The sequence below is a fragment of the Streptomyces sp. NPDC107538 genome, from assembly GCF_055657445.1.
In genome coordinates this window covers 1-57,671 of record NZ_JBVKAY010000005.1, presented here as the reverse complement: position 1 = coordinate 57,671, position 57,671 = coordinate 1, and the positions used below count along the sequence as shown (strand labels likewise).

Sequence of the window (57,671 nt, the reverse complement as noted above, 5' to 3'; positions counted from 1 at the left end):
TCCAGCACGGGGCGCAGGGCGGCGGCGAGGCCGGTCGCGTGTCCGTCCGTGGTCCAGGTGGCGGCCACCCGGGCGGTCAGCAGGAGCAGTTGATGGCGCCAGGGGACGCTCGGCTCGACGCCGCGCGCCGTCTCCTTGGTGGCCATGGTGAACGCCTGCGTCGCCAGCTCCCGCGCCGAGGACTCGCTCGCGGCGCACAGCCGGGCGTAGGCGAGGACCGAGTGGCGGTGACGTTCGCGCAACTCGCGCAGGGCCGTGTACGCGACCGGGGTGTCGGCGCGTAACAGGGTGGTGAGCCGCGCGTCGGACGCGCCCGCGTGCCGGTGCTCGGACCCGTCGTCGCGGCGTGCGCTCGGCGCACCGGTGTCCTGGTGGTCCTCATGGCCGACGTCGCCGCCGGGGCGCTCGTCCCGAGCCCGAGTCATCCTCGTGCCTCCTCGCACCCCCGTGTCCGCCCGTCGGCTTCTGGCGTACCGAACAGTCTGGCGCGTGACCATAGTGACGGAAGGTGAACCAGAGGGAAGGGGTTTCTTGCGGTAAGGGGGCGAGATGGATGGCGGGCCGACAACAGTTCGGCCGGGTACGCCAGGAGTGTCGCAACTCCCGTGGTACCCGGCCGACTTCTGTCACCCTCCAGGACGCCGCGCACGGCGCCGTTCGGCGCGCGCGCCCGCGCTCACTCCTCCAGCGTCAGCCCCTTGCGTAGCCGTACCAGCGTGCGGGACAGCAGCCGGGAGACATGCATCTGGGAGATGCCCAGTTCGTCCCCGATCTCGGACTGCGTCATGTTGGCCACGAACCGCAGGGAGAGGATCTGCCGGTCGCGCGGCGGCAGTTCGGCGATCAGCGGCTTCAGGGACTCGACGTACTCGATGCCTTCGAGCCCGTGGTCCTCGTAGCCGATCCGGTCCGCCAGCGCGCCCTCGGAGTCGTCCTCCTCGGGCTGGGCGTCCAGCGAGGAGGCGGTGTACGCGTTCGACGCCGCCATGCCCTCGACGACCTCGTCGTTCGTCAGCCCGAGGCGCTCCGCCAGCTCTCCCACCGTGGGCGCGCGATCGAACTTCTGCGCGAGTTCGTCACCGGCCTTGGCCAGGTCGAGCCGCAGCTCCTGCAGCCTGCGCGGCACGCGCACGGACCAGCTCGTGTCACGGAAGAAACGCTTGATCTCGCCGACGATGGTAGGCATCGCGAAAGTGGGGAACTCGACGCCCCGGCTCAGTTCGAAGCGGTCGATCGCCTTGATCAGGCCGATGGTGCCGACCTGGATGATGTCCTCCATGGGTTCGCTGCGCGAGCGGAACCGGGAGGCGGCGAACTTCACCAGGGCGAGGTTGAGTTCGACCAGGGTGTTGCGTACGTACGAGTACTCGTACGTGCCTTCCTCAAGGGACTCCAGCCGCTCGAAGAGGGTCTTGGACAGCGCCCGGGCGTCCACCGGTCCCACCTCGTCGTACGGGGGGATCTCCGGCAGGTCGGCGAGCGCGTCGCCCGGATCATGGGCGAGTTCGTCCTGCGTCTCTTCCGGGGCGGATGCCGACGTCGCCCTCTGGGTATGCGATGCGTCGAGCCGGGGTGACATGATGTCCTCCATCGTTCTCGGCATATGGCCGCCGATGCCAATACGTGCACTGCGGTGTGCGGCGCCTCCAAAGCCGGCCGTGTCGATTCGTGTCACTACTAGCCCTACCCGGTTTCCCGATGCCATCGCAAGTGCGTACTGTGGCGAAATGTCCCTTTTAGAGGGATTGTTCGGGTGTCGGGGAGTGTGGAGAAGGCGTAGTGTTCGAGGGCGAGTCAGCAGTCACGACGGTCGGGAGAGAGACGGCATGGACCGTGGGACGGTCGGCAGCGCACAGTCGGGCCGACTACGGGTCGAGGTGCGGGAAGAGGGCTCCAGCGCCGTCGTGACCCCGGCGGGTGAGCTCGATCACCACACCGCCGATCTGTTGCGTGAGCCACTCGAGAGCTGCCTGGACAAGGGCTTCACCCGCCTGGTGGTGGACTGTTCGCGCCTGGAGTTCTGTGACTCCACGGGGCTGAACGTCCTGCTGGGCGTCCGGCTCAGGGCGGATGCGGCGGGCGGCGGCGTCCATCTGGCGGGCATGCTCCCGGCGGTGGCGCGGGTCTTCGAGATCACCGGGGCGGACGCGGTGTTCACCGTCCACGACAGCCTCGACACGGCCCTGGGCGACTAGGGGGTGTTTTGAAAGTCCCGCACAGCACCCCCTAGGCCCGTTCCCCGCGTCCGAGGCCGGCCCCGGCCGTTCCGTTCCGGCCGGGGTTATTCGCGTCACAGGTTCTATGCCGAAAACGTGGGTGTTCTGACGGTTCGCTCGGGCAGGAGACATCCTGAAACGAAGACGACGCATGACAACGCGCGGCGGCGCACGACGGCGGAAGCGTGACGGCAGCGGACAATACGCGGCAGCAGAAGAACAAGAAGACGGTACGTACCGCGGGTCTTCGGCCCGCACCCTTGATGAGTCCTGAATCGTGAACTGGTGAAGCGGTGAGGTGAAGCGCTGATGAGCACCACCCGGCCTTTCTCGCCGGGCGACCGCGGCCCGGAACCGGGTGCCGGCGGCGCTTCGGGGGTGCCCGGCGGTGACCCGCCCGAGGCCCCCGCCACGAGTCGTCGGTCCCGACGGCTCGGGTTCGAGGGCGAGAGCGGAGTGGTGCCGCTCGCCCGGGACTTCACCCGTCAGGCGCTGTACGCGTGGGGATGGCTGCCGGCCGCGACCGCGGACCGCCGCGCCGCCGCCGAGGACGTCCTGCTGGTGGTGTCCGAGCTGGTCACCAACGCGTGTCTGCACGCCGGGGGCCCCGCCGAGCTGCGGATCGGCTGCGACAACAAGGTGTTGCGGATCGAGGTGTCCGACCGGGGGACGGGAAATCCGGCACCCCGGACACCGCACCGGGCCGGGCGCCCGGGCGGCCACGGGATGTTCATCGTGCAGCGGCTGTGCCTGGACTGGGGGGTCGTACGGGCTCCCGGGGCGGCCGGGAAGACGGTGTGGGCCGAGCTGGGGGCACCGGCCTAGAGGGTTCCGGCGGAGAGGTGCGCGGCGGGAGCCGCAGGTCGCCACGGCCCCGCGCCCCTCGTCGGTCCATCAAGGGTCCGCCGGTCTCCCGGGGCGCGCCCACCGCCGAGGAGGCGGGCCCTGTTCATCGACACACATCCGACACTTGCGTGTGTCTTCCTTCTCCAAGGGCCCCGGCGTACCTTGAGCCGCCGATCTGATGTTCCGTCAGAATGTGGGGTGCCGAGGTGTCGTACCGGACGTACCAGAAACGAACCGCCGCACTCGCGTCCCTCGCGGCCCTGGCCGGGTCGGCGGTGCTGATGGCCGCTCCGGTGGCCCATGCCGAGGTCGTGGACGTCGAGTACAACTGCAAGACCCCGATCGGGGACAAGTCCGCGGTGTCGCCGATCGACATCAAGGGTGTCGAGAGCGGCGACGGCTACAAGATCACGATGTCGTGGCAGAAGGGCGTCTCGTCGAGCCCGGTCGAACTGGGCAAGGGCGCGATGACGCCGAGCGCCACGATCGAACTGGGCGGCGCCGACAGCGGGACGCTCACGGTGACGGGGCCGGCGAACGAGGAGGCGATTCCGGCCAACACACCGATCAAGATCAATGATCTGAGCGGTACGTACACCCCGAAGAAGACCGGCAAGGTCGACTTCACCGCGGGCGTCCTCACCATCAAGGCGCTCGGCACGGTGACGACCTGCACCCCGGGCAACGACCCCGGCCCGTCACTGACGCTCGACGTCACCGCCGGGGGCGGTACGGGGGGCGCTACGGGGGGCGGTTCGGACTCCGGAGGTTCCGGCGACTCGGGCGGTGAGCTGCCGCAGACCGGGCCCCTGGACTCGGCGGTCGCGCTCGGCACGCTCGGCGGCACGGTGCTGCTCGCGGGCGCGGCGGGGGCGTTGTGGGTGACACGCAGGAACCAGGCGGTACGTCGCTGACGGGAGCCGGAACGTGATCAGTGGGCGGCGGGTCCCGGCGTCGTACGCACTGTCGATGTCGAGGTTGACGTCGATGTCGGCGGTGGTGCTGGCCCTCGTCGTGGCGCTCGTGGTGCCCGTCGGGGGCGGGTCCGCGCAGGCGCACGCCCCGGCGCGCGCGGCGGCGGCCGAACCGGCCGCGGCCAAACCAACCGCGGCCAAACCAACCGTGAACCTCTCCAAGTCGCAGGCGGGGACCGGTGGTTCGGTCACCGTGACCGGGTCCGGCTGGCGGCCGAAGGCGATCCTGATGGTGCTGATCTGCGGTCAGGCCGCGCCGTCGAGAGGGGTGCCCGGGGGCACGGACTCCTGTGCCAACGCCGACGGGCGGGCCGTGACCGCCGACGACAAGGGCGGTTTCCGGCGGGAGTTGCCGGTGGCGGAGCCGCCGGTGCCGTGCCCGTGCGTCGTGCACGTCTCCGCCATCACGGGCCCGAAGGCGGCGGCCGACGCGGCCTTCGAGGTGGCCGGGCACTCGGTCGAACCCTTGCCGAGGGAGGCGTCCGGCGGACGGCTGTCCCTCCTGGCGGACGGCCGGCTGACGGGCTCCAGCGGCCTGTTGACCTGGTTCGGCGCGCCGCCGGCCCGCGAACTGGTCTTCACCGTGGGCAACGTCGGGACCTCCCCGGTGAAGAACCCGGTGTTCCAGGTCGGCACATCCCACGGGGTGTTCGCACCACGCTGGGAGGAACAGCAGTGGAGCGGCACGATCCGGCCGGGCGGCGAGGCCCGGGTCACCCTGCCCGTGGACCTCGCGGCCGGGGCCCACGGCGGGTACACCGTCTCCCTCAAGTACGGCGGCAAGGTCCTCGCCGAACAGCCGTGGAGCGTGGGCCGCCCCTGGGGCGTCACCCTCTTCTGGCTGATGCTCTGCCTCGTCGTCCCGGCCGCGCTGTTCCGGATCGGGATGACCGCCGTGGACCGGGTGCGACCGGGGCGAACGGCCCCCGACGCGAGGCGACGCGGGCCGCGGACACGCGCACTCCCCGGGTGGCTGCCCCGTCCGAGCCCCTCGACTGCCGCACACGCGCAGCCTCGTACGCCGCTCCCGCCCCGTACGGCATCGCCCCTGCCGTGGTTCACACCGGACACCGATCCGGGGACGCCGCGGACCGCGCGGCTCCCCTCGACGCAGGAGGACGCCCCCCTGTGACGCAGGAGGACGCCTCCGTGTGAAGACGGGGAAGGGCCGCCGCACCCGGAGGTGCGGCGGCCCTTCCCCGAAACCAGCGGGCGCCGGTCTCAGTTGACGTCGCCCGTGAGGGCCCTGACCTTCCTGCGGTACATGTAGATCGCGAAACCGGCGAGGACGGCGAGGGTGGCCTCCACGGCGACCATGCCGGTGCCGCTGAGGTCGAAGCCTCCGACAGCCGGGTTGGAGAGCAGACCCGTGATGGAGTCGCCCGCGGTGACCGCGAGGAACCACACGCCCATCATCTGGCTGGCGTACTTGGCCGGGGCCATCTTCGTCGTCACCGACAGGCCGACCGGGGAGAGGCACAGCTCACCGACGGTCTGGATGAAGTAGATGCCCACCAGCCACATCGGGCTGGCCAGGGTGCCGTCCGCCGCCATGCCCAGCGGGATCAGGAAGAAGAAGAACGAGACACCGATGAGCACCAGGGCCATCGCGAACTTCACGGCCGTGCTGGGCTCCCTGCCCTGACGGTTCAGCCACAGCCAGAGCCAGGCGAAGACCGGGGCCAGCGCCATGATGAACAGCGGGTTCAGCGACTGGTACCAGGAGGTCGGGAACTCGAAGCCGAGCAGCGAGCCGGCCACCTTCTGGTCGTTCGAGCCGAACGCCTGGACCGTGGAGGCGCCCTGGTCGTAGATCATCCAGAACACGGCGGCGGCGACGAAGAACCATATGTAGCCGGTCATCTTCGACTGCTCGGCCGTGGTCAGCTCCTTGTCACGCTTGATGCGCAGCAGCACACCGGCCGGGACGACCAGGCCGATGACCGTCAGCGGGATCATCGCCCAGTTCAGGGTGAAGCGGCCGCTGACGCCCACGGCGCCGTAGAAGACGGCCGCGACGGCCAGCCAGAGCAGGCCCTTGCGCAGCCAGGCGGCGCGCTCAGCGGACGCCAGCGGTTTCGGGACGACGTCGCTCTGCGGGCTGAGGGTCCGGCTGCCGGCGAGGAACACGGCGAGACCGATGGCCATGCCGACCGCGGCCAGACCGAAGCCGAGGTGCCAGTTGACCTCCTGGCCGACGGTGCCGATGGCCAGCGGGGCGAAGAAGGCACCCGCGTTGATGCCCATGTAGAAGATCGTGAAGCCGCCGTCGCGCCGCGGGTCCCCGGGGCCGTCGTACAGGTGGCCCACCATCGTGGAGATGTTGGCCTTCAGCAGGCCGGAGCCGGCCGCGACCAGCGCGAGGCCCGCGAAGAACGGCGCCTGACCGCCGGGCAGGGCGAGCACCAGGTGCCCGGTCATGATGGTGACCGCGGCGATCGTCACCGTCTTGCGGGGGCCCCAGACCCGGTCGCCGAGCCAGCCGCCGGGCATCGCGAGCAGGTACACCATCGCCGAGTAGACGGCGACGATCGTGGTGGTGGTGGCCAGGTCCATGGCCAGGCCGCCGCCCATGCTCCCCTTGCCGGCGTCGGGGCCGCCGGAGAGCAGGTAGACGGTGAGGAGGGCCTTCATGCCGTAGTAGGAGAATCGTTCCCACATCTCGGTCATGAAGAGAGTGGCCAGTCCGCGGGGGTGGCCGAAGAAGGTGGGTTCGGGGCCGGGGGTTCCCCGGCCGGCCGAGTCCTTCGTCAGGCTGGACGCCATGGTCGTTCCTTGCAGGTCGGGACGGCGTCGTGGGGGCGCGCGCCCGGTGGAGGGGCGGCCGGCACCGGTCGGCCGGGACGTCCACCCCACGCCCACGGGGATTCCGCCCCGGATCACGGGACGGCGGACGGCGACCACCGGGATCCACGCCCCTCTACGCGCGTCAACGCAGCGATGCGTCCCGCGTGTTCGGGGCCCGGCCACAGGTCATTACGCACAGAAAAGAGACCTTCAGCGCGGATATGCCGCCAAAGGTCCCCACGTGTCACTACAGGCGTTCCGTCACCATACGTCAGAAGACTGCGGGAAAAGGAAGGGCTTGAGAGGCGGATCACAGGTAAGAAGCTGATCGCGAGCGCATATTCGAAGGTCATACGGGGTTTCGTGGCGGGTGGACGCAGGCTGTGATCGCGCGCCGCGGGCTGCGAGGGCGGCATGTTCACGGGATCGGCGCGTGACCCGCACCGAAGCCGGGCGTCTTCTCCACACCCGTCCACACCCGCGCCCGGATCTTCACCGGGGGAGGGACGAAACGCCCGCCGCAGTGGATCATGCACCGGGGAAGTAAGAGAACCGTTGGACAAAGGTGTGAATCACGCTTGCCGATCACCCTCCACCTGCGGTTCTCCTCGGACTACCATCACCCCATGACCCGTGTACTGCTCGCCGAGGACGACGCGTCCATCTCGGAGCCGTTGGCTCGCGCACTGCGCCGGGAAGGGTACGAGGTGGAGGTCCGCGAGGACGGCCCCACCGCGCTGGACGCCGGAATGCAGGGTGGCGTCGACCTGGTCGTCCTGGACCTGGGGCTGCCCGGCATGGACGGCCTGGAGGTGGCCCGCCGGCTGCGCGCCGAGGGGCACGCCGTGCCGATCCTCATCCTGACCGCGCGCGCCGACGAGGTGGACACCGTCGTGGGCCTCGACGCGGGCGCCGACGACTACGTCACCAAGCCCTTCCGGCTCGCCGAACTGCTCGCCCGCGTACGGGCGCTGCTCCGGCGCGGTGCCGCGGAGCCGGCGCAGCCGCCCGCCACCCACGGCGTGCGGATCGACGTCGAGTCGCACCGGGCGTGGATGGGCGACGAGGAACTCCAGCTCACCGCGAAGGAGTTCGACCTGCTGCGGGTGCTCGTGCGCGACGCGGGGCGGGTCGTCACCCGGGACCAGCTGATGCGCGAGGTCTGGGACACCACGTGGTGGTCGTCGACCAAGACCCTCGACATGCACATCTCCTGGCTGCGGAAGAAGCTCGGCGACGACGCGGCGAACCCCCGGTACATCGCGACGGTGCGGGGCGTCGGCTTCCGGTTCGAGAAGAACTGAGCGGTCGGCGGGGGCGGGGGCGCCCAGGAACCCGGGGGCGTGTGCCGCCCCTTACGGGGCCGCGCCCCGTGCACAGCGGCGCCCGGCCCTGGCGCCGGGTGCCGCAGCAGGCAGAGGCACACTGGTCCACGTAAAACACCCCGCCCGCCCGGAGGGCAACCGTGCGTCGCCGTCTCATCCAGTCCACCCTCGCCGTGGTGCTCGTCGTCATCGCGGTCTTCGGGGTCTCGCTCGTCATCGTCGAGACCCGCACGATCAGCAACAGTGCCCAGGAACGCGTCGAATCCGAGGCGGTCCAGCTGACGAGCATCGTGGACAGCCGCATCATCGGCGACGAACGGATCACCGCCGAGGTCCTCAGGGACCAGGTCGGCGACGAGCGGTACGCCCGTATCGAGATCCCCGGCCAGTCCACGATCGAGATCGGCGAGAAGCCCGTCGGCGACGTCATCCGCCATGAGGCCAAGGGCGAGAAGGACGAGGTCGTCACGGTCGAGGAGTCCCGCTCGGCGGTCAGCCGCGAGGTCGGCCGTACGCTGCTGATCATCGCGGCGGTCGCCCTGATCGCCGTGATCGCCGCCGTCCTCCTCGCGGTACGCCAGGCCAACCGCCTCGCCTCCCCCCTCACCGACCTCGCCGAGACCGCCGAACGGCTCGGCTCCGGCGACCCGCGCCCCCGGCACAAGCGGTACGACGTCCCGGAGCTGGACCGGGTCGCGGACGTGCTCGACGCCTCCGCCGAGCGGATCGGCCGCATGCTGACCGCCGAGCGGCGCCTCGCGGCCGACGCGTCCCATCAGCTGCGTACGCCGCTGACCGCGCTGTCGATGCGGCTGGAGGAGATCACCCTCACCGACGACCTCGCCACGGTGAAGGACGAGGCGCACATCGCGCTCACCCAGGTCGAGCGGCTCACGGACGTCGTGGAACGGCTCCTCACCAACTCCCGCGACCCCCGCAACGGCTCCGCGGTCTCCTTCGAGCTGGACGAGGTCATCAAGCAGCAACTGGAGGAGTGGCGGCCGGCCTACCGCAGCGCCGGGCGGGCCGTGGTCAGCTCAGGCAAGCGGCACCTCCAGGCGGTGGGTACGCCGGGGGCGGTCGCGCAGGTGCTGGCCGCGCTGATCGAGAACTCGCTGATGCACGGCGGGGGCACGGTGGCGCTGCGCACCCGGGTCACCGGGAACCAGGCGGTGATCGAGGTCACCGACGAGGGGCCCGGCGTCCCCGCCGACCTCGGGGCGCGGATTTTCGAGCGGGCGATCAGTGGGCGCAACTCGACGGGCATCGGGCTGGCCGTGGCGCGGGACCTCGCGGAGGCGGACGGGGGGCGGCTGGAGATGCTCCAGGCGCAGCCGCCGGTGTTCGGGCTGTTCCTGTCACGGACGCCGGTAAGGACGCCTGCCGGCGGGGAACGGCCGGTCAGGTAGGCCGGGGGGCACTTGTCGCTCGGGGGGTGGTGCGAGGGGGTTCGCGGAGGGGCGGCGACGGTGGTGCGTAGGCGGGGCTGCGGCGCGTAGGGCGGTGGCTGTGGTGCGTAAGGCGGTGGCTCCGGCGCGTAGGACGGCGAGTGCGGGCCGGTGGGGCTTCTCGCGCAGTTCCCCGCGCCCCTGAAAAGCCGGGGCTGCGCCCCGCGCTTTTCGTCCCGGATGGCTTGCGTCCCCGGTAGCCAGTGGTGCTGGCAGGCGGGCGGGGCCGGCGGCCTCCGGCGGGGGCGTGGTGCTGGGGGCTAGGTCCTGTCTTGTGGGCGTCTGGCTGCACCGCCGGTCAGGGCGGGTGGGTGGGTGGCTCCGGCTTCGAGGAAGGATTCGGCGCTGGCTACTGCCTCGCGGGCCGGGAGGGCTCGGAACACCCAGGTGCGGTAGGACCAGAAACGGAAGAGGGTGGCGACGCCGATGCCGAGGAACTTGAAGATGTTGGACTGCAGCGGGCTGTCCCAGCCGAAGCCGTACGTGGCGGTGTAGAGGACCCCGTTCTCGATCACCAGCCCGACCGCGCTGAACAGCAGGAACAGCGACAGCTCCTTCGTACGGCCGCTCTTGTCACGGTCCCGGTACGTGAAGTAGCGGAACCCGACGTAGTTGAACGCGATGGCGACGACCGTGGCTATGACGCTGGCCCGGACGACCTGCAGATCGGTGGTGTGCCGCACGAGGTTGAACACCGCGAGGTTCACCAGGAGCCCCGCCCCGCCCACCGCGCCGAACTTGGCGACCTCCCGTACGAGCAGGTCGATCCGGCGACGCAGGACGCCGCGGGGCTTCGTATCGGACCCCGAGCTGGTACTTCCCATCGTGTACGGCCCCGTCGCTCGGTGAAATGAGGAGATCTGAACGGATCTGTGGTGATCTTCGGTCGAAATCCACTGGTTCAGCCATGCTAACCAGCCCCCCTGGGCAATGCCTGTGCAGAACCTCACAGCCGGGATACAGGGGAGGTCCCTGGGCGGTCCAGTGGGGAAATGAGCGGGGAAAACGGACACCCGGGAGTGGCCGATTCCGTGGCCGATACCCTGGGGGCGTGACGTTCCCGGTAGTCGGCATGGTCGGCGGTGGCCAGCTCGCTCGTATGACACACGAGGCGGGCATCCCGCTCGGCATCAGATTCAAGCTCCTCAGTGACACCCCTCAGGATTCCGCGGCGCAGGTCGTCGGTGATGTCGTCATCGGCGACTACCGCGACCTGGACACGCTGCGTGCGTTCGCGCAGGGCTGCGACGTGATCACCTTCGATCACGAACATGTACCCACCGAGCATCTACGGGCACTGGAGGCGGACGGCATCCCCGTCCGCCCCGGCCCGGACGCGCTCCAGCACGCCCAGGACAAGGGCGTGATGCGCGCACGGCTCGACGCGATCGGCGTGCCCTGCCCCCGGCACCGCATCGTCGCGGACCCCGACGACGTGGCCGCCTTCGCCGCCGAGGGGCTCCCCGAGGGCGCCGAGGGTGACGGGTTTCCGGTCATCCTCAAGACGGTCCGCGGCGGCTACGACGGCAAGGGCGTCTGGGTCGTCCGCTCGGCCGAGGACGCCGCCGAGCCCTTCCGCGCCGGTGTCCCGGTCCTCGCGGAGGAGAAGGTCGACTTCGTACGGGAGCTGGCCGCCAACGTCGTACGGTCGCCGCACGGCCAGGCCGTCGCGTACCCGGTCGTCGAGTCGCGGCAGGTGAACGGCGTCTGCGACACCGTCATCGCGCCCGCCCCCGACCTCGACCCGGCCCTCGCCCTGCGCGCCGAGGAGATGGCGCTGAGCATCGCCAAGGAACTGGACGTCGTCGGCCACCTCGCCGTCGAGCTGTTCCAGACCCGCGACGGCCGCATCCTCGTCAACGAGCTGGCCATGCGCCCCCACAACTCCGGCCACTGGAGCCAGGACGGCGCGATCACCAGCCAGTTCGCCAACCACGTACGCGCCGTCCTCGACCTCCCGCTCGGCGACCCGCGCCCGCGCGCGAAGTGGACGGTCATGGTCAACGTCCTCGGCGGCGACTACCCGGACATGTACTCCGCGTATCTGCACTGCATGGCCCGCGACCCGCAGCTCAAGATCCACATGTACGGCAAGGACGTGAAGCCCGGCCGTAAGGTCGGACACGTCAACACCTACGGCGACGACCTCGACGACGTGCTGGAGCGCGCCCGTCACGCTGCCGGTTACCTGAGAGGCACGATCACCGAATGAGCCCTGTGAGCCCCGTCGTAGGCATTGTCATGGGGTCGGACTCCGACTGGCCCGTCATGGAGGCCGCCGCGCAGGCCCTCGACGAGTTCGAGATCGCGTACGAGGTCGATGTCGTCTCCGCGCACCGGATGCCGCGCGAGATGGTCACGTACGGCGAGGAGGCCGCGGGCCGGGGCCTCAAGGCGATCATCGCGGGTGCGGGCGGCGCCGCCCATCTGCCCGGCATGCTCGCGTCCGTGACCCCGCTGCCGGTCATCGGCGTGCCCGTGCCGCTGAAGTACCTCGACGGCATGGACTCCCTGCTGTCGATCGTGCAGATGCCGGCCGGTGTGCCCGTCGCCACGGTCTCCGTCGCCGGGGCCCGCAACGCCGGTCTGCTGGCCGCCCGCATCCTGGCCACGCACGACGAGGAACTTCTCGCCCGGATGCGGGAGTTCCAGCAGGAGCTGAACGACCAGGCCACCGAGAAGGGCAAGCGCCTGCGCACCAAGGTCGAGGGCGCGGGCAACGGCTTCGGCTTCGGGAAGTAGACGCGACGGCGACGGAGAGCCGTGCCGGGCGTATCGAACACGACGGAATGACGGGGATCACGGGGGATATGAGTATGGGCATGGACGCGGGCATGAACATGGCATCGCTGGAGGCGGCCCGGGAGCTGCTGCGGGAGTTTCCGGTCGCGGACGGGCACAACGACCTGCCGTGGGCGCTGCGCGAGCAGGTCCGTTACGACCTGGGCGCGCGGGACATCGCCATCGACCAGAGCGCCTTCCTGCACACCGACCTGGCGCGGCTGCGCGCGGGCGGGGTCGGGGCGCAGTTCTGGTCGGTGTACGTGCCCTCGGACGCCGCGTTCCTGCCCGGGGCGGTGTCCGCGACGCTCGAACAGATCGACTGTGTACGGCAGTTGATCGACCGCTACCCGGCCGAGCTGCGGGCCGCGCTGACCGCCGCCGACATGGAGGCCGCCCGTGCCGAGGGCCGGGTCGCCTCGCTGATGGGGGCCGAGGGCGGCCACTCCATCGACAACAGCCTCGCCACCCTGCGGGCGCTGTACGCGCTCGGCGTCCGCTATATGACGCTCACCCACAACGACAACATCGCCTGGGCGGACTCCGCCACGGACAAGGCGGCGGCCGGCGGGCTCACGGCCTTCGGCCGGGCGGTCGTGCGGGAGATGAACCGCGAGGGCATGCTCGTCGACCTCTCGCACGTCGCCGCGACGACGATGCGCGACGCGCTGGACACCTCCGTCGCCCCGGTGATCTTCTCCCACTCCTCGTCGCGGGCGGTCTGCGACCACCCCCGCAACATCCCGGACGACGTTCTCGAACGCCTCCCGGCCAACGGGGGAGTGGCCATGGTGACCTTCGTGCCGAAGTTCGTGCTCCAGGCCGCCGTGGACTGGACGGCCGCCGCCGACGAGAACATGCGGGCCCACGGCTTCCACCACCTCGACACCACCCCCGAGGGGATGGCGGTCCACCGCGCCTTCGAGGAGCGCAGCCCCCGCCCGGTCGCCACGGTGTCCACGGTCGCGGACCATCTCGACCACATGCGTGAGGTGGCCGGGGTCGACCACCTCGGCATCGGCGGCGACTACGACGGCACGGCCTTCACCCCGGACGGTCTGGGCGACGTCTCCTGTTACCCGAACCTGATCGCCGAGCTGCTCGACCGCGGCTGGTCCCGGACCGACCTGGCCAAGCTGACCTGGCAGAACGCGGTCCGGGTGCTGGGCGCGGCGGAGGACGTGGCCCGGGACCTCCAGGGCCGTACGGCCGCGTCGAACGCGACGCTGGCTCAGCTGGACGGGTGACACCGGGCGCCGCCCGTACGCTCCCCGGACATCACCCGGGTGGCGTACGGCGGCCCCGCCGCGGGCGTACAACCCGAACGCCCCACCCCGCAGGAACGCGGGCGGCCTCCGTGCCACGGTGACGAGTACTGCGATCACCCAACGGCTACGGAGGTCCGCCATGGCAGATCTGCAGGACGAACTGCAGGCCGCAGGGGAGGCCGGCGAACTCGACACGCCCCCCACCCCCACGAAGCCCAAGCCGAAACCCGACCGACACACCCCGGCGCCGGAGCCGATAGCCCCCGGCGGCCCCGCCGCTCCCGGCCGACCCGAGAACGGCGAAGGCGAAGCGGACGCCGAGCGATCCGCCGACCGGCCTGGTGAGCGGTCCGCGGACCGGCGGGATGAGAGGTCCGCGGACCGGCCGGGCGAGAGGCCCGCCGACTGGCAGGGCGAGAGGCCCGCCGACCGACCCGGTGACCGGTCCAGCGACCGACCCGGTGACCGGTCCACCGACCGATCCGGTGGAGACCGGTCCGCGGGAGACCGGTCCGCCGGAGACCGATCCGCCGGAGACCGATCCGGCGACCACCGGTCCGATGACCACCGCTCCGCCGACGACCGTCCTGCCGATGGCCACCGCCGTTCGGCCCGCGGTCGGCGGTTCCTCGGCAGCCGCCCTGGCGGCAGCCGACCCGGCGCCGGTCGCGCGGACGCCGGTCGAGTGGATGCCGGTCGAGCAGACGGCCACCGGGCCGAAGGCGAGCGAACCGATGCCGTCACCGGTCGCACCGCCGAGGGCGGCCGTGCGACAGCCGCCTTCCCCACTACGGCCCCCACCGCGGCCCCCGCCGGGGCCCCCGCCTCGGACACCGCTGACCTCGACGCCTACGGAACCCGGACGGCCACCGCCCCCGGGACCATCGCCGCCCCCGGTACCGCCGAGCCCTCGCCGGCGTCTGCCGCGGAGCCCTCCTCCGAGCTGGCCGAGGCGCACGCCTTCCTCGTCGCGCACCCTGTCGCGGACGGGTACAGCGGGCTGCCGTGGGTGCTGCGGCAGTTGCCCCGGTACGACCTGGAGCTGGGCGAGGGCGGGGTGGACACGGATGTGCCGCGGATGCGCAAGGGGCACATCGGCGCGCTGTTCTGGTCGCTGCACCTGCCGGAGGGGCTGGAGAGCGAACGGGCCGTGGGCGCCACGCTGGAGCAGCTGGACCTGGTCCGGACGGTCGTCCACGCCCACCCCGAGGGCCTGCGGCTCGTGCACAGCGCGGGGGAGACCACCGACGCCCGCAACTGCGGCCGCGTCGCCGTACTGCTCGGCCCCGCCGGAGCCCCGGCGATCGGCGACTCCCTCGGCATCCTGCGCGCCCTGCACGGGCTCGGCCTCAAGGCCCTCACCCTCACCGGCGCGTCCTGGGCGGGCGAGTCCGGGCTGAGCAGGTTCGGCGAGGAGGTGGTCCGCGAGATGAACCGCATCGGCGTCCTCGCCGACGTCTCCGGCGCCTCGGAGCAGACCGTCCGCCGGGCGCTCGCGGTCTCCCGCACGCCGGTCGTGTGCACCCGCTCGGCCGCTGCCGCCCTGCGCGCCCACCCCGCCAACCTCGCCGACGACCTCCTCGCCGCGCTGGGCGAGGCCCGGGGCCTGTGCATGGTGCCGCTCACCGCCGAGCAGACCGGCCCCTCGATCCGCGACGTCGCCGACCACCTCGACCACGTCCGCGCGATCGCCGGCCCCGAGTGCGTCGGCCTCTCCGGCACCTACGACTCCGGCGCCGCCCACCCCCAGGAGCTCACCGACGCCTCCTGCTACCCCCGCCTCGTCGCCGAACTCATGCACCGAGGCTGGTCAGAACCCGACCTCGCCCTCCTCACCTGGGGCAACGTCCAACGCGTCCTCCGCACCGCCGACTTCACAGCCAGAGCGGCAAAGGACCGCCGAGAAGCCTCGACGGCAAACATCACGGACCTGGACGGCTGAGGCCACCGGGGGCTGCGCCCCTGAAAAGGGGGCGCAGCCCTCTTTTCAGGGGCGCGGGGAACTGCGCGACCAGCCACGACGAACCCGCAGCCGCCGAACACACCCCCGCGACCCTCCCCCTACCGCGAACTCGGCAGCAGCGGAGCTCAAGCGCGACATAGACAGAACGGATGCCCCGCAGGATCCGCATACACCCGGAACCCCCGCTCACGATCCGCCGCGTCCAGCACCGTCGCCCCCAACGCCAGCACCGCCTTCTCCGCCGCGTCCATGTCCTCCACGTCGAGATCGAGATGGAACTGCTGCGACCGCTCCGCCGAGGGCCACGACGGCGCCACGAACCCCGGCGCCTCCTGGAACGCCAGCCGCGCACCCCCGCCCGGCACCTCCAGGTCCACCCAGTCCCCCTCTCCCCTGACCGTCCCGCCGATCACCTCGGCGTAGAACCGGGCGAGCGCGGCCGGGTCGGGACAGTCCAGAACGACGACATCCAGCTTGGCGATGGCCATGGCCTTCTCCTTGCTCGTAGCTGTTCTCGTAGCTGTTCTCGTTGCAGTTCTTGTTGAGCGGTTCTCGTCACTGTGCGCGTTACCTCTAGAGGAGAGTAACCAGTAACGGTTACCTTATGCATCCCCCTAAGAGGTAACGTCGTCGCATGAGTGAGAGAGCGTCCGCCCCCGGCGCCCTGGCCCTCGTCGAGAGCCTGGTGAACACGCTGGACCTGGAGTCGGGCGCCGACGCCCTGGACACGCCGGAGGGCCGCGCCCGCCTGGACCTGACCGCCGGCGAGGACCTGACGGACGTACGCGACCTGCGGGAGTCCCTGCGCGCGACCCTGCTGGCCCACGCCGGCCACGTACCGCACCGCCCGGTGACCCCGCTCGGCGATCTCCTGGCCGCCGCCCCGCTCGTCGTCACGGTCTCCGCCGCCGACGGCTCCGCGGCCCTGCGCCCCGCCGCCGACGCCGACCCGGCCCCCCTGCTCTCCCGGGTCGCCGCGGCTGTCGCGGAGGCCCTCACGGCGGGCACCTGGCAGCGCCTCAAGGCCTGCGAGGCCCCCGACTGCCACTGGGCGTACTACGACCGCAGCCCGGCCGGCCGGGGCCGCTGGTGCTCGATGCAGGTGTGCGGCGCCCGCGCGAAGATGCGCCGTTACCGAGCGAAGTAAGCGCTTCGCCCCCGCCGGGCGCCGGAACGGTGGACAATATGAAAAGACGCCGTTCCGGCCGACTGAGCCTCGGCCGGAACGGCGTCACCTCGCGTCGCCCGCACCGCACGAAGCCACGAAGCCACCCCGCGCGCGGCCCTACGCCGTCGGCCGCCCCATCGCCCGGTACGTCCAGCCCGCCCGCCGCCACAGCTGCGGGTCCAGCGCGTTACGGCCGTCCAGCACGAGCCGCGTCGAGGCCACCTCGCCGAGCGCCGCCGGGTCCAGCTCGCGGAACTCGCTCCACTCCGTCAGGTGCAGCACGATGTCGGCGCCCCGTACCGCGTCCAGCGCGGAGTCGGCGTACCCGAGCGTCGGGAAGAGCCGCCGGGCGTTGTCCATGCCCTTGGGGTCGTAGACGGTGACCTGGCCGCCCTGGAGGTGGATCTGCCCGGCCACGTTGAGGGCGGGGGAGTCGCGTACGTCGTCGGAGTCCGGCTTGAAGGTGGCGCCGAGGACGGCGACCCGCCGGCCGAGGAAGGACCCGCCGCCCAGCGCCTGCCGGGCCAGCTCCACCATCTGACCGCGCTGGCGCATGTTGATGGAGTCGATCTCGCGCAGGAACGTCAGTGCCTGGTCGGCGCCCAGCTCACCGGCGCGCGCCATGAACGCCCGGATGTCCTTCGGCAGACAGCCGCCGCCGAACCCGATGCCGGCCCGCAGGAACTTCCTGCCGATCCGGTCGTCGTATCCGATCGCCTCCGCCAGCTTGGCGACATCGCCCCCGGCGGCCTCGCACACCTCCGCCATGGCGTTGATGAAGGAGATCTTGGTGGCGAGGAAGGAGTTGGCGGAGGTCTTCACCAGCTCGGCGGTCGGGAAGTCGGTGACGACGAACGGGGAGCCCTCGCCGATGGGCGTCGCGTACACCTCGCGCAGCAGCTTCTCGGCCTGCGCGCTCCGCACCCCCACCACGAGCCGGTCCGGGTGCAGGGTGTCGTTCACGGCGAAGCCCTCGCGCAAGAACTCCGGGTTCCAGGCCAGCTCGGCGTCCGCCCCGGCGGGCGCGTGCTCGGCGAGATAGGCGGCCAGCCGGTCCGCGGACCCCACCGGCACGGTCGACTTGCCGACCACCAGGGCCGGGCCCGTCAGATGCGGGGCGAGCGAGGCGAAGGCCGCGTCCACGTAACTCATGTCGCAGGCGTACTCGCCGTGCCGCTGCGGGGTGTTGACGCAGACGAAGTGGATGTCGCCGAAGGCCGCGACCTCGGCGTAGTCGGTCGTGAAGCGCAGCCGCCCGCTGGACCCCTCGATCCCGGCGACATGCTTGCGCAACAGCTCCTCCAGGCCCGGCTCGTACATCGGGACCTCGCCCCGCCGGAGCATGTCGATCTTCTCTTCGACGACATCGAGCCCGAGCACCTCGAACCCCAGCTCGGCCATGGCCGCGGCGTGCGTCGCGCCGAGATAGCCGGTGCCGATCACGGTGATCTTGAGGGCCATGGGTGCTCCTGGGGATGTCCGGCCGGGGGGAGTGCACGCGTGCACAGCTGCGTGGACGTGAGCATAGTCGGGGCGTGTTCGAGCCCCTCACCGGGCAGATTCCCCGCAGCCCGCCGCCTGTCGTCAAACTCACGTACCCGTCGCGCGGACAGGGCTCTAAAATTTGTGTTACTTAACGGTAGTTAGCGTCAGGAGCGTGAGAGACCTTGGCCGGATCGGCTGATTTCGACCTGTACCGCCCGTCCGAGGAGCACGACATGCTCCGTGACGCGATCCGTTCCCTCGCCGAGGCGAAGATCGCGCCCCACGCCGCCGCCGTGGACGAGGAGGCCCGCTTCCCGCAGGAGGCGCTGGACGCGCTGGTCGCCAACGACCTGCACGCCGTGCACGTACCCGAGGAGTACGGCGGCGCCGGCGCCGACGCGCTCGCCACGGTCATCGTGATCGAGGAGGTGGCCCGCGCCTGTGTCTCCTCCTCCCTGATCCCGGCCGTGAACAAGCTGGGCTCGCTGCCGGTGATCCTCTCCGGCTCCGAGGAGCTGAAGAAGAAGTACCTGGGCCCGCTCGCCAAGGGCGACGCGATGTTCTCGTACTGCCTCTCCGAGCCGGACGCCGGTTCCGACGCGGCCGGGATGAAGACCCGCGCGGTCCGCGACGGCGACCACTGGATCCTCAACGGCGTGAAGCGCTGGATCACCAACGCGGGCGTCTCCGACTACTACACGGTGATGGCCGTGACCGACCCCGAGAAGCGCTCCAAGGGCATCTCCGCGTTCGTCGTCGAGAAGTCCGACGAGGGCGTCTCCTTCGGCGCCCCGGAGAAGAAGCTCGGCATCAAGGGCTCCCCGACCCGCGAGGTCTACCTCGACAACGTCCGCATCCCCGCCGACCGCATCATCGGCGAGGAGGGCACCGGCTTCGCCACCGCGATGAAGACCCTGGACCACACCCGGATCACCATCGCCGCCCAGGCCCTCGGTGTCGCCCAGGGCGCCCTCGACTACGCCAAGGGCTATGTCCAGGAGCGCAAGCAGTTCGGCAAGCCGATCGCCGACTTCCAGGGCATCCAGTTCATGCTGGCCGACATGGCCATGAAGGTCGAGGCCGCCCGCGCCCTGACCTACCAGGCCGCAGCCAAGTCCGAGCGCGGCGACAAGGACCTCACCTTCCAGGGCGCCGCCGCCAAGTGCTTCGCCTCCGACGTCGCCATGGAGGTCACCACGGACGCCGTCCAGCTCCTCGGCGGCTACGGCTACACCCGCGACTACCCGGTCGAGCGCATGATGCGCGACGCCAAGATCACCCAGATCTACGAGGGCACCAACCAGGTCCAGCGCATCGTCATGGCGCGCAACCTGCCGTAACAAGGCCCTTCGGAGCGGTGGCGGAGGTGCGCGGGGAGGCGTAGGACGGAAGTGCGCGGGTCCGGTCCCGGACCCCGCACTCCCACCACCCCCAGGAGGAGCCATGACGCAGCACACCGGAGCCATGACCGCCATGAGCAAGGAGATGCAGGACTGCGTCAACGCCTGCATGACCTGCCACAGCATGTGCGAGGAGACCATGAGCTCCTGCATGCAGGCCGGCGGCCAGGCCCAGATGCAGATCATGCGCGCCCTGATGGACTGCGCCGAGATGACCCGTATGTGCGCGGACATGATGATGCGCCGCTCGCCGCTGTCCGCCGAGATGTGCGCGATGTGCGCCCGCGCCTGTGACATGTGCGCCGAGGCGTGTATGTCCATGCCGGACGATCAGCAGCTGATGCGATGCGCCGAGGCGTGTCGCCGCTGCTCCGAGATGTGCCGGACGATGGCGGGCGCGACCGCCTGACACCATCCACCCCATGGCTGAGGGGCACCCCGTCACGGGGTGCCCCTCAGCCGTGCGGTGGGCGGGTCAGTTGCCCGACACCGTCACCGTCTCGTCGTTCTTCAACTGCTCCACCAGCTGCTTCACCTTCGTGGTGTCCCACTGGAGGTTGCCGTTGGCGGCGTTGCCCGAGATCGGAATGTTCATCGACTTGCCGTCGCCGCCCGTCACGCCCTTCATCGCCCAGAACATGTCGGCCAGGTCGAACAGGCTCATGTCCTCGTCGACGATCAGGGTGTCCAGACCGGCGCTCATCGTCGGGTACAGCTTGAACGGGTTCAGCACCGTGCTCGGTGTCGCCGTCTGGCTGGCGAGGGCCGCGAGGAACTTCTGCTGGTTCTTCGTACGGTCCAGGTCGCTGCCCGCGAGGGCGTAGCGGGTGCGGACGAAGGCGAGGGACTGCTCGCCGTTCAGCGTCTGCTTGCCCGCCTCGAAGTTCGCACCGGACTTGGTGTCCTTCATGCCCCCCTTGGGGATGTCGATCTCCACGCCGCCGACCGCGTCGACGATGTTCGCGAAGCCCGCGAAGCCGATCTCCACGTAGTGGTCGATGTGCAGCCCCGTGTTGGCCTCGACGGTACGGACCAGCAGCTCGGGCCCGTCCTCCGCGTACGCGGCGTTCAGCTTCACCTGGCGGCCGGTGCCCTTGAAGGTCTTGCCGGACTCGGAGCCGACGAACGTCGGGATCTCGACGTTGGAGTCCCGGGGCAGCGATATCAGCGTCGGCCCGTTGGAACCGGTGTGCAGGATCATCATCGAGTCCGTGCGCTTGCCGTCGGCGGACCCGGTGTGGAGTTCCTTCTTCTGGTCGTCGGACAGGCCCTCACGGCTGTCGGAGCCGACGATCAGATAATTGGTGCCCTCGCCCGCCTCCGGCCGGTCGATGACCTTCGACAGGTCGACCTCGCGGTTCAGCTTGGAGTCGGCCCAGAAGTACGTGCCGATCGTCGTCGCCAGCACCACCACGGTGACCGTGATCGCCGTGAGCTTGATACGACGCCGCCAGTCCGGCGCGGGACGCCCGCCCCGGCCGCCGCCGTGGCCGTCACCGCCGCCACCGGCGCCGTAGACCTGGCCCGTGTTGTAGTCGCTGTTGTAGCCGCCGCCGTACTGGTCGGAGCCGTTGTTGCCGTAGCCGTCGCTGTACGAGTCGCCGTACTGGCCGCCGTACGCGGGCTGCTGGGGCACGCCACCCTGAGGGGGTGCCGACGGGCCGCGACGGACCTGGCGCATCACACGCGGACCATCGGGCTGGGCGTAGTCGCCGCCGCGGTTGTTGCCGGACCATCCCTCGGGCCAATCGTTCATGGGGCCCAGTGTGCCGGGTCCTGCTGTGTCCTTTACAAGGGTCGACGAAAAACCAGGGCAGTGCTGTTGCCAAGCTGACACAAATCGCACTCAAGTCGAACAGTGGTCAGGCTTCTCGAACAGCGACGGCTCTTCCGGCGACGGCTCTTCTCAGGCGCAGGACACCTGGTCGCCCCGTACCACCCCGGACTCGCCCCGCTCCGGGTCCTCGGCGCGTACCTTGCGGACGCCCTTGAAGTCCGTGCCGGCGACCACCTTGAGGGTGGGGCCCTGGGCGCGGACCGGGCGGAGCTTTGCGCCGGGGAGCGCGGCGGCGAGGGAGCGGGCCGAGCGGTCCCAGCGGGGGTCGTAGAAGACGAGGGTGCGGGTGACGTTCTGCTCGGGGGCGTTCACCGGAGTCTTCGTGGTGCGGAAGCCGGTCGCGGCCAGCTCACGGTCCATCTTCTTGCCGAGGCCCAGGACGGCGGTGCCGTTCTCGACCTGGACGCGGATCTGCTGCGGGGCCACGTCCACGAGGGCGTAGGTGCCGCGGGCCTTGAACGGCGCGAGGGGGCGGTCGTCGCGCAGGGCCCCGAAGAGCCGGGCCGACTTGGCGTCGTCCCACTTGAGCGTCGAGCCGATGCCCTTCACCGCGTACCCCATGCGCCCGATCGGCACGGTGGTGAACTCCGAGGACGCCGGTGTGAGGTTCCGCATCGCGCGGCCGAGGTCGATCAGCTCCCCGGTGCCGAACTCCTTGTCGGCGCGGACGGAACCGAGGACGGCCTGGGTGATGTCGCGGAACTTCATCGGGTTGAGCAGTACCCCGGAGGAGGTGGCCTGGGACATCAGGGACGCCATGAAACGCTGCTGCCGCTTCATCCGCCCGAGGTCGGAGGAGCCGTCGGCGTGCCGGGAGCGGACGTACTGCAGGGCCTGGCCGCCGTCCAGGTCATGGGTGCCGGCGGGCAGGTCGAGGCCGGTGTACGCGTCCTTCAGCGGGCGGGTGGTGCAGATCCGGACACCGCCGAGGACGTCGACGGTCCGCATGAAGCTGGTGAAGTCGACCTCGACGTAGTGGTCGATCTTCACCTTCGTCATGTGCTCGACCGTCCGCACGGTGAGCCCCGGCCCGCCCTCCGCGTACGCCGCGTTCAGCTTGACCGGGTGCGCCGGGTGCGTCTTCCCGGTGGTGCGGTCGGTGTGCTCGGGGACCTCGGCGTACGAGTCGCGCGGCAGACTCACGATGCTGGCGCGCTCCCGGTCCTCCGAGATGTGCACGATCATCATCGTGTCCGTGCAGTGGCAGGGGGCGCCGCCCAGCCGGTACTTGCGCCGCTCCTCCTCGCTGATCCGGTCGCGGCCGTCGGTGCCGACCAGCAGGACGTTCATGCCGTGGCCGGCCTCGGGGCGGTTCTTCATGTCCTTGAAGGCGTCGACCCGGGTGATCTCGTTGTCCAGGCGGGTCACCACCGCGTGCCCGATGCCCGCGGCGGCCAGCACCACCACCGAGAGCGTGGTCACCGCCCGCATGGCCCAGCTCCGCCGCCGGGGACGCACGGGAGGCCGGGGCTGCTGCGGACGGGCTGGGCGGCGGGGCGGTGTGGACACGGGGGACACCTCCGCGGGACCGGTCGGGGGAAGGGGGTGAAGAACAGGGAGAAGCCAGAGAACCCAGAGAACCTTGAGCACCGTAGGGTCCCGGCATCCGTGCCCCGCGCACGCGACCGGGCGGCGCGCGTTCGTGTCCCCCGTTCGCGGTAACGTGAGCCCCCTATGAACGCCAAGCCCGACGCGCAGCTCCCCGACCCGCAGCTCCCCGACGTGCCGCTCCCCGCCGTGTCCGTGATCATGCCCGTCCTCGACGAGGAGCGGCATCTGCGCGGAGCCGTCCAAGCGATCCTCGCGCAGGAGTACGCCGGCGAGATGGAGGTCGTGATCGCCCTCGGTCCGTCCAAGGACCGCACGGACGAGATCGCGGCCCAGCTCGTGGCGGAAGACCCGCGCGTGCACACCGTCCCGAATCCCACGGGGCGTACGCCCGCCGCGCTCAACGCCGCGATCAAGGCCTCCCGCCACCCGATCGTGGTCCGCGTCGACGGCCACGGCATCCTCTCGCCGAACTACATCGCCACCGCCGTACGGCTCCTGGAGGAGACCGGCGCGCAGAACGTCGGCGGCATCATGCACGCCGAGGGCGAGAACGACTGGGAGCACGCGGTCGCCGCCGCCATGACCTCGAAGATCGGCGTCGGCAACGCCGCGTTCCACACGGGCGGCCAGGCCGGTCCGGCCGAGACGGTCTACCTGGGCGTCTTCCGTCGCGAGGCGCTGGAGCGGCAGGACGGCTACAACGTCGAGTTCATCCGGGCCCAGGACTGGGAACTGAACTTCCGCATCCGCGAGGCGGGCGGCCTCATCTGGTTCTCGCCCGAGCTGCGGGTGTCGTACCGGCCGCGGCCCAGCGTGAAGGCGCTCGCCAAGCAGTACAAGGACTACGGGCGCTGGCGGCACGTCGTCGCCCGCTACCACGAGGGCTCCATCAACCTGCGCTATCTCGCCCCGCCGACCGCGGTGTGCGCGATCGTGGCCGGTGTCCTGGTGGGCGGCCTGCTGACGCCGCTGGGCTTCGTCATCCCCGGCGGCTATCTCGCGGCGATCGTCGCGGGCTCGGTCCCGGCGGGCAAGGGGCTGCCGCTCAAGGCCCGCCTCCAGATCCCCGTCGCCCTCGCCACCATGCACATGTCCTGGGGCTTCGGCTTCCTCACCAGCCCCAAGTCGCTCGCGAAGAAGGTCATCGCCTCCCGCCGCCCGGCGGTGCTGACCGAGAGCTGAGCACACCGAACGCATGAGCAGGGCCCCTCACGACACGATCACGTGAGGGGCCCTGCTCATGCGCGTACGGCTCGCGTGGTCACCAGGTGAACGCCGGGTCGACCTCCATGCACGCCTTCTCGTTCGCTCCGTTGAGGGCGTCCGCCGACTCGGGTGTCGTGTCGTCCTCCTTCTCGGCCTCGTACGTCTTCCCCTCACGCCAGTCGGCGCCGACGACGAGGGTGACCCCGGAGACGTTCGTGGACTTCTCCACCTGGCTCAGCGGGATGCCGAGGGCCTTGGCGACCGCCTGGGCGTCGCCCTCCAGCTCGGCGCTCGGATAGCGCACGACCGTCTTGTCCTCGGTGACCGCGGTGGTCGCGTCGGACGAGGACTTGGCGAAGCCCTCCTCGACGAGCAACTGCGACACCGTGTGGGCGCGGCCGGCGACCGGGGCGAGCGTGGACGTCATGGTGCCGTTCAGCACCAGCACCCCGATCTTGTCCTTCGCCGCCGCCGGATCGTCGGAGGTCGCGTCCTCGGTGGTGGTCTTCTTCTTGTCCTTGCCGTCCAGTGCGATGTCCTCGCGCACCAGCCGGAACAGCTTCTCCGCGTCGCCCTCCTTGGGCACGACCCGGGCGCCGACGTAGGTGTACGGCATCGTCGTCATCGTGATCCGGGCCGGCTCGACCTTGCGCAGCTCGGTGCTGAGGTCGTAGAGGCCGGTCACCGAGCCGAGGCCCTCGTCGACGGTGAGCGCCTTCGTGGCCTCCTCGGCCAGGTTGCGCAGCTTGTTCGGGTTGCTGATCGTGGCGTTCTCGCGCAGCTCGCGGACCATCGCGTTCATGTACTGGTGCTGCGCCTTGGCCCGCGCGATGTCGCTGCCGTCCTCGAAGCCGTACCGGGTGCGCAGCCACTGCAGGGCCTGCTTGCCCTTGATGTAGGTGGTGCCCTTCTCCAGCTTCAGCCCCGAGCCCTTGCCCGTGCTGGTGTGCGAGTAGATGTTGTCGGTCACGCACACCGGCACACCGCCGATCGCGTCGGCCATCGACACCACACCGGAGAAGTCGACCATCATGAAGTGGTCGATCCGGATCCCGGTCAGCTCCTGCCAGGTGGCGACCGTGCAGCCGGGGCCGCCGCGGCGCAGCGAGTCGTTGGTCATCGCCGACGTGGAGGCCTCGTACACGTCGCCGTTGTCGGGGTCCGTGCACTTGGGGATGGGGAGCAGGGTGTCGCGGGGCATGCTGACGACCGACATGTTGGTGCGGTCGGCGGACAGGTGCAGCAGCATCTGCACATCGGCGAGCGGGGGGCCGTCGAAGGTCTCCCTGGCGCCGCCGAGCTTCTGGTTCTCCGCGGTGTTCCGCGCGTCCGAGCCGATGAGCAGGATGTTCAGCGGGGTCTGGCCGGCCGCGTTCGGCGTCGGCTCGGCGATCTTCGTCTCGCCGAGGTTCAGCTTCTCTTTCTTGATGTTGCCGTTGAGGTGCTGGAAGTAGACATAACCGGCACCCGCGGTGCCGAGTATCACGACCGCCAGAACCGTCGCCGACCAGCGCAGCGCCCGTCTGCGCCGGGGTCTCCCGGCGGCCTTCGTGCGCCCCCGCCCACCGCCGTCGCCACCGGCGCCGTCATCACCGCTCGGGCGCTTCCGTCCGCCCTGCTCGGGGACTCTGACATCAGCGTCGCCGTCCTCCGAGCCGGACGGCTCCTCCTGCGGCTCCAGGTCCCCGTCCTCGCCGGGTTCCTCGACGCGCGGTCGCCCCCCGTCCCCGCGCACGTCACTCCGTACCATCTCCCTGCCCCTCCCCACCCTGCAGTGGCGGGGCCGTCCCCGCCGCCTGTTGGACTGCCGAGACCCCGACTCGGATGTACTCATGTTCTGTTGAACGCGTCATGCGTGCCGTCCGGATGACATGACGTGACACGACGTGACATGACGAAGGCACCGAGAACCGACCGGCCGGGCGCGTCCTCGCGCCCGCCCGGCAGCCGTTGGTGGTGTACCGCCCGGAACCGCGCTCGCGTCCGGTAAGACGTGCCCTGACCCGCTCAGGTCATCAACTGGCGCACTTTTCCTTGTCCGCGGTGTTCTTCTCGACGTCCAGGTCCGCCGCCGACGTCGCGCTCAGCGACACCCCGGCACCCTTGAAGTCCTCGCCCAGGGTCAGCACCATCGAGGGCAGCCCTTGGGAGTTGGTCTCGCTGTTGCCCTCGCCGGGCTTCAGCGCGGACGCGGACAGCCCCATCAGATCGGCCAGCTTGCGCGCCTGGTCGGCCTGGTCGGAGTCGTACGCGAGGGTCGTCTTCTTCAACGTCTTGTCGGCATTGCCGAGCTGGCTCGACTTGGTCACGCCGACATCATTCTGCAGCCAGTTGAGAGTGGCCTGTGCGCTGCCGGCCTCGGCCCCGCCGTTGTAGACGCTCACCCGGACCTCGGAGGCGTCGGCGCGCGTGCCCTTGAGCTTCGCGGCCTCCTTCGCCTTGGCCTGCTTCTTCACCTCGGTGAGGGAGATGTCGTCGCGGATCGTCGAGAACAGCTGCTCGGCGCTCTGCGGCTTGGGCAGCACGGTCGCGCCGTCGGTGTTGTCGATGACCGGCACGGTGGTGAAGGTGATGTTCTTCGTGTCGACCTTGCCGACCTCCTTGCCGAGCGAGGCCAGCTTGTTGAAGTCGGAGATCGTGGAGTCGACGGACAGCGCCTTGGTGGCGGCCTCCGCGAGGTCCACCACCTTCGTCGGGTCGGTCAGCGTGTCCTTGGACTTCATCTGCCGGATCATCGAGCTGAGGAACTGCTGCTGCAGCTCGATCCGGCTCAGGTCGCTGCCGAGGCCCACGCTGTAGCGGGTGCGCAGGAAGGCCAGCGCCTCCTCGCCCTCGATGGTGTGCTTGCCGGCGCTGAGGTCCAGCTTGGACTTGGAGTCCTTGATGTCCTTCGCCAGACAGACCTCGACACCGCCGATGGCCGTGGAGAGCGTCTTCACCGCGTTGAAGTCGGCCACCATGAAGTGGTCCGACTTGATGCCGGTCAGCTCCTCCACGGTCCGCATGGTGCAGCTCGGGGTGCGGCCGTCCTGGCCGAGGCTCGTGTTGAACCGGACGTTGTTCGTGCCCGCGATGTTCTTCTTGGAGCCGTCCTCCTGCGTGGTCGGGCAGTCCGGGATGTCCACGATCATGTCGCGGGGGATGCTCATCGCGGTCGCGTTCGTACGGTCCTTGGAGACGTGCAGCAGGATCGTGGTGTCGGCGTGGCCGACGCTCTCCTTGTCGCCGTAGCTCTCGTTGCCCGCGCCGGTCCGCTTGTCCGTGCCGATCACGAGCAGGTTGATCGCCCGGTCCTTGCTGAAGCCGCCGGTGCCCGCGCCGTCGTCCGCGATCTTGTCAATGTTGTCGTTCAGGTGCTGGATGTACAGATAGCCCGCGGCGCTGATCCCGACCAGCAGGAAGGCCAGTGTGCCGCCCGTCCACACCAGTATCCGCTTGCCCGTGGACTTCTTCGGCTTGGCCTTGGCCTTGCCCCGGCCGCCCCGGCGACCCGGCAGCGGGTCCTCCTCGGGGGCGCCCCGACGGCGCCGGGGGCCCGGCAGCGTGTCGGGGATCTCCCGGGTGTCCGTGCCCACCGACGCGGAACGCGTGGTGGTGCTCGTCGCCCTGGCGCCCGCCGCCGCTGGTGCGGCCCGGCGCGGCCTCGGCACCGCCGATTGCGGTGCGGAAGGACTCAGTCGCAGTTCGTATTCACCGGTGCTCGGGTTGAGTACCCACTGGTCTGCGGGGTCGATGTCGTCCGCCCGCCCACGGCCTTGCGCGTCCACGGTTGTCTGATTCCTCCGTCGGGGCCACGCGGCGCCTTCCCCCTCAAAAGACGCTCGGGTCTCGATGCAAGTGGTGCGCGACCGAGAAGGCCTGACGCACCGGATCGCTCACACTAGCTGCCCGATCACGCGTCAAGCGACGGCGGTGACAAATTGCACGTCCCTACAACTGGGCAATCTGCCCATTTCCTAGAGCATTTGTTCCTTGTGTTGACGTGGGTTTTACCTGGAGGTCCCTGCCCAGGTCACCCGCAGTCCTCCTCCGCGGCCGTACTGCCGCGGAAAGTCGGCATCGGATCCGGCGTCCCGGAGAGACTTCCCGAAAGCTCTTCCGTATCCCCTTCCCGCATCCCCTCGGGCAGTTCCCCCGCCACCGCCAGGGGTGCGTCAGAGCGCAGCCGCGCGAAAAGGCTCCGCGCCGCGGGCTCGACGAGCTCGTCACGATTGGCGTCGTACGCATATGACTTCCGCGGAACGGTCAGGAACTGCACCTTTTCCATGGGAATCGTTCTCAGCCCGCGCACAAGGTCGTAGAGCCCGCGCAGACTCGCCAGTCCCGGGTCCGTGGTCAGTGACGACGTGGCCGCGTCCAGCACCGGATACAGCTTCACCGGATTCAGCAGTACGCCATTGCTGCGCACCTTCGTGACCAGCGCCGCGAGGAAACGCTGCTGCCGGTCCATCCGCTCGGTGTCGCTGCCGTCCCCCAGCGACTTGCGGGCCCGCACATACCCCAGCGCCTGCTCGCCATTGAGCTTCACCCTGCCCGCCGGGAGCCGCAGTCTGGCCTGCTTGTCGTGAATGGGTTCGGCGAGGCACACCTGGACCCCGTCGACGGCGTCGACCATCTCCTTGAAGCCGCTGAAGTCGACGACGACGTGATGGTCGATCCGGATGTCGGTCATCCGCTCGACCGTCCGAATGGTGCAGGCCGAACCACCGTTCTGGAAGGCGTAGTTGAACATGGTGAACACCGGTTCGGTCCGACGTCCGTCCGGTCGCCGGCAGCTCGGTACGTCCACCATCAGATCCCGCGGCAGCGACACCGCGGTCGCGCTGCGCCGGTCCGCCGCGAGATGCAGCAGGATCGTCGTGTCCGACCGCTCGGTGCCCGAGTCCCGCCCGTACTCGGCGTTCCCGTCCCCGGACCGCGAGTCCGACCCGATCACCAGGATGTTCTGCGCGCCCCGTACCAGCGCCGTCGGCCGCTCCTTCTCGTACCGCGCCAGCTCGTCCGCCGCCGTCCGGTCCGAGGTGATGTTCCCGTCCAGCTTCCGGTACGCCACCCACCCCGCCCCCAGGGCCGCGACGAGCACCAGCGCGGCCCCGCCCCCCGCCCACCGCACCCACCGCCGCCGGCGCCGACGCCCGAGCCCGGCCCCGGTGGGCGTTCCCCCCACACCGGGCCCCAGCCCACGCACCCTGCCTCCGACGTCGTCCACTTCCGGCCACCCCTCACCGTCGTACGAGCGAGTCGCTGCTCCTACGACGATGGCGCGAGAGACACCGAGGGGCGGCCGGGACTAGGCCGAACGGGGGACGGGGTGCCTTGTGGATGGGGCTGAGGGCAACCGCGCCCTTTTGGGGGCGCGGGGAACTGCGCGAGAAGCCCCACCGGCCGGCAGGCGCCTCACCACCGCACCCCGAACGGCGTCACCGCGTCCTCAAGTCACCCCATCACCGCGAGACCGAAGTAACCCGCTCACTCTCGATCCGCTTGGCCAACGCATCCTCACCCAGCTGCCCAAGATGCCGACACAGCACCACGGACCCCCCACTGGCAAGCGGCCCGTACAACCCGGCGGCAAGCCCTTCCCACGTGTCGTACGGCAACCCCGACAGCACCCGCGCCCCCGGCCCCGTCAGCCCGAGCCCGGACGCCTCCGCCCGAGCCCGCTCCACGACCTCCGCCCCACTGAACTCCCGCCCGGCCACGACCAGCGCCGCCTCCTCGGGATCCACCGGCGCGTAGGCCACGAACCGGTCCCCCTGCGACGGCACCTCGACCGCGTAGTCGGCGAACCCGGCAGGCGCCTGCGGGAACCGCCCCCCGAGCGGCCGCAGCGCGAGCGCGATCCGCTCCCCGGAGCACGCGCGGGCCGCGTCCAGCGTGTCCGGCCCGCTCACCACGAGATCGGCCGCCGCCGGATCCCCGCCGACCTCGGCGACGACGCCCACCGACGAACAGGCCAGCAGCCACACCGCCGTCTGCCAGTGCGCGGGCAGCAGCAGCGCGACCCGGTCGCCCGGCTCCGCGGACAGCTCGCCCTGAAGGAGGTTCGCGGTCTTGGCCACCCAATTGGCGAAGGTGGCCACGGACAATTCGACCCGCTCGCCCGTGGCGTCGTCGTAGAAGGTCACCAGGGGGCGGGCGGGATCCGCGGCCAGCGCGGATCGCAGCAGGTCGGCAGGGGTGCGGTCGGTGGCGTTCACCCGCGTAAGCGTACGCGGGGACCGCTCGCCCGCGGTTCCCGGGCGGACCGGAATCGCCACCGGTTCGGCGGAGCGAGGCCGACGCCCCGTCAATTCCGGGATGGACAGATATGTATGACTATGTCCAGGATCGGACACATGCGTAGATCACGATTCCTCGCGTCCTCGATCGGCGTCACCTGCGCGGCGGCCCTCGCCCTCCCTGCGGCACTCCCGGCGACGGCATCCGCGGCGACCCCGACGGACTCGTCCTCCACCGCACTCCTCACCCCGGCGAGAGCCTCGGCCCCGACCGGCCGGCTCGCGCTCGCGCCCGCGTCCGGCAGCACCCAGTCGCTCCCCCTCGTCCCGCTCGGCGCGGACCGCAACCTCGGCCCGGCCGCCGCCGAACAGGGCCTGGGCAAGCGGGACGTCCGGTCCTTCTCCCTGGTCGGTGTCGTCTGGGACGACCCGGACACCGAACTCCAGGGCCGCGTCCAGGTCCGTACCCGCGCCAAGGACACCGCCCGCTGGTCCGGCTGGCAGGACGTCGAGACGCACAACCACGAGCACGCGGCCGACCCGGACACCGCCGAGCGCTCCTCGGGCCGCGTACGCGGCTCCACCGCCCCGCTGTGGGTCGGCGAGTCGGACGGCGTCGAGGTCCGCGTACGCGCGGAGACCCAGGGCCGTACGACCGCTCCGGGCGTCCAGATGCTCCCGGACGGCCTACGTCTGGAGCTGGTCGACCCCGGCTCGGGCATCCCGGAGGGCGCGGCGGGCCCGGAGTCCGTGACGGGCGCCGCGCAGACGGCGGCGGAGCCCCCGCCGGTCGGCACCGTGGACACCCCGCGCCTGGGCACGCTGACTGCGGAGTCGGCGGCCGCCTCCGCCGTCAACGCCGATCTCGCACCGCTCGGCGCCACCACGATCCCGGCGCTGTCGCGCAAGGAGACGGTGGAGCGGCTGGCGAACGTGGCACCCGGCGCGAAGCCGTACATCGGGCCGCGCCCGAAGATCGTCACCCGGGCCGGCTGGGGCGCCGACGAGAAGCTGCGCGAGCGCGACTTCCGCTACACCACCCGGGTCAGCGCGGCCTTCGTGCACCACACGGCATCCGGCAACAACTACAAGTGTGCGCAGGCCCCTTCCGTCATCCGCAGTATCTACCGCTACCACGTGGTGAGCAGCGGCTGGCGGGACATCGGCTACAACTTCCTCGTCGACAAGTGCGGAAACATCTACGAGGGGCGCGCGGGTGGTGTCGCGAAGCCCGTCATGGGTGCCCACACGCTCGGTTTCAACACGAACAGCATGGGCATCGCGGTCCTCGGCAGCTACACGACCACCAAGCCGCCCGCGGTGGCGGTCAAGGGGATCGCGCAACTAACAGCCTGGAAACTCGGTCTTTACGGGGCGAACCCGAATGGCAAGACATACCTCACTTCGGGTGGTGGCAATCTCTACCCAAAAGGTAAGAAGGTACGACTGCACGTGATCTCCGGCCACCGGGACGGGTTCGCGACCGAGTGCCCGGGGGGGCGCCTTTACGGAAAGCTCGGTACGGCCCGCAAGGACGCCGCCCGCTATCAAGGCCGATAGCGCGACGGCAAGGTGAGGGGGGAGCCGGGGCGCGAGCCCCGGTCGAACACCAGCGACCGGCCGGACGTCATGCCAGACACGAACCTTCGCACGGCCATGAAGGCGCCATGGAACGGTCTGCATACACTGGCCGGTCGAATGACAGTTCGGCCGGTCCCGGCAGGAAGCAGAGACGACAGGTGACAGAAGCGATCCTCCTGGTCGGCGGCAGAGGCACCCGGCTGCGCCCGCTCACGGTGCACACCCCGAAGCCCATGGTCCCGGCGGCCGGAGTCCCCTTCCTCACGCACCAGTTGGCGAGAGCGAGGGCGGCGGGAGTCGACCACATAGTTCTCGCCACCTCCTATCTGGCCGAGGTCTTCGAACCTCACTTCGGCGACGGCTCCGCCCTCGGCCTCCACCTCGAATACGTCACGGAGGAGGAGCCCCTGGGCACGGGCGGCGCGATCCGCAACGCCGCCTCGCATCTCCACTCGGGCCCCGAGGACCCCGTCCTCGTCTTCAACGGCGACATCCTCACCGGCCTGGACATCCGCCGCCTGGTCGCCACCCACGAGTCCACCGGCGCGGACGTCTCCCTCCACCTCACCCAGGTGACCGACCCCCGCGCCTACGGCCTCGTCCCCACCGACGACACGGGCCGCGTCCTCGCCTTCCTGGAGAAGCCCCAGACCCCCGAGGAGATCGTCACCGACCAGATCAACGCGGGGGCCTACGTCTTCCGCCGCTCGGTCATCGACACGATCCCGGCGGGCCGCCCGGTCTCGGTGGAACGCGAGACGTTCCCGGACCTGCTGGCGGCGGGCGCCCACCTCCAGGGCATGGTCGACTCCACCTACTGGCTGGACCTCGGCACCCCCGCGGCCTTCGTCCGCGGCTCCGCCGACCTCGTCCTCGGCCGCGCCCCGTCGCCCGCCGTCCCCGGCCGCTGCGGCGACCGGCTCGTCCTGCCCACCGCCCGGGTCGCGGGCGACGCCAAGCTGACCGGCGGCACGGTGGTGGGCGAGGGCGCGTTCGTCGGCGAGGGCGCCCGCGTCTTCGGCAGCACGGTCCTCGCCGGCGCGGTCGTCGAACCCGGCGCCGTCATCACCGACTCCCTCATCGGCGCCCGCGCCCGCATCGGCGAACGCTCCATCCTCACCGGCGCGGTCGTCGGCGACGGCGCGATCGTCGGCGCCGACAACGAACTCCGCACCGGCGTCCGCGTCTGGTGCGACGCCCAAATCCCCACGGGAGCGCTCCGCTTCTCGTCGGACCAGTAGCCGGGGGCACGCTGTCGGCTGCCGGCCCGGTGGGGCTTCTCGCGCAGTTCCCCGCGCCCCCAGAAGAACCAGGCCCCTGCGGGCCTGGAAGACCAGCCCTCCGCGGCCTGAAAGGCGACCGGCGGCGGGTCTGAAAAGCAGTGGGCGCAGCCCCTGCTTTTCAGGGGCGCGGGGAACTGCGCGACCAGCCCCCACCGGACCCGCACTCGACAACGCACCCCGCGCGGAGCGCAAACGCGGGGTGCTCTACAACCGCCCGATGTCCCCCCGCCTCATCCGCGGCGCACGCCGCCCCGGCACACGCCCCGACAACAACACCAACCGCGCCGCCCGATGTCGCTGCCCCGCATACGGCTCCAGCAACGCCAACATGACGGAGTCATCCGCATCCCGATCCCCCGCCAACGCGAACCCCACGATCCCCGGCAGATGCAGATCCCCCACGGTCACCTCGTCCGCCGCCCCATGACTGCGCTGCACGGTCTCCGCCGACGTCCAAGGCCCGATCCCCGCCACCAACTCCAACCGCGCCCGCGCCTCCACCGGCCCCATCCCCACGGCCTCCTCCAGCCGCCCCGCCACCCGAACCGCCCGCAGAATCGTCGACGCCCGCTTGTCGTCGACCCCGGCCCGATGCCACTCCCAGGACGGGATCAACGCCCACTCCCGAGCCGTGGGCATCACGAACATCCCCGGCGGCACGGGCCCCGGCGCCGGCTCCCCGTACTTCCGTACGAGCAGCCGCCACGCCCGGTACGCCTCGTCCGTGGTGACCTTCTGCTCCAGCACCGACGGGATCAACGACTCCAGCACCAGCCCGGTCCGCGTCAGCCGCAACCCGGGCCGCCGCCGCCAGGCCATCGCCACGACCCGATGCCGCGGCACGAAGACCTCCGGCTCGTCCAGCGCCCCGAGCAGCGCGGGCACCCGATCGAGCAGCCACTCACCGCCGGGCCCCCACGCCTCCGCCTCGACGACCCCACCGCGCAGCGCGACCCGCAGCGTCCCGGCCCCGACCGGCGTACGACTGGCCCGCCACACGGACCCGTCCGGCACCGCCCGGAAGGTCGGATCCCCGGGCCCCCGCCGCAACGGCCCCAGCACAAGCCCCAGATCGAGCGCCCCCTCAGGCCCCCAACTCCGCCGCCTCCCGGCCGCCGAAGCCTGCCGAGGCACCCCACCGGGCACGACGACCTCCCCACCCCGCACAGTCGTACGAGTGGGCCGCTGAGGAAAACGTCCGGCCAAGAGAAGGTCCTAGTCAGAGATGCGGTGCCCCTATGAGCCTAGGGGGCCTGCACGTTTTCAGGGGCGCGGGGAACTGCGCGATCAGCCACGACACACCCGCACCCGCCGACGCACCCGCACCCCCGAACCAATAGGCGTCCCGGTCCTCCCGTCACCGCACCTCGACAAAAGCCTCCGCATCCCGCTCCCCCCGAGCCGGAGGCGCCCCGGCCGCATGCCCCACAGCCACCGCCCCCATCGGATCCCACCCCTCCGGCAGCCCCAGCACCTCCCGCACGACCTCCCGGCAGAACATCGTCGAGGACACCCACGCCGACCCCAACCGCTCCCCGGCCAGCGCGACCAGGAAGTTCTGCACGCCCGCCCCGGCGGCGACCACGAACATCTCCCGCTCCGCGCCGTCCCGCCGCGCGTCCCCGTAGTGGTGCGAGCCGTCCATCACCAGACACGGCACCACCAGATACGGCGCGTGGCGCAGCACGTCCCCGCGCCGCACCCGCTTCGCGATCGACTCCTCGCTCTTGCCGTCCCGCCGCAGATCCGCGATCCACGCGTCCCGCATGGCGTCGAGCAGCCGTACCCGCGACTGCTCGGACTCCAGCAGCACGAACCGCCACGGCGTCGTGTGGTGCGGCGCCGGCGCGGTCACCGCGGCGGCCACGGCCCGCCGCACGGCACCCGGGTCGACCGGCTCGTCGGTGAACGCCCGGACCGTACGCCGCTGGGTCACCGCGAGCCGTACGGCCTCGGAGGTGCCGAGCCGGAACATGTCGTCCGCCGCGCCCCGGACCAGCGCCCGCGTCCCCTCACCGTGGTCCTCGCCCACCACGTGCCCGAGCCCCCGGACGACGGCGACGGGCAGCCCGGCGGCCTTGCCCTTGACCAGGTCACCGGCGGCGGCCAGCTCGTCACCGGTGGCGACGACGGTCGCGCTGAGGGGATGGCCGTGCGCGTCGGTGCCGCCCCGCAGATCGTCGAGGACACGCACCCCGGCGGCCCCGATGGCGACGTCCGTCAGCCCACTGCGCCAGGGTCGCCCGAACGTGTCGGTGACGACGACCCCGACCTCGATCCCGAGCGCGTCCCTGATGCCGTCCCGGATCGCCCGCGCGGAGGCGTCGGGGTCCTCGGGCAGCAACAGCACGGTCCCGGCGGGCGTGTTGGAGGCATCGACCCCGGCGGCGGCCATGACCAGCCCCTGCCGGTTCTCCACGATGCGCAGCGCCCCGCGCCGGGCCACCACCCGTACGGTCTCGGCGTCGATCGCGGCCTCCCGGTCGGCCGCCTCGACGATCCGGCCCTCCGCCTTCGACACGATCTTGGAGGTGACGAGCAGCACGTCCCCGTCGATCAGTCCCGGTTCGGCGGCGGCGATCAGCTTGGCGAGGTCGTCCCCCTCCCGCACCTCGGGGATCCCGGCCAGGGCCCAGACGCGGTACCCGCCACCGGGCGTGACTCTGTTCATGACGTCCTCGCTCACGCGCCCCGCACCTCTTCCGCCAGCGCCAGCGCCTCGCGGGCCATCTCCGCCGTGGCGTCCAGGTCGGTCATCATCAGCGGCACGGCCCGGCACCGTATGCCCGCGCTCTCGACGCGCTCCACGACGCCCGCGTCCACGGTGTCGACCAGCCAGCCGTCGAGCAGCCCGGAGCCGTAGTGCTCGGCGACGGCGGCGGCCGTCGACTCCACGCCGACGGCGGCGAGGACCTTGTCGGCCATCCCGCGCACGGGCGCGTCGCCGACGATGGGGGAGAGGCCCACGACCGGCACCCCGGCCTCGGCGATGGCCTCCCGGATGCCGGGCACGGCGAGGATGGTGCCGACGGAGACGACGGGGTTGGACGGCGGGAAGAGGATGACGTCCGCCGCGGCGATGGCCTCCAGGACCCCGGGCGCCGGCTTCGCCTGCTCGGCGCCGACCGGCACGATCGCCTCGGCCGGCACGGAGGCCCGCAGCCGCACCCAGTACTCCTGGAAGTGGATCGCCTTGCGCTCACCGTCGATCGCGACGGCGACATGCGTCTCGACGCGGTCGTCGGTCATCGGGATCAGCCGCACCCCCGGCTTCCACCGGTCGCACAGCGCCTCGGTGACCGCGCTCAGCGGATACCCGGCGCTGATCATCTGCGTCCGCACGATGTGCGTGGCGAAGTCCCGGTCGCCGAGCCCGAACCACTCGGGCCCGACGCCGTACGCCGCGAGCTCCTCCTTGAGGTGGAAGGTCTCGTCGGCCCGGCCCCAGCCCTGCTCCTCGTTGATGCCGTCGCCGAGGGTGTACATCACCGTGTCGAGGTCCGGGCAGACCTTCAGCCCGAAGAGGTGGATGTCGTCCCCGGTGTTGCCGATGACCGTGATGTCCGCGTCCGGCACGGCCCGCTTCAGACCGCGCAGGAACCGGGCACCACCGATGCCGCCTGCCAGAACCACAATGCGCATGGAAGCAGTCTCGCAGGCGGGTACGACAACGGGCCGCCCGCCCGCGACCACGGCCGGATCAGACCGTGACGGCCGCCGCCTCCGCGCCCGCCGCGCAGGCCTTCGCGTGCATCGGCATGTCCGTGAGGCCCGGGTAGTAGACGTGCAGACTGATGGCCGGTTCCAGCGTGTCGTTGACGACCTCGTGCGCGTACCCCGGCGCGAACACCCGCTGCGCGCCCGCGCCGAGCACGCGCGTGCCTTGGTCGGTGCGCTCGGTCAGCGTGCCGTCGAGCACCGTCAGTACGCCGGAGGAGCCCCCGTGGTCGTGCAGTCCGGTGCCCTGTCCCGGCAGCCAGGACAGCAGCCACACCTCGTATCCGGGCCCGGTCGCCAGCCGGTGGTACCAGCGGGTGGTCGCGTCGTACTCGACGAGGTGCTCCCAGCGGGAGCGGTCGTCGGCCAGGGAACGGGCCAGGCCGGCGAACTCGGCCACGGTGGCGGGGTGTTGGCGCGGCGCCTGGAGGAGGTGCGGTACTTCGAGAAGGTCGCCGGCGATCTGGAGGTCGCTGTCGCTGTTCATGAAGTGAGGTGGTCCTCGACGATGAGTGCGTGGGGGAGGGCTGGGTGTGTCGCGTGAAGCAACAGAAGAAACGACGGCCGAGCCCGAACGGGCTCAGTGGCAGCCGGAGCGAGTGAGGCTCAACAGCTGGGACAGCAACAGCTACAGCGACGGCGAGCAGCACCGAGGGACCCGGCGGTGCGGGTCGAGGTGAGTGCCAAGTGCGCGAGCATGCCCACAAGGACATCGGTTCACACCTCTGCTGTCAACTTCGCGTCCGGTATGTGGATGGCCGTTCACCTCTTCCGGTGCATCCGTGCGGCGAAAGGTTTGTGCGTGGGGTGTCGGGGACACATGGCGCACAACCCGGAACGAGTGAGTCGGATCGAGCCGGAACGAGATCGAACTCCTGGGCGTCTTTCCTCGTAGGGAAGGGTGATCCGGTGAGAACTCCCCACTGGCACCGCACTGCTGTCAGGGTTTATGCCGATTTGAACACTTTCCGCATAGCCTTGGTTCCGCAGAGTGAATAAGGGGCTCAATAGCAGATCTCGGCTTGACTCGCCCGTAGCAGCACACTTGTAATTTCACTCGTGTCGTTCAGCCGAAATCGGTAACGGCCGCACGACGGGGACGCGAAAGACGGACGAGGGGCGCACATGACCGAGCTCGTGCAGCAACTGCTGGTCGACGACGCGGACGAGGAACTCGGCTGGCAGGAGCGCGCGCTGTGCGCCCAGACCGATCCCGAGTCCTTCTTCCCCGAGAAGGGCGGCTCGACCCGCGAGGCCAAGAAGGTCTGCCTCGCCTGCGAGGTCCGCTCCGAGTGCCTCGAATACGCCCTCGCCAACGACGAGCGGTTCGGCATCTGGGGCGGCCTGTCGGAGCGCGAGCGCCGCCGCCTCAAGAAGGCGGCCGTCTGACCCGCCCGGAACACCCGCCCGGCACAGTCGAACAGGAACAACCGAACACGTACGGCCCGTCGCAGGTGGGTTATCCACAGGCGGCGGGCCGCTCTGCTGCCCAGCCGTTAGTGTGGGCCCTCGTCCGAGACGTCCCGCTGTCCTCGCCGGACACAGACGTCCACCGCAGTCCATCGAACCGGGGCCCGTACCTCGATGTCCGTGCACAGCCACACCGCAGCTCACCACGACGCTGCCACGCCCGAGTTCCCACGTCATGTGGTGACCGCGGTCCTCGTCGCGCACGACGGCGCCCGCTGGCTGCCCGACGCGCTCGCCGGGCTGCTCGGCCAGGAGCGCCCGGTGCAGAGCGCCATGGCGGCCGACACCGGCAGCGCGGACGACTCCGCCCGGCTCCTCTCCGACGCCCTCGGCGCCGACCGCGTCCTGCACCTGGCCCGGCGCACCGGTTTCGGCCAGGCCGTCGAGGAGGCCAACCGCACCGCGGGCGTCCTCACCCAGGACGACCTGGCCTACCTCCGCCGCCCCAGCGGCTGGGACCCGGTCACCCGCAGCTGGCGCGACGACGCGTACGACATGCCGGAGCTGCCCCACGGCGAGCCGGTCCAGTGGCTGTGGCTGCTGCACGACGACTGCGCCCCGGAACCCGACGCCCTCGCCCAGCTGCTGCGGGTCGTGGAGAACGAACACGAGCTGGGCCGGGACGACGTCGCCGTCGTCGGCCCCAAGCTGCGCGGCTGGTACGACCGCCGCCAGCTCCTGGAGGTCGGCGTCACCATCGCCGCCTCCGGCCGCCGCTGGACCGGCCTGGACCGCCGTGAGCAGGACCAGGGCCAGCACGACCACGTCAAGCCCAGCCTCGCCGTGTCCACCGCCGGCATGCTGATCCGCCGCGACGTCTTCGAGGAACTGGGCGGCTTCGACCGCCGCCTGCCCCTCATGCGGGACGACGTCGACCTGTGCTGGCGCGCCACCGCCGCCGGGCACCGTGTCCTGGTCGCCCCCGAGGCCGTCGTACGGCACGCAGAGGCGTCCGCGCGCGAGCGCCGCACCGTCGACTGCGTGGGCCGCAGCGCCGCCTCCCCGCACATGGTCGACAAGGCGGGCGCGCTCTACACCCTCCTCGTCAACTCCCGTACGGCACAACTCCCCTGGGTGCTGCTGCGGATCGTCCTCGGCACCCTGCTCAGGACCGTCGCGTATCTCGTCGGCAAGGTCCCCGGACAGGCCGTCGACGAGATCCGCGGTCTGCTGAGCGTGCTGCTGCGGCCCGAGCGGATCATCGCCGGGCGGCGCAGGCGAGGCCGGTCGCAGCTGGACAAGGGCGAGCTGCGCCCGCTGTTCCCGCCGCCCGGCGCGACCGTCCGGGCCACCGTCGAACAGGCCGCCGGCGATCTGTTCGGCCGCTCCGACACCGACACCTCCCCGGCCGGACGGCACGGCGGCGCCGTCGAGTCGGGGCCCGGCGACGACGACGCCGACTTCCTCCAGGTCGAGCAGTTCGCCCGGCTCAAGCGCATCGCGCGCGCCCCCGGGCCCGTGCTCTTCGCGCTCCTGCTGCTAGCCTCCCTCGCCGCCTGCCGTGAACTGCTCGGCGGCGGCGCGCTCGCCGGCGGCACCCTGCTGCCCGCGCCCGCCGACTCCGCCGCGCTGTGGTCGCGCTACCTGGACGGCTGGCACCCGGTCGGCGCGGGCGGCGCCGAGGCCGCGCCGCCGTATCTGGCGATCGTGGCCATGCTCGCCTCCCTGCTCTTCGGCTCCACCGGACTCGCGGTCACCGTGCTCCTCGTGGCGTCCGTGCCGCTGGCCGGCTTCACCGCGTACTTCGCCTCGCGGCCCCTGGTCGAGTCCCGGCTGCTGCGCGCCTGGGCGGCCGTCGTGTACGCCTTCCTGCCCGCCGTCACCGGCGCGCTGGCGACCGGCCGCATCGGCACCGCCGTCCTCGCGGTCCTGCTGCCCCTCATCGCCCGCGCGGGCGCCGCGGCCGCCGGGCTCACGAACAAGACGGGGGCGCGCGGCAGTTGGCGTGCCACCTGGGCGTACGCCCTGTTGCTGGCGATCACCACCGCGTTCACCCCGATCGTGTGGCCCCTCGCGCTGCTCCTCGGCCTCGGGCTCCTCGTGGTGCGCCGCCGCGAGATCACCGCCTACGGCCTCCGCTTCCTCGCCCAGCTGGGCACCCCGCTGCTGATCCTCGCCCCCTGGTCGCTGACGCTGCTGCCGTTCGGCTTCTTCGAGGAGGCCGGTCTGGAGTACGGCGGGAGCAGCGCCTCGGCGACCGATCTGCTGGGCATCAGCCCCGGCGGGCCCGGCACGGTCGGCGGCCTGACGCTCATCGGCGTGGTCCTGGCCGCGCTGGCCGCCCTGCTGCGCTCGGAACGGCAGTTGGCGATCCGGACCGCCTGGATCGTCGCCCTCGTGGCCCTGGTCTTCGCGGTCCTCTCCAACGGCTCCACCTGGGCCGGCCCCGCCACCCTCGTCTACGGCATCGCCCTCCTCGCCGCCGCCACCCTGGGCGCCGACGGAGCGCGCCACCGCGTCGCCGAGCAGAGCTTCGGCTGGCGCCAGCCGGTGGCCGTGCTCATCGCGCTCGCCGCCGCCGTCGGCCCGCTGCTGGCCGCCGTCGGCTGGGTGCTCGGCGGCGCCGACGGCCCCCTGGAGCGCCGCGACCCCGTCCAGGTGCCCGCGTTCGTCGCCGAGGAGAGCGGCACCCGCGACCAGGCCCGCACCCTGGTCCTCGACAGCGACTCCACCGCCGAGGTCGGCTACACCCTGGTCCGCGGCTCCGGCGTCCGCCTCGGCGACGCCGAACTCACCGCGGCCGCCGGGGAGAACAAGCGGCTCGACCAGGTCGTCGCCCACCTCGTCGCGGGCTCCGGCGCCGACCAGAGCGACGAACTCGGCGGCTTCGCCGTGCGGTACGTCCTGGTCCGGCCGGGCGCGCCCCGCGAGGTCAGCCGGGTCCTGGACGCCACGCCCGGCCTGAGCCGGCTCAGCCAGCAGGACGGCAGCGCCCTGTGGCGGGTGGACCGCCAGGTCGCCCGCGTCACCGTCGAGGCCTCCTCCGGCGCCCCCAAGGCCGTCGCCGCCGGACCCGTCGAGGTGCACACCACCCTCCCGGCCGGCGGTTCGGGCCGCGTCCTGCGCCTCGCCGACACCGCCGACGAGTCCTGGACCGCCACCCTCGACGGCAAGCCGCTCACCCCGACCACGGTCGACGGCTGGGCCCAGGGCTTCCAACTGCCCGTGGACGGCGGCAGGCTGGACGTCACCTTCGACGCCCCCGTCAGCCACACCGGCTGGCTGTGGGCGCAGGGCTCGCTCGCCGTCGTCCTCGTGGTCCTCGCCCTGCCCGGCCGCCGCCGGGACGTCGACGACGACCTCCCGGACGAGCCGGTCGCCGTGCCCGCCCAGGACATCACCGGCGACGGCCGCCGCGCCCGCCGCCTGCGCGCCCAGGCGGAGGCCGAGGCCGAGGCCGAGGCCGCACAGGGCCCCGACCCCGACCTGCCGTCCGCCCCGGACGAGATCCCGGCCGCCGCCCCCGTCCCGCAGCAGCAGGGATACGGCGAGTGGGACACCCAGCACCACGCGAACGCCGAGTACGGCCAGTACGACCAGCAGTACCAGGGCGCCCAGCAGTACCCGGCGGGCACGTACGACCAGCAGCAGTACTACCAGGCCGCCCCCGACCAGGGCGGCCAGTACGACCCGTACGCCTCCTACGGGGGCAACACGGTCTCGTACGACCAGACGTACACCCAGGGCTACGACGCGACGTACGACCCGTCGCACGGCACCGGCACCGGCGCCGACAGCGAGCGCCCCGACGGGAGCCAGCAGTGAACCGCCAGACCCTGTCCCTGATCGCCGGCGCGACCGCCCTGGCCGCCGTCACCGGCTTCGCCACGCTCTCCGCGCCCGACCCCGCCGGAGACACCACCACCGCGAAGGCCGCCGCCCAACTGCCCGTGCAGCGCACGAGCCTGCTCTGCCCGCAGCCGAGCACCTCGGACATCGCGGAGACCGCGTACACCTCCTTCACCCCCGTCACCGAAGACGCCGGCGACGACGGCGACGCCGAACTCGTGGCGGCGGGCGGGGAGTCGGCGGACACCGGCAAGGACGACAAGGACGACAAGGGCGAGGACAAGGCCGCCAAGCCGGTCGTCGAGGTCAAGGAGCCCGGCAAGCCCGTCACCGGCAGCACCGACGGCGGTGACTCGCCCGCGCTGATCGGCACGGCCGAGGGGAAGTTCGCGCCCGGCTGGACGGTCCAGGAGACCACCGAGGTCGCCGCCGGCACCGGCCGCGGCCTGCTCGGCGTGAACTGCGCCGCCCCGGACACGGAGTTCTGGTTCCCGGGCGCGAGCACGGCCGCGGGCCGCACCGACTACGTCCACCTCGTCAACCCGGACGACTCGGCGGCCGTCGTCGACATCGAGCTGTACGGCAAGGACGGCGTCCTGAAGTCGACGGTGGGCGACGGCATCACGGTCCAGCCCCGCTCCGGCGAGCCGGTCCTGCTGTCGACGCTCGCCACGGCGAAGGAGGCCGACCTCACCGTCCACGTCAACGTCCGCAGCGGCCGGGTCGCCGCGGCGGTCCAGGCCCTCGACGACAAGGTGGGCGGCGACTGGCTCTCCGCCGGGGCCGACCCGGCGGGCACCCTGGTCCTTCCCGGCATCCCGAAGGACGCCACCTCCGTGACCCTCGTCGCCTACGCCCCCGGCGAGACCGACGCCGACCTGAAGCTCCGCCTCGCCTCGCCCAACGGCCCGATCACCCCGGCGGGCAATGAGACGCTGCACGTCAAGGGGGGCATGACCGCCTCGGCCGACCTGGGTGACATCACGCGCGGCGAACCCGGTTCGCTCATCCTCACCCCCACCGGCCAGTCGGTGCCGGTGGTGGCCGCCCTCCGCGTCGTCCGCGGCAAGGGGGACAACCAGGAGACCGCGTTCATCCCGGCGACCCGCCCGGTCGGCGCGCGCGCCACGGTCGCCGACAACCGCGCGAAGGGCACGACCCTCGCCCTCACCGCGCCCACCGGTGCGGCGAAGGTCAAGGTCACCGCGTCCGCCGGCAGCGGGGGCGGGGAGTCCGCGACGAAGACCTTCACGATCAAGGCCGGCACCACGCAGAACGTCGACATGCCCGCGCCGAGCGGTCTCAAGGGCGCCTACGCCCTCACCGTCGAAACCACGTCCGGCGGTCCGGTCTACGCCTCCCGCCTCCTGGAGTCCAAACTCGACAGCGTCCCCGCCTTCACGATCCAAACCCTCCCGGACGACCGAGGCACGGTGGCCGTCCCGAAGGCACGGCAGGACCTGTCGATCATGCAGAGGTAGCTGTTCGGCGGGGGGCTCGTCGTCTGCGGGTGTGGGGCAGAGGTGAAAAGCACGGGGCGCAGCCCCTGCTTTTCAGGGGCGCGGGGAACTGCGCGACCAGCCCACCACTCACCCGCGGCCGAAGAACGCACCCCGGCCGTCAGTCCTCGCCGTACCGAGGATCCACATTCTCCGGATTCAGCCCCAGCAACTCCGCCACCTGCTCCACCACGACCTCATGCACCAGCGCGGCCCGCTCGTCCCGCCCCTTGGTACGGATCTCCACCGGCCGCCGATACACCACGACCCGCGCCGGCCGCCCCTCCCGCGCCGCCACCGTCCCCCCGAGCGGCACGGCCTCGTCGTTCCACGCCCCGTCCACCGGCCCGTCGAGCCGCGGCACCTCCAGCACGAGGAAGTCGATGTCCGCCAGCTGCGGCAACCGCCGCTCCAGCCGCTCCACGGAGTCCTGCACAAGATCCGCGAACACGTCCGCACGGCTCGCCGCGAGCGGCACCTGCGGCGGCGCGATGGGCCCACGCATCCCCCTGCCGTGCCGATCTCGGCGGCGGGGCCCGGGTGCGGAGGCGGCGCGGGGCGGTACGAGGTTGTCCATCACCTGTGAAGCGTAGTCCCCGCGAGGTCGGCCCGCCCGGCTCCACACCCCCGGCGACCCCCGCCGACCCGCCCCGTACGGCATGTCGCGGGATGACCATTCCAGCCAAGGTTGGGCTCGATTCCGTATCTCTCCGAGACCGGCGAACTCACGCCAATTAGCCTGGTTTGTACAGAAAATTGACCGAACTCGGGCCCGTTCGGCATCCCGGACGCGGGGTTACTCGCAGGTCAACGCCGTGGGTTCGGAGGGGCGTGTGGGGCGTTTCACAGCACGACACGGTGGAGTGACCTGGTGGAGAGTCGTCGCGGCCCGCTCAAGAGTGCGGTACCGTCCAACGTCGTGAGCCCTGTACGTCGCTGTTCGCGCACCGCTTGCGGCCGCCCCGCCGTCGCGACGCTGACGTACGTCTACGCCGACTCGACCGCGGTCCTCGGCCCCCTCGCCACCTACGCCGAACCCCACTGTTACGACCTGTGCGCCGAGCACTCCGAGCGCCTCACCGCGCCGCGCGGCTGGGAGGTCGTACGGCTGCTGGACGCCTCGGCCCCCGCGCGCCCCAGCGGTGACGACTTGGAGGCGCTCGCCAATGCCGTGCGCGAGGCGGCCCGCCCGCAGCGGCGCGCCGCGGAGGCCGGTGGCGGCGCGCGTACGGCGGACCCGATGGAGGTCGCCCGCCGCGGCCATCTCCGCGTGCTGCGCTCGCCCGACAACTGACGTCCCGCGTGGGGCCGTTGCCGTGGCTGCCGTGACCTCGCGGTCGAACTCCGTGTCCTTCCGCTCTCCTCGTGTCTCCTCGTGGCTCTTTCTGTTCGCGCCGTTTCGCTCGGTGACGCACGCCTGTTGACGGTGTGTCGGCGCGGACGCGATCATTCCGGGTGCCCGTGCCGTGAGAAGCCGCTTCCGCATCGCGGAATCCGGGGAGGCTCCCGTGTACGTCCAGCAACTGGAACCCGTGGCCGGTTCGCTCGGCCTGTCCGCCCTGATCGCGACCCTGCCCCTCGTCATCGTCCTGGTCCTGCTCGGCGGTGTGCGCCTGAAAGCCCATCTGGCGGGCCTGATCGGCCTTCTGACGGCCGTTCTGGTCGCCTGGCTCGCCTTCCGCATGCCACTCGGCCAGACGCTCTCCAGCGCAACCCAGGGGGCCGCTTTCGGCCTCTTCCCGATCATGTGGATCGTCGTCAACGCCCTGTGGGTGTACCGGATGACCGTCCACACCCGGCACTTCGACATCCTGCGCCGCTCCTTCGGGCGGCTCTCCGACGACCCGCGCATCCAGGCGCTCGTGGTCGCGTTCTGCTTCGGCGCGCTGCTGGAGGCCCTCGCCGGCTTCGGCGCGCCGGTCGCCATCTGCTCGGTCATGCTCGTCGCGCTCGGCTTCGAACCGGTGAAGGCCGCCGTGGTCGCCCTCGTGGCCAACACCGCGCCCGTCGCCTTCGGCGCCATGGGCACCCCGGTCGTCACCCTCGCCCAGGTCACCGAACTGCCCCTGGACACCGTCGCGTCCGTGGTCGGCCGCCAGACACCGCTGCTCGCCCTGGTGGTGCCGCTGGTCCTGGTCTGGCTCGTCGACGGGCGGCGCGGACTGCGCGAGACCTGGGTGCCCGCCCTCGCCTGCGGATTCGCCTTCGCCGTCGGCCAGTTCATCGCCTCCAACTACGTCTCCGCGCAACTCGCCGACATCGGCGCCGCCTTGCTGGGCGCGGGCGCCCTCGTCGCCGTACCCCAGGCACGACGGCCCGCCGCCGAGCCCGTACGGGCCGCCGTGCTGACCGGCGCGCGCAGCGAGGACCTCGACGAGCAGGACCCGCCGCGTGAAGTCCTGCGCGCCTACGCCCCGTACGCGCTGATCGTGGCGATCTTCTCCGTCGCCCAGATCCCGGCCGTGAAGGACTGGCTGGCCGGGGCGACACAGACGTACGACTGGCCCTTCCTGGACGTCGTGAACCCGGACGGCGATCCCGTGGGCGGCAATGTCTTCACCTGGCCGGTCGTGTCCACCGGCGGCACGCTCGTGCTGTTCGCCGGGCTGTGCACGGCCGTCGTTCTGGGGGTCCACGCGCGCGTGGCCGTCCGGGAGTGGGCCGCCACGGTCCACGAACTGCGGTTCGCGATCCTCACGGTGACCTCCGTCCTCGCCCTGGCCTACGTCATGAACCTCTCCGGGCAGGCCGCCACCATCGGCCACTTCGTGGCGGCGGCCGGCGCCGGGCTCGCCTTCCTGTCACCCGTGCTGGGCTGGTTCGGCGTCGCGGTCTCCGGCTCGGACACCTCCGCCAACGCGCTGTTCGGCGCCCTCCAGGTGAGCGCGGCCCGCGAGTCGGGCCTGTCGCCGGAACTGCTCGCCGCCGCCAACAGCTCCGGCGGCGTCCTCGGCAAGATGATCTCCCCGCAGAACCTGACCATCGCCTGCGCCGCCGTCGGCCTCGCGGGCCGCGAGGGCGACCTGTTGCGCAAGGTGCTGCCCTGGAGCCTGGGGCTGCTGCTGGTGATGTGCCTGATCGTGGTGGGCCAGAGCACACCCGTACTGGACTGGATGCTTCCGTGAGGCCGGAACGGATGTTTCCGTGAGGCCGGAACGGATGTTTCCGTGAGGCCGGAACGGAGGCCTCCGTGCGGCGTCCCCTCCGGACGGGACCCTCCTCCGAGGTCACACGGACCACTGTCACCCCGGGCGGGTACTTTGGGTGCCCGGTGAGGACTTCAGGAGGGTTTGGCCGTGGCTGCTGATCTGACGACGATCGTGAAGGCGTACGACGTACGCGGGGTGGTCCCGGACCAGTGGGACGAGACCCTGGCCGAGCTGCTCGGGGCGGCCTTCGTACGCGTGACCGGCGCGGACGCCATCGTGACCGGCCACGACATGCGGCCCTCCTCACCCGGCCTGTCGCGTGCCTTCGCGCGCGGTGCGGCGGCGCTCGGGGTGAACGTGACCGAGATCGGCCTCTGTTCGACGGACCAGCTGTACTACGCGTCGGGCGCGCTGAACCTGCCCGGCGCGATGTTCACGGCCTCCCACAACCCCGCCCAGTACAACGGCATCAAGATGTGCCGCGCCGGCGCCGCCCCCGTCGGCCAGGACACCGGCCTCGCCGAGATCCGCGAACTCGCCGAGACCTGGAGCGAGTCGGGCGCCCCGGAGCCCGCCGCGACCCCGGGAACGATCACGCGGCGGGACACGTTGGAGGGGTACGCGGCGCACCTCCTCGGCCTCGTCGACCTGACTTCCATCCGCCCCCTGAAGGTCGTCGTCGACGCGGGCAACGGCATGGGCGGCCACACCGTCCCGACCGTCTTCGCCGACATCCCCCTCGACCTCGTCCCCATGTACTTCGAACTGGACGGCACGTTCCCGAACCACGAGGCCAACCCTCTCGACCCGGCGAACATCGTCGACCTCCAGAAGCGGGTCCGTGAGGAGGGCGCCGACCTCGGTATCGCCTTCGACGGCGACGCCGACCGCTGCTTCGTCGTCGACGAGCAGGGCGACCCCGTCCCGCCCTCCGCCATCACCGCACTGGTCGCCGCCCGCGAACTGGCCCGGCACGGCGGCAAGGGCACGGTCATCCACAACCTGATCACCTCCTGGTCCGTCCCCGAGGTCGTGAAGGAGCACGGCGGCACCCCCGTGCGCACCCGCGTCGGCCACTCCTTCATCAAGGCGGAGATGGCCAGGACCGGCGCGATCTTCGGCGGCGAGCACTCCGCCCACTACTACTTCGCCGACTTCTGGAACGCCGACACGGGCATGCTCGCCGCTCTCCACGTCCTGGCCGCCCTCGGCGGCCAGGACGGCCCCCTCTCCGGCCTCGTCGCCCAGTACGACCGCTACGCCGGCTCCGGCGAGATCAACTCCACCGTCGCCGACCAGCCGGGCCGCCTGGCCGCGATCCGCTCCACCTACGAGAACCGCGCCGACATCACCCTCGACGCCCTGGACGGCCTCACCGTCACCTCCACGGACTGGTGGTTCAACGTCCGCCCCTCCAACACGGAACCCCTGCTGAGACTGAACGCGGAGGCGAGGGACGAGCAGACGATGGCGAGGGTGCGGGACGAGGTGCTGAAGATCATCAGGGCGTGAGCGCCCCTGAAGGGGCGCGGGGAACTGCGCGAGAAGCCCCACCGGGCCCGCAGACGGGGGTCGAAGGGGCGCAGCCCCTGGGGGATGGGACGGGTAGGGGCGGCGGGGGCGAAAAGACCACCCCGCCCCCAACCCCGGCGCCGCCCCCCACACGGCGGTACTCTGACCAGGCCGCACCGCACGAACCCGCCCCCGAAGGGACCCCCGACATGCCGCTCGAAGCCGGCCTCCTGGAGATCCTCGCCTGCCCGGCGTGCCACGCCCCCCTCACGGAGGAGGACACCGAGCTGACCTGCACGAACCAGGACTGCGGCCTCGCCTACCCCATCCGGGACGGCATCCCCGTCCTCCTCGTCGACGAGGCCCGCCGCCCCGAGTGACCCGCGCGATCAAGCTCGCGCGCAAGGAGTGACCCCGCACGACCGGGAAACCCGGCGTACGGGCGACCAGGGCACCCGGCGATCGGAGGCTTCCGCCCATGCTCGACGAATCGTTGCTGGACACCCCCGAGGCCCTGTCGGAGGCGGACCGCCGCGACCTGCTCCGCGGCGCCGCCGAGGCCGGCGCCCGGGTCCGTACGGCCATCCGCCTCGGCACCGAGGCCGGCATCCCGGACCTGAAACCGGACGGCCGCCCCCGCGCCCTCCTGATCGCGGGCCCCGGCATGGCCTCCGCGGGCGTCGCCGACCTGCTCGGCGCCCTCGCGGGGTCGAGCTGCCCCCTCACCCGGCTCCACCCCACCGGCGTGGCCCCCGCCGCGGGCGCCCTCCGCTGGGACCTCCCGGGCTGGGCCGGCTCGGTCGACCTCCTGCTCATCGCCACCGCCGACGGCTCCGAACCCGGCCTGTCGCTCCTGGTCGACCAGGCCTACCGACGCGGCTGCACCGTCGTCGCCGTCGCTCCGCCCCGCACCCCGGTCGCCGAGGCCGTGGCAGGCGCCCACGGCCTCTTCGTACCGATGGCGACCGGCCCGTACGAGCAGGAGGTGCCCCTGGGCGCCGCCGCCCCCGGAGTGCTGTGGGCGCTGCTCACCCCGATGCTCGCGCTGCTGGACCGCACCGGCCTGGTCGCCGCCCCGCCGGACGCCCTGCAGAAGGTCGCCGACCGCCTCGACCACGTCGCCGAGCGCTGCGGCCCGGCCATCGCCACCTACAGCAACCCCGCCAAGACCCTCGCCGCCGAGCTGGCCGACGTGCTCCCGGTGATCTGGACCGAGGGCCAGGCCGCGGGCCCCGTGGGCCGCCGATTCGCCGCCGCGCTCGCCGAGCTGGCGGGCCGCCCCGCCCTCGCCGCCCAGCTCCCGGAGGCCCTCGCCGCGCACACGGCGCTGCTGTCGGGCCCGCTCGCCGCGAACGCCGACCCCGACGACTTCTTCCGCGACCGCGTCGAGGACGCACCCGTCCTGCACGCGCGCGTGGTCCTCGTCCGCGACCGCCCCACCGGCGGCCTGAGCGCCGTCCCGGCCGCCCGCGAGCTGGCCCTCGGCCACGACACCGCGATCAGCGAGCTGGAACCCGAGGAGGGCAGTGACCTGGAGACCCTCGCGGAGATGATCGCCATCACCGATTTCGCCGCCGTTTACCTGTCGCTCGCCTCCGGAGCCTGATCTTTACCGGAGCCCGACCCTGACCGGGGCCTCGGCCGGCCTCCCACCTACGGAGAAACACACACCATGGACCGCCTCGACAACACCGTCCGCCCCTACGCCTGGGGTTCGACCACCGCCATCCCGCACCTCCTCGGCGTGGCCCCCACCGGCGAGCCGCAGGCGGAGATGTGGATGGGCGCCCACCCGGGCGCCCCCTCCCGCACCGGGCGCGGCCCCCTCACCGAGGTGATCGACGAGGCCCCGGAACGTGAGCTGGGCATCCGCACGGTCGAGAAGTTCGGCCCCCGCCTCCCCTTCCTCCTCAAGCTCCTCGCCGCCGGCGCCCCCCTCTCCCTCCAGGTCCACCCCGACCTCGAACAGGCCCGGGAGGGCTACGAGGACGAGGAGCGGCGCGGCATCCCGATCGACGCGGGCCACCGCAACTACAAGGACGCCAACCACAAGCCCGAACTCATCTGCGCCCTCACCGAGTTCGACGGCCTCTGCGGCTTCCGCGACCCGCTGCGGGCCGCCGAGCTGCTCGCCGCCCTCGACGTCGACTCCCTCAAGCCGTACGTCGACCTCCTGCACGCCCACCCCGAAGAGGCCGCTCTGCGCGAGGTGTTGACGGCCGTCCTGGGCGCCGACCCCGCCGAGATGACCCACACCGTCACCGAGGCCGCGGCCGCCTGCGCCCGCCTCGGCGGCGACCACGCCCCGTACGCCGACATCGCCCACCACTACCCGGGCGACCCCGGCGTCATCGCCGCCATGCTCCTCAACCACGTACGGCTGCAGCCCGGCGAGGCCCTGTTCCTCGGCGCCGGCATCCCGCACGCCTACCTCAACGGTCTCGGCGTCGAGATCATGGCCAACTCCGACAACGTCCTGCGCTGCGGCCTCACCCCCAAGCACGTCGACGTCCCCGAACTCCTGCGCATCGTCCGCTTCGAGGCGACCGACCCCGGCGTCCTGCGCCCCGAGGCGTCCCCCGACGGCGAGGAGGTCTACGAGACCCCCATCGACGAGTTCCGCCTCTCCCGCTTCGTCCTCCCCGAGGCCGGTGGCCCGCACGACCTCACCCGCGCCACCCCGCAGATCCTTCTCTGCACGGCCGGTTCGGTCCGCGCGGGCGAACACACCCTCGCCCCCGGCCAGTCCGTCTTCGTACCGGCGGACGAGAAGGCCGAGGTGTCCGGGCCGGGCACCCTGTTCCGCGCCACCGTCGTCGCCTGAGCGACGGGACCCGTGCGACCCGCCGGACCGGGCTGCAACAATGCCCCCTGCAAAAGGCGGGCAAAGCCCGGCCGGTGACGGACGGAAACGTGGGTACGTGTGCCAGGTGCGCGCACCCACGCACAGATATATGCGTAGGCGAAGGGACACCCCGGACACATGAGCGCGTCAGGCGGCACCAAGGCGATCGTGGCGGCACTCGCCGCCAACCTCGCGATCGCGGTAGCGAAGTTCGTGGCGTTCCTCTTCAGCCACTCGTCGTCGATGCTCGCCGAGTCCGTTCACTCGCTCGCCGATTCGGGCAACCAGGCCCTGCTGCTCCTCGGCGGCAAGAAGGCCCAGCGCGAGGCGACCCCGCAACACCCCTTCGGCTACGGCCGCGAGCGCTACATCTACGCCTTCCTCGTCTCCATCGTCCTGTTCTCCGTCGGCGGCATGTTCGCCCTCTACGAGGGCTACGAGAAGATCAAGCACCCGCACGAGATCGAGGCCTGGTACTGGCCGGTCGGCGTCCTCGTCTTCGCGATCATCGCCGAGACCTTCTCCTTCCGGACCGCCATCAAGGAATCCAACGTCCTGCGCGGCAAGAAGTCCTGGACCGAGTTCGTCCGCCACGCCAAGGCCCCCGAGCTGCCCGTCGTCCTCCTGGAGGACCTCGGCGCCCTCGTCGGTCTGATCCTCGCCCTCGGCGGCGTCGGCCTCGCCCTCCTCACCGGCGACGGCGTCTGGGACGGCATCGGCACCCTCTGCATCGGCATCCTGCTGATCCTCATCGCGATCGTCCTGGCCGCCGAGACCAAGTCGCTGCTCCTGGGCGAGGCCGCCGGCGTGGAGGAGGTCAAGAAGATCGAGGCCGCGATCGTCGACGGCGACACGGTCCCCGGCATCATCCACATGCGCACGCTCCACCTCGGCCCCGAGGAACTGCTGGTCGCCGCCAAGATCGCCGTCCGGCACGACGAGACGGCCACCGAGGTCGCCAACGCCATCGACGCCGCCGAGGCCCGCATCCGCGAGGCCGTCCCGATCGCCCGCGTCATCTACCTGGAGCCCGACATCTACAGCGAGGCGGAGGCCGCCAAGGGCCCCGACCCCGACGCCGCCCCCGGCGGCCCGGCCACCACCGCCGAACACTGACCCACCAGCCGCTCCGCGGACAGGGGCCCGTCGCGCATCGAAGCGACGGGCCCCTTCTCCGTCCCCGGCCCGCCCCTGGCCGCAACGGCTTCGCCCCTCCGTCGGCTTGATCTGTACGCAGGCGGACTGGGGCAGGCCGGGCCGACCGGTGTAGCTTGGGACGGAGCCAGACGTCGCTGCTGATGGCGGTCGGGCGGTCCCACCGAGGACCGGCCGAGGGAGAGAGGGCCTCCGACGGACTGCGCTGCGCGCACGCGGGCATGCCTGTGTCCTCTTCGGGGCACCCCTGTGTCCGCCGCCGCGCAGACCAGCCCTACCCACCCTCGACCCGACACCCGAGGAGCAGCTCGCCATGACGACTGTCGACAACCGACAGGACTTCAAGGTCGCCGACCTCTCCCTGGCCGCCTTCGGCCGCAAGGAGATCACCCTCGCCGAGCACGAGATGCCCGGCCTGATGGCGATCCGCAAGGAGTTCGCCGCCACCCAGCCGCTGGCCGGCGCCCGGATCATGGGCTCGCTGCACATGACCGTGCAGACCGCCGTCCTGATCGAGACCCTGGTCGCCCTGGGCGCCGAGGTCCGCTGGGTCTCCTGCAACATCTTCTCCACCCAGGACCACGCGGCCGCCGCGATCGCGGTCGGTCCGAACGGTACGCCCGAGAACCCGCAGGGCGTCCCGGTCTTCGCCTGGAAGGGCGAGACCCTGGAGGAGTACTGGTGGTGCACCGAGCAGGCGCTGACCTGGCCGAACAGCCCCACCGGCGGCCCCAACATGATCCTCGACGACGGCGGTGACGCCACCCTCCTCGTCCACAAGGGCGTCGAGTACGAGAAGGACGGCGAGGTCCCCGCCGTCGACACCGCCGAGAACGACGAGCACCGCGTCATCCTCGAACTCCTGAACCGCACCATCACCAACGGCTCCCAGAAGTGGACCCAGCTCGCCTCGGAGATCCGCGGCGTCACCGAGGAGACCACCACCGGCGTCCACCGCCTGTACGAGATGCAGCGCGACGGCCAGCTGCTCTTCCCGGCGATCAACGTGAACGACGCCGTGACGAAGTCGAAGTTCGACAACAAGTACGGCTGCCGCCACTCCCTGATCGACGGCATCAACCGCGCCACCGACGTCCTCATCGGCGGCAAGACCGCCGTCGTCTTCGGCTACGGCGATGTCGGCAAGGGCTGCGCGGAGTCGCTGCGCGGACAGGGCGCCCGTGTCATCGTCACCGAGATCGACCCGATCTGCGCGCTGCAGGCGGCGATGGACGGCTACCAGGTCACCACGCTCGACGAGGTCGTCGAGACCGCCGACATCTTCATCACCACGACCGGCAACAAGGACATCATCATGGCCGCCGACATGGCCAAGATGAAGCACCAGGCCATCGTCGGCAACATCGGCCACTTCGACAACGAGATCGACATGGCCGGCCTCGCCAAGGTGCCCGGCATCGTCAAGGACGAGGTCAAGCCCCAGGTTCACACCTGGACCTTCGAGGACGGCAAGGTCCTCATCGTCCTGTCCGAGGGCCGCCTGCTGAACCTGGGCAACGCCACCGGGCACCCGTCGTTCGTGATGTCCAACTCCTTCGCGGACCAGACGCTGGCCCAGATCGAGCTGTTCACCAAGCCCGACGAGTACCCCACGGGCGTCTACACGCTGCCCAAGGCCCTCGACGAGAAGGTCGCCCGCCTCCACCTCGACGCGCTCGGCGTGAAGCTCACGACGCTGCGCCCCGAGCAGGCCGCGTACATTGGCGTGGAGGTCGAGGGCCCGTACAAGTCGGACCACTACCGCTACTGATCCACTCGTGACGGGTGCGTGTGTACACCGACGCACCCGTCACGGCAGCAGTGGCCCCCAGGCAGGCCCCCGCACCCCCGTGCCGGGGGCCTGCCCGTTCCGCCCCGCACCCGCCCGTCGGCCGGACCGGCCCGTCAAGACCCAGGACCCCCATGCCCCGCGGCCGGTATTCGCTGCACGACCCGCACGACCACACCCTCCTCGCCGAAGAACACTTCCACTGCGCGCCCGGCCCCTCCGGCTGGCGCTATGTCTCCCAGCTGACCGCTCCCTCCGGCGACCACATGGGCTCCGTCGACCTCGCCCTCGACGAACTCGGCCGCCCCATCCGCCTCGAACTCCACGCCGCGAGCTGGCAGGTCCGCGGCGCCGCCCTCGACGGCGTCACCTGGGTCCGCACCGACCCCACCGGTACGGAGGCCACCGAAGGCAACGTCCCCGCCCACGCCTTCACCGGCACCTCCCCGGCGTTCCTGATCGCCACCGCCCGTCTCCTGCGCCTCACCCCCTCCGCGCCCGCCACCCGCGTACGCCTCGTCGCCTTCACCGACCCGGTCCTCGCCCCGCGCACCCTGGACCAGTCCTGGGCCTTGATCGAAAGAGAAGCACACGCCACTGACAACGGCCCCCTGACCGTGGACGAATACCAGGTCACAGCCCTGGACACGGGCGAGCGGCACACCGTCCACCTCGCCGGCGACGTCGTTCTGGCGGCCCCCGGGATCGAGCTGGAGCACTTGGAGACACCGCCGTCGACGTTCGACTGAGCCAGCGGCTCGGGGGACGGACCGGGGTGTACGGCGGCTCGGAGGAGGGCCGGAGCCTAAGCGGGTGGCGCGAAGCCGGTGCTTGGCCGGTCAACGGCGGGCGGGGGAGGAGTAGGCGCAGGGGCTGGGTGTACGGCGGGGCCGGGAATGCCAGCCGGGGGAGTGGGGCCCGAGGGTCCCGCAGGGGGCGCGTAGCCGGGGTCGGCCAGTGGCGGCGAGGCCGGGTGGGCATACCCGCCCGGCGGCGCATACGCCGGAGTGGCAGGGGGCTGAGCTGCCGGCCCACCCCAGCCGGGTCCAGCGACCGGCTGGCCGAGCGCGGCCGGACCCGGCGCACCCGGAGGACCTGGCACGCCGCCCGCACCCACCGCGCCCCCGAACGCCTGGCGGGCCTCCCGCGCCTGCCGCTCGTGCACCACGGCGGCCAGATACGCGCCCGGCGGCACCCCGTACGGCGCCGGAGCCCCCGTACGCGCCGCGAGGTCCGCGGCGAGACGTTCCGCCATGGCCGCGGCCACGTGCGGGTCCAGCTGACGCATCCGCGTCAGGTACTGGCGGACCGCCAGCCACAGCCCGTCCGGAACGGCTGACAGGTCGAGCCCGGAGAACTGGCCCACGAGCCAGGGCGGCGGCGGAGGCACGAACGCCGTCCGTCCGGCCGGAACCCGCTCCCGCACGACCAGCGTCCCCGCGAACACGTCGCCCAGGCGCCGCCCCCGCGCCGACACGAGCGAGGCGATACAGGCGACGACGCCGAACGTCATCAGGATCTCCACGACTCCGACCGCCCCGCGCACCAGCGCGTGCCGGAACCGGATCGGTCCGCCGTCGTCCCGCACCACCCGCAGCCCGCACGCCAGCTTCCCCAGCGACCGCCCGTGGCTCAGCGTCTCCACCGCGATCGGCCCGCCCACCAGCACGAGCAGGAAGCTCGCGATGGATATCGCCGTCTGCGCGGCCTCGTCCAGGCTCGCCGTGGACAGCACCAGGATCAGGACCACCGCGAGGTACACGACCACGGCCACGATCAGGTCGAGCAGCACGGCCAGCGCCCGGCTCGGCAGCTTCGCGGGACGCAGCTCCAGCGCCACCGCCTCACCCGTCACCAGCTCACTCACACCCGTAGTCCTTCCGGTTCGATCCCCTGACCTGCCCTGAGAGTGGCCAGTCTGCCAAGCTGAGGTCATATCGCGCCGCAGTACGACCAGTACGACAAGCCGACACGCAGTATGAGAGGGACGAGGAGCAGCACACCCGATGGACCTCGATGTCTTCGTGTCCGCCCATCGCGCCGAGTGGGACCGCCTCGACGCCCTGCTCCGCCGCCAGCGCCGTCTCGACGGAGCCGAGGTCGACGAACTCGTCACCCTCTACCAACGCACCGCCACCCACCTCTCCCTGATCCAGTCCAGCGCTCCGGACCCCCAGCTCACGGGACGTCTCAGCCAACTGGTGGCACGCGCGCGCAGTGCCGTGACGGGAAACCGACGGGCGTCCTGGCGCGATGTCACCCGCTTCCTCACCCATGGCTTTCCCGCCGCGGTCTACCGCTCCCGCCACTGGTGGGTCCCGACGGCACTGCTCTCCACCCTGGTCGCCGTACTCCTGGGCTGGTGGATCGGCACCCATCCGGAGGTCCAGGCAAGCATCGCGGCCCCCGACGCACTGCGCGAGATGACCCGTCCCGGCGGCCAGTACGAGACGTACTACTCATCCCATCCCGCCGCGTCCTTCGCGGCCCAGGTGTGGACGAACAACGCCCAGGCCGCCGCGATGTGCCTGGTCCTGGGAATCTTCCTGGGCCTGCCGGTCCTCTGGATCCTGCTCCTGAACATGCTGAATCTGGGGGTGGGCATCGGACTGATGACCTCGGCCGGCCGCCTCGACGTCTTCCTCGGCCTGATCCTCCCGCACGGTCTGCTGGAACTGACCGCCGTCTTCGTGGCCGCCGGCACGGGCCTACGTCTCGGCTGGACCGTCATCGACCCGGGCCCTCGCAGCCGCCGTTCGGCCTTGGCGGAGGAAGGGCGAGCGGCCCTGGGCATGGCGATAGGCCTGGCGCTGGTCCTCTTCGTCTCCGGCGCCATCGAAGGCTTCGTCACCCCGTCCGGCCTGCCTACCTGGGCCCGCATCAGCATCGGCGTCCTCGCCGAACTGGTCTTCCTCGCGTACGTCTATGTCCTGGGCGGACGAGCCGTCCGGGCTGGTGAAACGGGCGACGTCGAGGAGCACGAACGCAGCGCCGCGGTGCCTACGGCCGCCTGATGTGCATCCACCCCCGCCGGGCTGTTAGTCTCCTCTTCGTTCCCGCAAGAGCCGTTGACACGGTGCCTGTGGGGAGGTAGATTTGAACAGTTGCCTAGAGGTGGTCATGCCCCAGGGAGGCAGTGAAAATCTACCGGCTTCTCGCGAGTGTGATTTCCCGAGTGAGCCCATCCGATCAATCAGAAACAAGCGGCCGGTCAGCCCGGCCAAAAACTTCTGATAAAGTCGGAGTCGCCGGAAAGGGAAACGCGGAAGCGGGAACCTGGAAAGCACCGAGGAAATCGGAACCGGAAACGGTCTGATAGAGTCGGAAACGCAAGACAGCAAGACCGAAGGGAAAAGCCCGGAGGAAAGCCCGAGAGGGTGAGTACAAAGGAAGCGTCCGTTCCTTG

General features: G+C 71.3%; 47 protein-coding genes (1 of these 47 running past the window's edge). 29 read left to right on the top strand and 18 right to left on the bottom strand.

Features of this window, described 5'->3' with window-relative positions; translation table 11 throughout:
* Positions 1–425, bottom strand: the 5' end (the start) of a protein-coding gene (locus ACZ7MG_RS18665) for a ricin-type beta-trefoil lectin domain protein (RefSeq protein WP_471394828.1). Its footprint begins 2,617 nt before the window's first position; the window shows 425 of its 3,042 coding nt (coding positions 1–425); it begins with the start codon at positions 423–425; the stop codon falls past the left edge of the window.
* Positions 426–676: 251 nt separating this feature from the next.
* Positions 677–1,591, bottom strand: a complete 915-nt coding sequence (locus ACZ7MG_RS18660) for an RNA polymerase sigma factor SigF (protein WP_471394825.1) — start codon at positions 1,589–1,591, stop codon at positions 677–679.
* 235 nt (positions 1,592–1,826) lie between these two features.
* Here ACZ7MG_RS18660 and ACZ7MG_RS18655 point away from each other — a divergent pair, with 235 nt between their 5' ends.
* The 4 genes from ACZ7MG_RS18655 to ACZ7MG_RS18640 all read left to right on the top strand — a co-directional run bounded on the left by ACZ7MG_RS18655 (position 1,827) and on the right by ACZ7MG_RS18640 (position 5,168).
* Positions 1,827–2,195: an STAS domain-containing protein gene (locus ACZ7MG_RS18655; protein ID WP_471394822.1), complete on the top strand. Its 369-nt coding sequence runs from the start codon at positions 1,827–1,829 to the stop codon at positions 2,193–2,195.
* Positions 2,196–2,525: 330 nt separating this feature from the next.
* On the top strand, positions 2,526–3,041 hold the full coding sequence (locus tag ACZ7MG_RS18650; RefSeq protein ID WP_471394819.1) for an ATP-binding protein: 516 nt from the start codon (positions 2,526–2,528) through the stop codon (positions 3,039–3,041).
* Positions 3,042–3,253: 212 nt separating this feature from the next.
* Positions 3,254–3,976: a peptidase gene (locus ACZ7MG_RS18645; RefSeq protein ID WP_471394816.1), complete on the top strand. Its 723-nt coding sequence runs from the start codon at positions 3,254–3,256 to the stop codon at positions 3,974–3,976.
* 55 nt (positions 3,977–4,031) lie between these two features.
* On the top strand, positions 4,032–5,168 hold the full coding sequence (locus ACZ7MG_RS18640; protein WP_471394813.1) for a hypothetical protein: 1,137 nt from the start codon (positions 4,032–4,034) through the stop codon (positions 5,166–5,168).
* An 89-nt stretch (positions 5,169–5,257) separates the two neighbouring features.
* Here ACZ7MG_RS18640 and ACZ7MG_RS18635 read toward each other — a convergent pair whose 3' ends face one another.
* A complete protein-coding gene (locus tag ACZ7MG_RS18635) occupies positions 5,258–6,802 on the bottom strand; it encodes a peptide MFS transporter (RefSeq protein ID WP_471394810.1) in 1,545 nt (514 codons plus the stop codon).
* Positions 6,803–7,449: 647 nt separating this feature from the next.
* Between ACZ7MG_RS18635 and ACZ7MG_RS18630 the strand changes: the two genes are divergently transcribed.
* Complete coding sequence (locus ACZ7MG_RS18630; protein ID WP_471394807.1) at positions 7,450–8,127, top strand: response regulator transcription factor; 678 nt, start codon at positions 7,450–7,452, stop codon at positions 8,125–8,127.
* A 161-nt stretch (positions 8,128–8,288) separates the two neighbouring features.
* Positions 8,289–9,557: an ATP-binding protein gene (locus tag ACZ7MG_RS18625; protein ID WP_471394804.1), complete on the top strand. Its 1,269-nt coding sequence runs from the start codon at positions 8,289–8,291 to the stop codon at positions 9,555–9,557.
* Between the two features lie 299 nt (positions 9,558–9,856).
* On the opposite strand, the gene ACZ7MG_RS18620 is transcribed toward ACZ7MG_RS18625, so the two are convergent.
* A complete protein-coding gene (locus ACZ7MG_RS18620) occupies positions 9,857–10,420 on the bottom strand; it encodes a GtrA family protein (RefSeq protein WP_471394801.1) in 564 nt (187 codons plus the stop codon).
* 227 nt (positions 10,421–10,647) lie between these two features.
* On the opposite strand from ACZ7MG_RS18620, the gene ACZ7MG_RS18615 reads away from it, so the two are divergent.
* The 4 genes from ACZ7MG_RS18615 (at position 10,648) to ACZ7MG_RS18600 (ending at position 15,587) form a co-directional block, all read left to right on the top strand.
* Positions 10,648–11,808, top strand: coding sequence for a 5-(carboxyamino)imidazole ribonucleotide synthase (locus ACZ7MG_RS18615; protein WP_471394798.1), 1,161 nt, complete (start codon positions 10,648–10,650; stop codon positions 11,806–11,808).
* Positions 11,805–12,338 carry a 5-(carboxyamino)imidazole ribonucleotide mutase gene (gene purE, locus ACZ7MG_RS18610; protein WP_471394795.1) on the top strand — a complete coding sequence of 178 codons (534 nt, stop codon included), beginning with the start codon at positions 11,805–11,807 and terminating at the stop codon, positions 12,336–12,338. Before ACZ7MG_RS18615 ends, purE begins: the two co-directional genes overlap by 4 nt.
* A 98-nt stretch (positions 12,339–12,436) precedes the next feature.
* Positions 12,437–13,624, top strand: coding sequence for a dipeptidase (locus ACZ7MG_RS18605; RefSeq protein WP_471395029.1), 1,188 nt, complete (start codon positions 12,437–12,439; stop codon positions 13,622–13,624).
* A 904-nt stretch (positions 13,625–14,528) separates the two neighbouring features.
* Entirely contained in the window at positions 14,529–15,587 is a 1,059-nt protein-coding gene (locus ACZ7MG_RS18600; protein WP_471395027.1) for a dipeptidase, read from the top strand.
* A gap of 146 nt (positions 15,588–15,733) precedes the next feature.
* Here ACZ7MG_RS18600 and ACZ7MG_RS18595 read toward each other — a convergent pair whose 3' ends face one another.
* Positions 15,734–16,096 (bottom strand): VOC family protein, encoded by a 363-nt coding sequence (locus tag ACZ7MG_RS18595; RefSeq protein WP_471394791.1) that lies wholly within the window; start codon positions 16,094–16,096, stop codon positions 15,734–15,736.
* Positions 16,097–16,242: 146 nt separating this feature from the next.
* On the opposite strand from ACZ7MG_RS18595, the gene ACZ7MG_RS18590 reads away from it, so the two are divergent.
* Complete coding sequence (locus tag ACZ7MG_RS18590; protein ID WP_471394788.1) at positions 16,243–16,755, top strand: CGNR zinc finger domain-containing protein; 513 nt, start codon at positions 16,243–16,245, stop codon at positions 16,753–16,755.
* Positions 16,756–16,893: 138 nt separating this feature from the next.
* Here ACZ7MG_RS18590 and ACZ7MG_RS18585 read toward each other — a convergent pair whose 3' ends face one another.
* Complete coding sequence (locus ACZ7MG_RS18585) at positions 16,894–18,237, bottom strand: UDP-glucose dehydrogenase family protein (protein WP_471394785.1); 1,344 nt, start codon at positions 18,235–18,237, stop codon at positions 16,894–16,896.
* A 206-nt stretch (positions 18,238–18,443) separates the two neighbouring features.
* Between ACZ7MG_RS18585 and ACZ7MG_RS18580 the strand changes: the two genes are divergently transcribed.
* Entirely contained in the window at positions 18,444–19,601 is a 1,158-nt protein-coding gene (locus ACZ7MG_RS18580) for an acyl-CoA dehydrogenase (RefSeq protein WP_471394782.1), read from the top strand.
* A gap of 103 nt (positions 19,602–19,704) precedes the next feature.
* Complete coding sequence (locus ACZ7MG_RS18575; protein WP_471394779.1) at positions 19,705–20,070, top strand: four-helix bundle copper-binding protein; 366 nt, start codon at positions 19,705–19,707, stop codon at positions 20,068–20,070.
* A 66-nt stretch (positions 20,071–20,136) separates the two neighbouring features.
* Here the strand turns inward: ACZ7MG_RS18575 and ACZ7MG_RS18570 are convergent, their stop codons facing one another.
* Complete coding sequence (locus ACZ7MG_RS18570; RefSeq protein WP_471394776.1) at positions 20,137–21,417, bottom strand: LCP family protein; 1,281 nt, start codon at positions 21,415–21,417, stop codon at positions 20,137–20,139.
* Between the two features lie 150 nt (positions 21,418–21,567).
* Complete coding sequence (locus ACZ7MG_RS18565) at positions 21,568–23,007, bottom strand: LCP family protein (RefSeq protein ID WP_471394773.1); 1,440 nt, start codon at positions 23,005–23,007, stop codon at positions 21,568–21,570.
* Between the two features lie 165 nt (positions 23,008–23,172).
* On the opposite strand from ACZ7MG_RS18565, the gene ACZ7MG_RS18560 reads away from it, so the two are divergent.
* Positions 23,173–24,231, top strand: coding sequence for a glycosyltransferase family 2 protein (locus ACZ7MG_RS18560; RefSeq protein WP_471394771.1), 1,059 nt, complete (start codon positions 23,173–23,175; stop codon positions 24,229–24,231).
* A 79-nt stretch (positions 24,232–24,310) separates the two neighbouring features.
* Here ACZ7MG_RS18560 and ACZ7MG_RS18555 read toward each other — a convergent pair whose 3' ends face one another.
* From ACZ7MG_RS18555 to ACZ7MG_RS18540, 4 genes are all read right to left on the bottom strand, one after another.
* Entirely contained in the window at positions 24,311–26,005 is a 1,695-nt protein-coding gene (locus ACZ7MG_RS18555; RefSeq protein ID WP_471394769.1) for an LCP family protein, read from the bottom strand.
* A gap of 265 nt (positions 26,006–26,270) precedes the next feature.
* A complete protein-coding gene (locus tag ACZ7MG_RS18550; protein WP_471394765.1) occupies positions 26,271–28,022 on the bottom strand; it encodes an LCP family protein in 1,752 nt (583 codons plus the stop codon).
* 245 nt (positions 28,023–28,267) lie between these two features.
* The gene (locus tag ACZ7MG_RS18545) at positions 28,268–29,464 is read right to left on the bottom strand and encodes an LCP family protein (protein WP_471394762.1); all 1,197 of its coding nucleotides are present in this window, start codon (positions 29,462–29,464) and stop codon (positions 28,268–28,270) included.
* A 235-nt stretch (positions 29,465–29,699) separates the two neighbouring features.
* Positions 29,700–30,455, bottom strand: coding sequence for a TIGR03089 family protein (locus ACZ7MG_RS18540; protein WP_471394759.1), 756 nt, complete (start codon positions 30,453–30,455; stop codon positions 29,700–29,702).
* 120 nt (positions 30,456–30,575) lie between these two features.
* Here ACZ7MG_RS18540 and ACZ7MG_RS18535 point away from each other — a divergent pair, with 120 nt between their 5' ends.
* Positions 30,576–32,036, top strand: coding sequence for a peptidoglycan recognition protein family protein (locus ACZ7MG_RS18535; protein ID WP_471395025.1), 1,461 nt, complete (start codon positions 30,576–30,578; stop codon positions 32,034–32,036).
* Positions 32,037–32,215: 179 nt separating this feature from the next.
* Positions 32,216–33,298, top strand: a complete 1,083-nt coding sequence (manB, locus tag ACZ7MG_RS18530) for a mannose-1-phosphate guanylyltransferase (RefSeq protein ID WP_471394756.1) — start codon at positions 32,216–32,218, stop codon at positions 33,296–33,298.
* 246 nt (positions 33,299–33,544) lie between these two features.
* On the opposite strand, the gene ACZ7MG_RS18525 is transcribed toward manB, so the two are convergent.
* The 4 genes from ACZ7MG_RS18525 to ACZ7MG_RS18510 form a co-directional block, all read right to left on the bottom strand.
* Positions 33,545–34,546: a DNA-3-methyladenine glycosylase family protein gene (locus ACZ7MG_RS18525; RefSeq protein WP_471394753.1), complete on the bottom strand. Its 1,002-nt coding sequence runs from the start codon at positions 34,544–34,546 to the stop codon at positions 33,545–33,547.
* A 151-nt stretch (positions 34,547–34,697) separates the two neighbouring features.
* Positions 34,698–36,011 carry a coenzyme F420-0:L-glutamate ligase gene (locus tag ACZ7MG_RS18520; RefSeq protein ID WP_471395023.1) on the bottom strand — a complete coding sequence of 438 codons (1,314 nt, stop codon included), beginning with the start codon at positions 36,009–36,011 and terminating at the stop codon, positions 34,698–34,700.
* An 11-nt stretch (positions 36,012–36,022) separates the two neighbouring features.
* Positions 36,023–36,982 carry a 2-phospho-L-lactate transferase gene (gene cofD, locus ACZ7MG_RS18515; RefSeq protein WP_471394750.1) on the bottom strand — a complete coding sequence of 320 codons (960 nt, stop codon included), beginning with the start codon at positions 36,980–36,982 and terminating at the stop codon, positions 36,023–36,025.
* Between the two features lie 58 nt (positions 36,983–37,040).
* On the bottom strand, positions 37,041–37,544 hold the full coding sequence (locus ACZ7MG_RS18510) for a cysteine dioxygenase (protein WP_471394747.1): 504 nt from the start codon (positions 37,542–37,544) through the stop codon (positions 37,041–37,043).
* A gap of 638 nt (positions 37,545–38,182) precedes the next feature.
* On the opposite strand from ACZ7MG_RS18510, the gene ACZ7MG_RS18505 reads away from it, so the two are divergent.
* The 3 genes from ACZ7MG_RS18505 to ACZ7MG_RS18495 all read left to right on the top strand — a co-directional run bounded on the left by ACZ7MG_RS18505 (position 38,183) and on the right by ACZ7MG_RS18495 (position 43,797).
* Positions 38,183–38,446, top strand: a complete 264-nt coding sequence (locus ACZ7MG_RS18505) for a WhiB family transcriptional regulator (RefSeq protein ID WP_003975777.1) — start codon at positions 38,183–38,185, stop codon at positions 38,444–38,446.
* Positions 38,447–38,641: 195 nt separating this feature from the next.
* Positions 38,642–42,292 carry a glycosyltransferase gene (locus ACZ7MG_RS18500; protein ID WP_471394743.1) on the top strand — a complete coding sequence of 1,217 codons (3,651 nt, stop codon included), beginning with the start codon at positions 38,642–38,644 and terminating at the stop codon, positions 42,290–42,292.
* Positions 42,289–43,797: a DUF5719 family protein gene (locus tag ACZ7MG_RS18495; RefSeq protein WP_471394740.1), complete on the top strand. Its 1,509-nt coding sequence runs from the start codon at positions 42,289–42,291 to the stop codon at positions 43,795–43,797. The genes ACZ7MG_RS18500 and ACZ7MG_RS18495 overlap by 4 nt, the downstream gene beginning before the upstream one ends.
* A gap of 139 nt (positions 43,798–43,936) precedes the next feature.
* Here the strand turns inward: ACZ7MG_RS18495 and ACZ7MG_RS18490 are convergent, their stop codons facing one another.
* A complete protein-coding gene (locus tag ACZ7MG_RS18490) occupies positions 43,937–44,392 on the bottom strand; it encodes a metallopeptidase family protein (protein ID WP_152173939.1) in 456 nt (151 codons plus the stop codon).
* A gap of 294 nt (positions 44,393–44,686) precedes the next feature.
* On the opposite strand from ACZ7MG_RS18490, the gene ACZ7MG_RS18485 reads away from it, so the two are divergent.
* The 9 genes from ACZ7MG_RS18485 (at position 44,687) to ACZ7MG_RS18445 (ending at position 55,014) form a co-directional block, all read left to right on the top strand.
* Positions 44,687–45,109 carry a DUF3499 domain-containing protein gene (locus ACZ7MG_RS18485; RefSeq protein WP_152169362.1) on the top strand — a complete coding sequence of 141 codons (423 nt, stop codon included), beginning with the start codon at positions 44,687–44,689 and terminating at the stop codon, positions 45,107–45,109.
* Positions 45,110–45,323: 214 nt separating this feature from the next.
* Positions 45,324–46,940: an L-lactate permease gene (locus ACZ7MG_RS18480; RefSeq protein ID WP_471395022.1), complete on the top strand. Its 1,617-nt coding sequence runs from the start codon at positions 45,324–45,326 to the stop codon at positions 46,938–46,940.
* A 171-nt stretch (positions 46,941–47,111) separates the two neighbouring features.
* Positions 47,112–48,476, top strand: coding sequence for a phosphomannomutase/phosphoglucomutase (locus ACZ7MG_RS18475; RefSeq protein WP_471394735.1), 1,365 nt, complete (start codon positions 47,112–47,114; stop codon positions 48,474–48,476).
* A gap of 209 nt (positions 48,477–48,685) precedes the next feature.
* The gene (locus ACZ7MG_RS18470; RefSeq protein WP_471394732.1) at positions 48,686–48,856 is read left to right on the top strand and encodes a Trm112 family protein; all 171 of its coding nucleotides are present in this window, start codon (positions 48,686–48,688) and stop codon (positions 48,854–48,856) included.
* Between the two features lie 98 nt (positions 48,857–48,954).
* Entirely contained in the window at positions 48,955–50,082 is a 1,128-nt protein-coding gene (locus tag ACZ7MG_RS18465) for an SIS domain-containing protein (RefSeq protein ID WP_471394729.1), read from the top strand.
* A 66-nt stretch (positions 50,083–50,148) separates the two neighbouring features.
* Positions 50,149–51,300: a mannose-6-phosphate isomerase, class I gene (gene manA, locus ACZ7MG_RS18460; RefSeq protein ID WP_471394727.1), complete on the top strand. Its 1,152-nt coding sequence runs from the start codon at positions 50,149–50,151 to the stop codon at positions 51,298–51,300.
* Positions 51,301–51,459: 159 nt separating this feature from the next.
* Positions 51,460–52,437: a cation diffusion facilitator family transporter gene (locus ACZ7MG_RS18455; RefSeq protein ID WP_471394723.1), complete on the top strand. Its 978-nt coding sequence runs from the start codon at positions 51,460–51,462 to the stop codon at positions 52,435–52,437.
* Between the two features lie 352 nt (positions 52,438–52,789).
* The gene (ahcY, locus tag ACZ7MG_RS18450; RefSeq protein WP_471394720.1) at positions 52,790–54,247 is read left to right on the top strand and encodes an adenosylhomocysteinase; all 1,458 of its coding nucleotides are present in this window, start codon (positions 52,790–52,792) and stop codon (positions 54,245–54,247) included.
* A 152-nt stretch (positions 54,248–54,399) separates the two neighbouring features.
* Entirely contained in the window at positions 54,400–55,014 is a 615-nt protein-coding gene (locus ACZ7MG_RS18445; protein WP_471394717.1) for a hypothetical protein, read from the top strand.
* A 56-nt stretch (positions 55,015–55,070) separates the two neighbouring features.
* Here ACZ7MG_RS18445 and ACZ7MG_RS18440 read toward each other — a convergent pair whose 3' ends face one another.
* Positions 55,071–56,132, bottom strand: a complete 1,062-nt coding sequence (locus tag ACZ7MG_RS18440; protein WP_471394714.1) for an RDD family protein — start codon at positions 56,130–56,132, stop codon at positions 55,071–55,073.
* Between the two features lie 139 nt (positions 56,133–56,271).
* Here ACZ7MG_RS18440 and ACZ7MG_RS18435 point away from each other — a divergent pair, with 139 nt between their 5' ends.
* Positions 56,272–57,279 (top strand): stage II sporulation protein M, encoded by a 1,008-nt coding sequence (locus tag ACZ7MG_RS18435; RefSeq protein WP_471394711.1) that lies wholly within the window; start codon positions 56,272–56,274, stop codon positions 57,277–57,279.
* Positions 57,280–57,671: the final 392 nt, after the last annotated feature.

Coding starts and splice junctions, on each gene's coding strand:
- ACZ7MG_RS18660 (WP_471394825.1), bottom strand. CDS start 1,591: ATGGAGGACATCATGTCACCCCGGCTCGACGCATCGCATACCCAGAGG.
- ACZ7MG_RS18655 (WP_471394822.1), top strand. CDS start 1,827: ATGGACCGTGGGACGGTCGGCAGCGCACAGTCGGGCCGACTACGGGTC.
- ACZ7MG_RS18650 (WP_471394819.1), top strand. CDS start 2,526: ATGAGCACCACCCGGCCTTTCTCGCCGGGCGACCGCGGCCCGGAACCG.
- ACZ7MG_RS18645 (WP_471394816.1), top strand. CDS start 3,254: ATGTGGGGTGCCGAGGTGTCGTACCGGACGTACCAGAAACGAACCGCC.
- ACZ7MG_RS18640 (WP_471394813.1), top strand. CDS start 4,032: ATGTCGAGGTTGACGTCGATGTCGGCGGTGGTGCTGGCCCTCGTCGTG.
- ACZ7MG_RS18635 (WP_471394810.1), bottom strand. CDS start 6,802: ATGGCGTCCAGCCTGACGAAGGACTCGGCCGGCCGGGGAACCCCCGGC.
- ACZ7MG_RS18630 (WP_471394807.1), top strand. CDS start 7,450: ATGACCCGTGTACTGCTCGCCGAGGACGACGCGTCCATCTCGGAGCCG.
- ACZ7MG_RS18620 (WP_471394801.1), bottom strand. CDS start 10,420: ATGGGAAGTACCAGCTCGGGGTCCGATACGAAGCCCCGCGGCGTCCTG.
- purE (WP_471394795.1), top strand. CDS start 11,805: ATGAGCCCTGTGAGCCCCGTCGTAGGCATTGTCATGGGGTCGGACTCC.
- ACZ7MG_RS18605 (WP_471395029.1), top strand. CDS start 12,437: ATGGCATCGCTGGAGGCGGCCCGGGAGCTGCTGCGGGAGTTTCCGGTC.
- ACZ7MG_RS18595 (WP_471394791.1), bottom strand. CDS start 16,096: ATGGCCATCGCCAAGCTGGATGTCGTCGTTCTGGACTGTCCCGACCCG.
- ACZ7MG_RS18590 (WP_471394788.1), top strand. CDS start 16,243: ATGAGTGAGAGAGCGTCCGCCCCCGGCGCCCTGGCCCTCGTCGAGAGC.
- ACZ7MG_RS18585 (WP_471394785.1), bottom strand. CDS start 18,237: ATGGCCCTCAAGATCACCGTGATCGGCACCGGCTATCTCGGCGCGACG.
- ACZ7MG_RS18575 (WP_471394779.1), top strand. CDS start 19,705: ATGACGCAGCACACCGGAGCCATGACCGCCATGAGCAAGGAGATGCAG.
- ACZ7MG_RS18570 (WP_471394776.1), bottom strand. CDS start 21,417: ATGAACGATTGGCCCGAGGGATGGTCCGGCAACAACCGCGGCGGCGAC.
- ACZ7MG_RS18560 (WP_471394771.1), top strand. CDS start 23,173: ATGAACGCCAAGCCCGACGCGCAGCTCCCCGACCCGCAGCTCCCCGAC.
- ACZ7MG_RS18555 (WP_471394769.1), bottom strand. CDS start 26,005: ATGGTACGGAGTGACGTGCGCGGGGACGGGGGGCGACCGCGCGTCGAG.
- ACZ7MG_RS18535 (WP_471395025.1), top strand. CDS start 30,576: ATGTCCAGGATCGGACACATGCGTAGATCACGATTCCTCGCGTCCTCG.
- ACZ7MG_RS18520 (WP_471395023.1), bottom strand. CDS start 36,011: ATGAACAGAGTCACGCCCGGTGGCGGGTACCGCGTCTGGGCCCTGGCC.
- cofD (WP_471394750.1), bottom strand. CDS start 36,982: ATGCGCATTGTGGTTCTGGCAGGCGGCATCGGTGGTGCCCGGTTCCTG.
- ACZ7MG_RS18510 (WP_471394747.1), bottom strand. CDS start 37,544: ATGAACAGCGACAGCGACCTCCAGATCGCCGGCGACCTTCTCGAAGTA.
- ACZ7MG_RS18505 (WP_003975777.1), top strand. CDS start 38,183: ATGACCGAGCTCGTGCAGCAACTGCTGGTCGACGACGCGGACGAGGAA.
- ACZ7MG_RS18500 (WP_471394743.1), top strand. CDS start 38,642: ATGTCCGTGCACAGCCACACCGCAGCTCACCACGACGCTGCCACGCCC.
- ACZ7MG_RS18490 (WP_152173939.1), bottom strand. CDS start 44,392: ATGGACAACCTCGTACCGCCCCGCGCCGCCTCCGCACCCGGGCCCCGC.
- ACZ7MG_RS18470 (WP_471394732.1), top strand. CDS start 48,686: ATGCCGCTCGAAGCCGGCCTCCTGGAGATCCTCGCCTGCCCGGCGTGC.
- ACZ7MG_RS18465 (WP_471394729.1), top strand. CDS start 48,955: ATGCTCGACGAATCGTTGCTGGACACCCCCGAGGCCCTGTCGGAGGCG.
- manA (WP_471394727.1), top strand. CDS start 50,149: ATGGACCGCCTCGACAACACCGTCCGCCCCTACGCCTGGGGTTCGACC.
- ACZ7MG_RS18455 (WP_471394723.1), top strand. CDS start 51,460: ATGAGCGCGTCAGGCGGCACCAAGGCGATCGTGGCGGCACTCGCCGCC.
- ahcY (WP_471394720.1), top strand. CDS start 52,790: ATGACGACTGTCGACAACCGACAGGACTTCAAGGTCGCCGACCTCTCC.
- ACZ7MG_RS18445 (WP_471394717.1), top strand. CDS start 54,400: ATGCCCCGCGGCCGGTATTCGCTGCACGACCCGCACGACCACACCCTC.
- ACZ7MG_RS18435 (WP_471394711.1), top strand. CDS start 56,272: ATGGACCTCGATGTCTTCGTGTCCGCCCATCGCGCCGAGTGGGACCGC.